The sequence below is a fragment of the Flavobacterium sp. genome (assembly GCF_035299245.1).
Classification (GTDB): Bacteria; Bacteroidota; Bacteroidia; order Flavobacteriales; family Flavobacteriaceae; genus Flavobacterium.
This window is the reverse complement of sequence record NZ_DATGWY010000023.1, coordinates 1-49,812: the sequence shown is the minus strand read 5'-3', so window position 1 is coordinate 49,812 and position 49,812 is coordinate 1. Positions and strand designations below refer to the sequence as shown.

Below are 49,812 nucleotides of genomic sequence, written 5' to 3'. Positions count from 1 at the left end.
TCAATTTGACAAACCACTTCGTTCGTTTGCATTGAACACCGTTCCGGGCTTAGTAGCAGGAGAAACCTATTCAGTACAAGTAAGTATCGAAATTGGAGGCGTGTTTGGACCATTCGGAAAAGTATGTACACTTACTACTCCAGGTTCAGCAAGAGCAACCGAAACAACAAAACCTGCATTGGTATTTAGTGCTATTGTATCACCAAACCCATTTGGAGAAAGCTTCGGATTAGAAGTTACCGCTTCAACAGAAGAAACAATTCAAGTGAAAGTATACGATATGTTAGGTAAGTTGGTAGAAAGCAGAGAAGTGGATGCAACTACTATTTCTGAACTACAAATCGGAGCTACTTATCCATCGGGAGTATACAATGTGATTGTATCTCAAGGTGATGAAGTAAAAACACTTCGAGTGATTAAAAGATAAGCTCTTTTAGAATTAAATACTAAAACCTTCTCAAGAAATTGAGGAGGTTTTTTTTTAACAAAAAATACGTAAAATGTCGTATGGTGTAAAAAGAAGCAGTAAATTATTTTTGAGGTTATATTAGTTGTTATTCTGCTTGCCCTAAATCTGAGATTAATAGTTAATGTTATTTTAAACCTCTAAATTATTTTATTTATGAAACACATTTTACAAACTTTTAAAAAAATGATTGTATGGATAATGTTAGTGTTTTTCACTTCGTTATCGTATGGGCAAGCTGGTTTTAATACTACTTACATCGTATTAGACAGCAACAATTCGGGTAATGTTTATTACGACTTGCAGGCAAGTACTGCTAATCCTGATTTTGAGAATGCAAATCTAGGCGTTTATTGTGAAGGTTCTTCTTCTCTAGTTTTTAAAGGAGCGGAACACAACAACTATAAATGTGGTGGTTGTGACATTACTTCAACCCGGTTAATGTATCGAATTTATCCAACGGGTTCGCCATCAGGTAGTTTTGTGAGCAATTCAATTGGATATTCTTCAGGATTTACCAATGGTTGTGGTGGAGAAGACCAACAATGGTCAAATACAGGATATAGTACAAATCTCCTTAACGGATTATCAGCTGGAAATTATACTGTTGAAGTATACTCGGAACAATCAACAACTTGTTTGGGAACCGTTTATGCTAGTAACGGAGGAAACAATTTTAAAGCCACTTTTACTGTTAATACAAATGTTACGTATTATCTTGATGCAGATAATGATGGTTTTGGAAACAATTCAGTATCACAAGTGAGTTGTACTGGAGCGCCAATCGGCTATGTTTCAAATAACTTCGACTGTAACGACAATCAATTGCAATATTTAGATGCCGATGGCGACGGATTTGGTTCGGTAACCTTAGTTGGATGCGGAGTTGCTAATAATTCCGATTGTAACGATAACCAAATACAGTATTTAGATGCTGATGGAGATGGATTTGGTTCCAATACAGCCGTAGCTTGTGGAGTAACTAATAATGCCGACTGTAATGACAATCAATTGCAATATTTAGATGCTGATGGTGATGGTTTTGGTTCGATGACTTTAGTTGGATGTGGAGTTGCTAATAATTCCGATTGTAACGATAACCAAATACAGTATTTAGATGCTGATGGAGATGGTTTTGGTTCTAATACTGCGGTTGCATGTGGAGTTACTAATAATTCCGATTGCTATCCAGATTCATTGACATACCAAGACTTAGACGGTGATGGATTTGGAAATCCACTAGTACTTGTCGCTTGCGGAACTTTTAATAATACCGATTGCAATGATAATCAGTTGCAATATTTGGATGCCGATTCCGACGGATTTGGCTCAAATACTTTGGTTGATTGTGGAGTTATTAATAATTCCGATTGTTATCCAGATTCATTAACATACCAAGATTTTGACGGTGATGGATTTGGAAATCCACTAGTACTTGTGGCTTGCGGAACTTTTAATAATACTGATTGTAATGATAATCAGTTACAATACTTAGATGCCGATGGTGACGGATTTGGCTCAAATACTTTGGTTGATTGTGGGGTTATTAATAATTCCGATTGTTATCCAGATTCATTAACATACCAAGATTTAGATGGTGATGGATTTGGAAATCCACTGGTACTTGTCGCTTGCGGAACTTTTAATAATACTGATTGTAACGATAATCAGTTGCAATATTTGGATTCCGATGCCGATGGATTTGGCTCGAATACTTTGGTTGATTGTGGAGTTACTAATAATTCCGATTGTTATCCCAATACTGTATTGTATGTAGATAACGATGGTGATGGTTTGGGTTCAAATATTTTCTCAGCTTGTAGCGGAGTTACCAATAACAACGACTGTAACGATAACGACTTTTTTAACCTTACAGGAATTACCTATTACCAAGATGCTGATGGCGATGGTTTTGGAAATCCAGTAGTAACTACTTCGGCTTGTACTCAGCCAGTTGGCTATGTTTTAGACAATTCCGATTGTAATGATAGTAACGCTTCTGTTCATCCCGGAGCAGTTGATGTTTGCTACGACGGAATCGACAACGATTGTAACGGAATTATTGACAACGCTTGTACTCCAATAGTTTCGGTGGTTCAAGGCGCTCAATGTGGTTCTACATTGTCAACCATTAATCAAAGCATATATGCTAATTTAGTTGCTGGAGCGCAAGGTTACCGTTTTAAAGTAACTGATTTGACAACCAATCAAGTGCAAACCATAGATAGAAATTTACGCGTGTTCCAATTGACGCAATTAACCAATTATGCATTCAATAGAACCTATCAGATAGAAGTTTCTATTCGCTATAATAACGTATGGCAACCATTTTATGGATTACCTTGTACCGTTACAACTCCGTCAGCTACTACACAAATTCAAACAGCTCAATGTGGAGGAACGCTAACAACAATGAGTGACGTAATTTATGCTAATAATGTTCCTTTTGCGACAGGATATAAATTTAGAATCACCAATTTATTGACATCGGCTCAAGAAGAAGTAGAGCGTCCGCTAAAAGACGTTAGAATGACGCAAACGTCAATAGCCGAATACAATACTACCTATTCAGTTGAAGTAGCAGTTAAAAACACAAATGGAGTTTATCTGCCTTACGGTACGCCTTGTAACATAACAACACCAAGTTTCCCAACTACTCAGTTGCAATTATCACAATGTGATGTTGTTATTGCTAATCCTGCTACATTAATTTATGCTGATTCCTATGTTGGGGCAACCACTTACAGATTCAAATTTACTAATACCAATTTAGGATATACTTACCAATTTGATCGTTCATTGCGTTCATTTCCATTGAGTTCAGTTCCCGGATTAGTTTCAGGTGAAACTTATTCCGTACAAGTGAGTATCGAAATTAATGGGGTATTCGGACCTTACGGAAAAGTATGTACAATTACTACTCCTGGAAGCGCTAAAGTAATTTCTGATAATTCAAAACCAGCACTTGAATTCCAAGTCACTGCTGCGCCAAATCCGTTTGGAGAATATTTCAGTTTGAATGTAACCTCTTCATCCGAAGAAATGATTCAAATAAAAGTGTATGATTTATTAGGAAAACTAATTGAAGATAAATCAATTAGTAGTGCAAATATTGAAGAATTACAATTAGGAGCTGATTGCCCATCGGGAGTATACAACGTAATTGTCTCTCAAGGTAATGAGCTAAAATCACTCAGATTAATAAAACGATAATCAAATAATAACAAATAAAAAACCTCACTAATCAAGTGAGGTTTTTTTTATTTTAATAGTTAAAAAAAAAATTAACTAATTTGTTTTCTTCTACTCTTGTAAGTATAATATACAAATGCAATTCCTAACAAAGCAAGGTATAGTATTTTTGAATTAATAGGAGCTGCTGGTGGATCATTTCCTTCCAAATCTCCATTATCATCTTCGTCGCCTTGTGCAAAAAGTCTAAAATCATGCAATAGGAAAAATACAACCAATCCTATATTAACTATTTTTTTCATTCTGATCTCTAGTTTTAAAGTGGCAAATATAAAATATTTTTTTTGAATAAAATAAGCTAATGTGTTATAAATAAAAAGTTTGTTTAAAATTTTTAACGAAAACGTGGTAGTTTTTACCGATTATTCAAATTCAGAAGTGAAAAATAATTTAACGGATGGATATTTACTCTGGGTCATTTGAATGGTAAAATCAGAATCGGCTAAAAATACCAACTGATTGTACTTGTCATGAGCTAAAAATTTCTGTTTTACTCTTTTAAATTCTTTGAACTCTTCACTTTTTGGATCTTCAGGTTTCACCCAACACGCTTTGTGTACGGGGAAATTTTCATACGTACATTTCGCACCGTATTCGTGCTCCAAACGGTATTGAATTACCTCATACTGTAAAGCTCCTACGGTTCCAATTACTTTTCGGTTGTTCATTTCCAAAGTAAATAACTGAGCTACTCCTTCATCCATTAATTGATCAACACCTTTTTCTAGTTGTTTGGCTTTTAATGGGTCAGCATTGTTGATGTACCTAAAATGTTCGGGAGAGAAACTCGGAATTCCTTTGAAACTCATCATTTCGCCTTCGGTCAATGAATCGCCAATTTTGAAATTTCCAGTATCATGTAAACCCACAATATCACCAGGATAAGAAATATCAACAATTTCTTTCTTTTCTGCAAAAAAGGCATTCGGACTTGAGAATTTCAAACTCTTGTTCAAACGAACGTGTGTGTATGGCTTATTGCGTTCAAATGTTCCCGAAACAATCTTAACAAAAGCCAATCGGTCTCTGTGTTTCGGATCCATATTGGCATGAATTTTAAACACAAAACCAGTCATTTTTTCTTCTTCCGGATGAACCAATCGAGTTTCAGATTCTTTTGGTTTAGGAGTAGGAGCAATTTCAATGAAACAATCCAATAATTCTCGTACACCAAAATTATTCAATGCAGAACCAAAAAATACAGGCTGTAAATTTCCAGCTAAATACGCTTCACGATCAAATTTCGGATAGACTTCATCAATTAATTCCAATTCCTCTCGCAATTTAGTTGCAGGTTTGTCGCCTACAATTTTCTCTAAATCCGGACTATTAATATCAGAAATAGCAATGGTATCTTCTATGTTCTTTTTGCTATCACCACTGAACAAATTGATGTTCTGCTCCCAAATATTATATATTCCTTGGAAATCATATCCCATTCCAATTGGAAAGCTCAAAGGCGTAACGGTCAGATTCAGTTTCTTTTCTACTTCATCCATCAAATCAAACGCATCTTTTCCTTCACGGTCCAATTTATTTATGAAAACAATAATCGGAATTTTACGCATTCTACAAACAGCAACTAATTTCTCCGTTTGTTCCTCAACACCTTTGGCAACGTCAATCACCACAATTACACTATCAACAGCTGTCAAAGTTCTGAACGTGTCTTCAGCGAAATCTTTGTGACCAGGCGTATCTAAAATGTTGATTTTTTTGTCTTTGTAATTGAAAGCCAAAACCGATGTCGCCACAGAAATTCCTCTCTGACGTTCAATTTCCATAAAGTCACTCGTAGCGCCTTTCTTTATTTTATTGTTCTTAACCGCGCCAGCTTCTTGGATCGCTCCTCCAAAAAGAAGTAATTTTTCTGTCAATGTTGTTTTACCAGCATCAGGATGCGATATAATCCCGAAAGTTCTTCTGCGTTGTATTTCTTTTAAAAAACTCATATTTTGTAAAATAGTCTGCAAAAGTAGTATTTATTCACCAAATATTAGGTTTCTCTTTTTTTAAAATTGATGTTAATAAAATTTTGTTAATAGTATTTCATATGCTTGTATACTATCGGCTAATTGTTACTTTTGTTGATTGTAATTTAATATAATAGATTAAAAATATGAAAAAAGTGTTTTTAGGGTTTTTGCTATTAGCAAACTTAATTGTATCAGCTCAAAATAAACCAAAAGAAGTGTTGTTTACCATTGATGATAAGCCTTATTATACCGACGAATTCGAAAGAGTTTATAAAAAAAACCTAGACTTAGTTAAAGACGAATCTCAAAAAGACCTTAATCAGTATTTAGAATTATTTGTTGGTTATAAATTGAAAGTAAATAAAGCCAATAAACTAGGATTACAAAATAACGACAAATACAAAAACGAGTTAAAAAGCTACCGAACTCAACTTTCTAAGAATTATACTTCCGATTCAAAAGTAACTGCCGAGTTAGTACAAGAAGGTTACGAACGAATGAAAAAAGAAATCAAAGCTTCGCATATTCTAATTTTGGCCGATGAAAACGCTTCTCCAGAAGATACTTTAAAAGCCTACAACAAAATTGTTGACATCCGTAAGAGAATTATGGCTGGTGAAGATTTTGAAAAATTAGCGACTGAATTATCCGAAGATCCTTCTGCCAAAGAAAACAAAGGTAATTTGGGTTATTTTACTAGTTTCAGAATGGTATATGCTTTTGAAACTGCTGCTTACAATACACCAAAAGGTCAAGTTTCTAAACCAGTGAGAACGCGTTTTGGTTACCATTTGATTAAAGTGAATGACGTAAGGGATAACCGTGGAGAAATTTCGGTTTCACATATTATGATCATGAATCCGAAAGAAGGTGAAGACGCTTCAAGAGCCGAAAATACAATCAATGATATTTACAAAAAAATTCAACAAGGTGAAAGTTTCGAAGAATTAGCCAAACAATTTTCTGAAGACAAATCATCATCAACCAAAGGAGGTTTGTTGAACAAATTTGGTTCTGGACAATTGAGTTCTGAGGTTTTTGAAAACATGGCATTCTCATTGTCAAAGGAAAATCCAATTTCTCAGCCTATTCAATCAGAATACGGTTGGCACATTATCAAATTCAATGAAAAATACCCGCTCAAAACATTAGATGAATCAAAAAAAGAGTTGGAAACAAAAATTGGACGTGATGATCGTTCAAGAATAATTACCAATACGTTGACTGAAAAATTAAGAAAAAAATACACTGTAAAAAGAAATGAAAAAGCGTATGCAGCAATTTCTAAATTAGTGACCAATGATTTCTATGATGGTAAGTGGCAATTTACAGAAGACGATAAAACCAAAACAACATTGTTGACTTTAGACAAAAAAGACATCAGCGGAACAGCTTTCTTAACCTATGTAAAATCGCAGCAAAAAGCCGGTATGACACTAAAACCAGTAAATAAATTGGTTGATCTGTTGTATTCTAAATTTGTTGATGATCAATTGAACACATACTATAACGATAATCTAGAAACAGAATTTCCAGAATTTTCCAATGTAATGGACGAATACCGAGATGGTTTATTGTTGTTTGATTTGATGGAAAAAGAAATTTGGGATCGCTCTAAAACAGATACTCTTGGATTGAAAGCGTTCTACGAAACACAAAAAGACAAGCACAAATGGAAAACAAGATTGAATATTCTAGTTGCATCGTCTACTAATGCAGACATGATTAAGAAAGCACAAGGAATGCTTAAAAAAGGAAAAAGTATTCAAGAAATAAAAGATAAATTGAATACTAAAGATGTAATCAATATTATGTTTTCTGAAAATACTTTGGAAGTCGGAGATCCTAATATTCCAAAAGATACTAAACCAGAAGTTGGTTTATCCGATGTGACTCAAAAAGGGGAATACTACTATGTGACTAGAGTCAATAAAGTGATTCCAGAAGCCAACAAAACATTTGAGGAATGCAAAGGAAAAATTGTCAATGAATACCAGCAATACTTAGAGCAGAATTGGGTTACGGAATTAAAAAAAGAATTCAAAGTTGTTGTCGATCAAGCGGTGTTTGAACGATTAAAAGCAACCATAATTAAATAGTAATTACAACAAGAAATGATTAATAAAACGAAGATGATAGTACCCACAAAAAAAATAATTACTATTCTATTACTTACTTTTTCCTCTCTAATTTCCAATGCACAAGAGATTATAGCCGATTCTGTAAAGGTAAAACCCACACCAAAATCAAACGCTAACAAAATTAAAATAGACGGAATTATTGCAACCGTAGGTGATTATGTGGTTTTAGACTCAGATATCGACAAAGCCTTCCTTGAAATACAAGGGCAAGGTGGTTCGGTAAAAGACATTACACGTTGTCAAATGCTGTCAAGTCTTCTTAAAGAAAAATTATTTGCGCACCAAGCTATTCAAGATTCGATAATTGTTAGCGATGCTGAAATTAAAGAGAAAATGGATCAGCAATTGGATTATATGTTAGAGCAATTAGGCTCTATGGATAAAGTGTTGCAATACTTCAAAAAATCAAGTGAAGATGATTTTAGAACCGACTTTTTTGAAATCTTAAAGCAACAACGTTTGGCTTCTGAAATGCAACAAAAAATCATCAGTGAAATTGAAATCACACCCGAAGAAACTCGTAATTTTTTCAAAAAAATACCAGAAAATGAATTGCCTCAATTTGGAGCCGAACTCGAAATAGCCCAAATTGTAATAAAGCCTAAGATATCTGAAGAAGAGAAACAGCGCATCATAAGTAAACTCAAGGAAATCAAAAAAGAAGTACAAGAAGGCGCAAGTTTTAAAACCAGAGCCGTAATTTATACAGACGACAGGGCTTCTGCAGCAACAGGTGGTTTTTACAAAATCAATAAAAAAACTCCTTTTGTAAAAGAATTTAAAGACGTTGCTTTCTCGCTGCAAGAAGGTGAAATTTCAGAACCATTTGAAACCATGTTTGGGTATCATATCATCTATTTAGAAAAAATAAAAGGATTGGAATTGGAGTTGCGTCATATCCTAATGATGCCAAAAGTTTCTCCTGAATCATTAAAAGAAGCAAAAGAAAAAGCAGATTTAATAAAAAAACGCATCGAAGACAAGGAAATTACATTTGCTGAAGCCGCTAGAACCATGTCGGATGAAAAAGAAACTAAAGCGAATGGCGGAACTTTAATTAATCCAAAAACTCAAGATACTCGTTTCGAATTAACCAAAATGGATCCTGAATTGTATGGTCAAGTTTCTAATTTAAAAGATAATGAAGTTTCAATTCCGTATTTAATGGAAGATCCTAAAGAAGGTAAAATGTATAAAATTCTTATGGTAACCAATCGTATTGATCAACATACAGCCGATTACAGTAAGGATTATACAAAAATTAGGGAATTGGCTTTAAAAGAAAAACAAATTAGTGCCATTTCAAAATGGACCGATGAAAAAATTAACGAAACCTACATCAGAATTAATGCTGATTACCAAGGTTGTGATTTTGAAAGCAATTGGCTAAAAAAATAATTTCAACATTATAGTAAACTTAAAGACAATGTCAGACGTAGAAGCAGTTAAAAATCTAGTACAAAAAAGAGAAAACCTCAAAAAAGAAATCTCCAAAATTATTGTAGGTCAAGACGCTGTTGTTGATCAAATATTGTTGAGTATTTTTTCAGGCGGTCACGCATTGTTAGTCGGCGTGCCTGGTTTGGCCAAAACTTTAATGGTAAATACGATTTCTCAAGCATTAGGATTAGACTTCAAACGCATTCAGTTCACGCCCGATTTAATGCCTTCGGATATTTTAGGAAGTGAAATTTTAGATGAAAATCGTCAGTTCAAATTTATAAAAGGACCTATTTTTGCCAACATCATTCTCGCAGATGAGATCAACAGAACACCTCCAAAAACTCAAGCTGCTTTGTTAGAAGCCATGCAAGAGCGTTCGGTTACTATTGCAGGACAGAATTATAAATTAGCATTACCTTACTTTGTATTAGCAACTCAAAACCCAATTGAGCAAGAAGGAACGTATCCGCTTCCTGAAGCTCAGTTAGACCGTTTTATGTTTGCTATTAAACTAGATTATCCTTCGTTTTCCGAAGAAGTTCAGGTGGTAAAAAGCACGACTTCTGATGAAAAACCAACCATAAATCCGTTGTTTACTGCCGAAGAAATTATCGATTTCCAACACCTTATTCGTCGTGTTCCTGTTGCTGATAATGTAATTGAATATGCCGTAACATTGGTGAGTAAAACACGACCAAATAATCCGTTGACTACCGATTATGTTAAAAATTATTTGGATTGGGGTGCAGGTCCAAGAGCTTCTCAAAATTTAATTTTGGCGGCCAAAGCCAATGCTGTATTCAATGGTAAATTTTCGCCTGATATTGAAGATGTGAAAGCAGTTGCAACCGGAATTCTACGTCACAGAATCATCAAGAACTACAAAGCTGACGCAGAAGGAATCACCGAAGAAATGATTATCGAAAAACTAATGTAAAAAATTGCCTATGATGAATTTTTTCAAGAAGCTCAAGTGGCTTAAAAAGCAAATTCGCTGGAACTACAAATACAAGAAGGGAAAGTGGGATTACATGGGCAAAGAAAATCTTCGTTATCAAGCCATTGTTAATCAAATTCGTGAAACCAATCTCAATCAGCCCAAAATACTGGATTTAGGCTGTGGTTATGGTGCATTAAACGATTATTTATCAAAAGAAGATTATGGCCTTTTTTTAGGCGTTGATTTTTCTTCCAACGCCATTCAAAGAGCCAACAACGCTAATTACCCTAATGCAAGGTTTCAAGTAGAAGACATTCATCAATTCGTTCCCAACGAAACATTTGACATCATTATTTTCAATGAAGTATTGTACTATTTAGAAGATCAAATGGCGATAGTCAATCGATTTTCTACTTACTTTAATGCCAAAGGTTTTTTTATTTTTTCGTTTTACGGTGGAAGAGAAGACTTAGTACACGAATTAGAAGAGAACTTTAAATTGATTCACAAAGAATCGGTGCAACAATCCGAATCTGTACATTGGAATGTTTGCTTGTATCAGGCTAGATAAAATTACTTCAATTTAGAATCTAATTCTTCGTCGTAGAAAAACAAAAACATACTACCCATCATGTCTTGTTGGATGTTAGAAGTATTGTTAACATCCATCGTTAAAATGTATTTGTGATTTTCGTACATCCAAATGCCTTCTTCAGACGATAACGCATCAATTTTAGTCAAACCAATAGCGTTTTTATGGTTGATTACATTACTTTTAAAAATCACTTTGTTGGCAGTAACATCAAATAAAGTTATCGATGACGTGAACGGATGAACATGAACCGCAGCTGCATGCAAACGCATGCTGTCTTTGATGTGAAGTTGCTTGTCTACACTACTTTGATAGGTTTTTTTTCCTTTCGGAATTACCCAATGTCCAGACAACATATTTCCGTTTTCATCAGGATAACTGTGATTTTTGGTCTCTACAGGAATACACTGATTGCTCATCGGGTCCAAAGGTTCTTTGAACGGATCATTTTTGTCGTAAGGCAATTGAATGTAAATCGTTCTGGTCATCAATGGCTTGATGTTTTTCTCTTTTGAATACGTGATGGAAACTTCGTGTTTAATAGTTCGATTTTCATCCGGAAGATTGTGATTCAACGATTGAGTTGTGACAAATAAAAAGTCGTTTCCTTTCATCGGGATACCATATCCTTTGGGTAATTCAAATTTTTCCAAACCGTGCGAAAGAGAGGTCATTCGTGGATATTGAGATCCAATTCGGTCTTTCAATCCTAAATTAGTATAATAATTCACATCGTTGAAATCAACATTCATGTGACAAATAAAGTCATTCGAAATGTGTTGTTTGGTTTTTGAATCCAATGCTTTTACCTCAAAAGAAGTAATCCAAACCAAAGTAGAATCAGTTGTTAGTTGAACGTAATTAGTGGCTTTCGGACCTTCCATCGATTTGTAAATGCCATCAATATAGAAAGAAGGTGAAATCATTTTATAGGTGTTGACTTTACTCTCCACAACCCAATTGCCATCTGTAATTCCGGTAGCGTGCAACAGATACGTTTTTACAATTGCTTTGTGGCGGTTGCTCAATTGTGCGTAATAAATTCCGCCACCAATGCCAACCAAAAGCACAATTACTCCTAAAATTTTATATATCTTTGATTTTCTCATCCTTACAAAAATACAATTATTATGATTGAAAAAGCGCAAAGCGAACGAATTTTTGGTCTCGATGTAATGCGGGCAATGGCCATAATTATGGTGCTGAGTTCTCATATTTTGTGGATTTACCCTCAGAACAGTTCGATGATTTCGCAGTTTTTTCAACTGTTTGGTTTTTTGGGAGTTGAGGCTTTTTTTGTATTGAGCGGCTTTTTAATTGGAACTATTTTTTACAAGCTCTATCTTAAGGATGATTTTAGTTTTGAAAGTACCCTTTATTTCCTGAAACGCCGTTGGTTTAGAACCTTACCAAATTACTATTTGTTCTTAATTTTAAATGTTTTGGTCACTTTCATCATTGGATATTCTATTAATGATTTGTGGAAATACTTGTTTTTTATGCAGAATTTCTGTTCTACAATGCTTCCTTTTTATACCGAATCGTGGAGTTTGTCAGTTGAAGAATTTACCTATTTATTACTGCCAATTTCCATTTTAATTGGCTCGTTCCTCTTTAAAAATAGAAGTAAAAAGTGGACGTATATGGCCATTGTGACTTCTCTAATTGTTGTGTTAATTCTGAATAAATTCATCTACAATCAAACTACTACAAACACTACTTTGATGCAATGGAACGTGTCGCTAAAAGCTGTGGTGATTTACCGAATGGATTCGATTTTGATTGGTGTTCTTTTCAGTTGGATTGCACTCAATTATCTGCATTTCTGGGAAAAACAAAAAGTTAATTTGGCTTTTGTCGGAGTGGTTCTTTTAGCAATGATGTACGTTGGTGTTGGTTTTTTTCAATTGACAATTGCGAATTATCCCATGTTTTGGAATGTACTTTATTTACCAATTACCTCAATTACTTTAGCGCTTTTTTTACCTATTTTATCCCAATGGAAAACTTCAAGGTTGCCATTCCAAAAAGGGATAGTAACTGTAAGTTTGATTTCGTATTCGTGCTATTTGATTCACTACGGAATAGTATTGCAACTCATGAAACATTTCTTCAAAACGGATGGTTTACAGATGTATCAACTGCATATTTATACGTTGGTCTTCCTGTTGATTACGTTTGTTTTATCGTATCTGAATTACAAATTCTTCGAAAAACCAATCATGGATTTACGTGATAAAATTTAGAATAGTGCATTTTTTTAATTTAAAATTGCTTATTTAATAAAAATAGCAAGGCTAAATTTCCGTTTTCGTAATTATTTCAAAACAAATAAGATATTTCATTTAATTATTTTTAATGATACAACGTTTTCGTAAATTTGCACTGCAAACAAATTAACCTGTATTTATTATGGCTTTTGATATTGAAATGATTAAAAAAGTGTACGCAACTATGTCGGAACGAGTTGATAAAGCTCGCGAATTAGTTGGTCGTCCATTGACACTTTCTGAAAAGATTTTATACTCACATTTATGGGAAGGAAATCCTTCTCAATCTTTTGTTAGAGGTAAAGATTATGTTGATTTTGCTCCCGATAGAGTAGCATGTCAAGATGCAACAGCACAAATGGCGTTATTGCAATTCATGCACGCTGGAAAAAAGACTGTGGCAGTTCCAACTACTGTACACTGTGATCACTTAATCCAAGCAAAAGTAGGAGCAACTACTGATTTGGCTGTAGCCAATTCGCAATCAAAAGAAGTTTTTGATTTTCTTTCTTCGGTTTCAAACAAATACGGAATCGGTTTTTGGAAACCAGGTTCTGGAATTATTCACCAAATCGTACTAGAAAATTATGCGTTTCCTGGCGGAATGATGATTGGTACGGATTCGCACACTGTAAATGCTGGTGGATTAGGAATGTTGGCAATTGGTGTTGGTGGTGCTGATGCCGTAGACGTTATGTCGGGAATGTCATGGGAATTGAAATTTCCAAAATTGATAGGAGTGAAGTTAACCGGTAAATTGAACGGTTGGACTGCTCCAAAAGACGTGATTTTGAAAGTAGCTGATATTCTAACTGTAAAAGGTGGAACTGGAGCTATTGTTGAGTATTTTGGTGAAGGCGCCACTAATATGTCGTGTACCGGAAAAGGAACTATTTGTAATATGGGTGCTGAAATTGGAGCAACCACTTCAACTTTCGGTTACGATGATTCGATGAGAAGGTATTTGGCTTCAACAGGTCGTCAAGATGTAGTAGATGCAGCCGATCAAGTGGCTTCTTATTTGACAGGTGATGCTGAAGTGTATGCTAATCCGAGTCAATATTTTGACCAAGTAATTGAAATCAATTTATCACAATTAGAGCCACACATCAACGGACCATTTACTCCAGACAGAGGAACACCCGTTTCTAAAATGAAAGAAGAAGCAGCCAAAAATGATTGGCCGTTAAAAGTAGAATGGGGATTAATCGGTTCGTGTACCAATTCGTCTTACGAAGATATGGCACGTGCAGCATCTATTGTTGAACAAGCGGTGGCGCACGGAATTACTCCAAAGGCTGAATTCGGAATCAATCCAGGTTCAGAGCAAATTCGTTATACTATCGAAAGAGACGGAATCATTGCTACTTTTGAAAAAATGGGAACCAAAGTATTTACAAATGCTTGCGGACCATGCATTGGGCAATGGGATAGAGAAGGTGCTGACAAAGGTGAGAAAAACACTATTGTACATTCGTTCAACCGAAACTTTTCTAAACGTGCGGATGGAAACCCAAATACTCATGCTTTTGTAACTTCTCCAGAAATGGTAGCTGCTTTGGCAATTGCAGGTGATTTATCCTTCAACCCAATTACAGATACATTGTTAAATGATAATGGTGAAGCAGTGAAATTGAATCCGCCATCAGGTGATGAACTTCCAAAAAGAGGTTTTGATGTGGAAGACGCAGGTTTTCAGGCGCCAGCAGCAGATGGAAGCGGAGTTCAAGTTGTGGTTTCTCCAACTTCTGAGCGTTTGCAATTGCTAGCTCCTTTTGATGCTTGGGATGGAAATAACATTACAGGTGCAAAATTATTAATCAAAGCGTTCGGAAAATGTACTACTGACCATATTTCGATGGCTGGACCATGGTTGCGTTTCCGTGGACATTTGGATAATATTTCAAACAATATGTTGATTGGAGCTGTGAATGCTTTCAATCAGGAAGCCAATAAAGTGAAAAACCAATTAACAGGTGAGTACGGACCAGTTCCTGCGGTTCAAAGAGCTTACAAAGCAGCTGGCGTACCAAGTATAGTTGTTGGTGATCAAAACTATGGTGAAGGTTCTTCTCGTGAACATGCAGCTATGGAACCACGTTTCTTGGGTGTCAAAGCGGTTTTAGTAAAGTCGTTTGCACGTATTCACGAAACCAATTTGAAAAAACAAGGTATGTTGGCTTTGACTTTTGCTAATGAAGCCGATTACGATAAAATTAAAGAAGACGATACGTTCAACTTTGTTGACTTGACGAGTTTTGCTGCTGGAAAACCATTGACAATCGAAATTATTCATGCTGATGGTTCTAAAGAAAACATCTTGGCAAATCATACGTATAATGATAGCCAAATCGGATGGTTTAAAGCAGGTTCGGCATTGAACTTAATTGCTGCTGCAGGCAAAGCCTAAGGTTAGTAATACATTTTTTGCAAAATGAAAACGCCCCGATTTTTCGGGGCGTTTTATATTTTATGTGTTTATACCTTTTTGTAAATCTCAGTCAGACCATTGTCCCATTCTACTTTTTCATAGTAAAAATTCACAGCTCGTAGTTTGCCTTTTTTACTGATGTAACATTTACCAGTTACTTTAGCATTATTTCCTACAACTACAATAGTGTCTCCAGTAGTAAAATTGCCTTCTTTTACTTGATTATACACATTGGCCGCAATCTCGTCTTTAATTTGGTGCTTGGAGTTGAATGTACTTACAATTGTAGTTTCGTTGGAGGTAATTACAACGTATTCCATTCCGTTGTATCCGTAGTTGTACGTAGAAGTTTTCTTACTTTCTTGACTAAAAGCAAAACTTCCCACTAACAGCATTGTTAGGAAAAATAGTCTTCTCATTATTGTAGATTCTAGGGTTAATCTTAGTAACGGCTAAAATAAAAAAAAATTGCAAACAAAAAAATAAATTGCAATCAACTTCTATTCATCTTATTAACGAAACAGTTGACACAAATAAAACCCTACTTTTTTTTAAAAAAATTTGACAATAAAAAAGCCAATCTTGTTATGAGTGGCTTTTTATTAATCAAATTTATTTAAGTTATTTGGCACTAGCTTGTTTTGCCCTTGCTGCTTCTTCTACTAATTGCTTCATCACATTAGGATCAGTTGTGGTTACTTCTTGATCTTTAGCTTTGGATAAGTTGTCTTCAAAAGGTTGGTTAGCATCAACACCAAAACGCTGATTCTGGTAAAATCGTCTTTTACCCATTATTCGATAGGAAAAAGGAATGGAAGAGCTACCGTTATTTTTTTCTTTTACAGTGAATCCTTTATTGTCTTCGTCTTTAATTACAATTAATCCATTACTTTCTCCTTCATCTTGAATGAAAATTCGCAACGGGTGTTCGTCGTTTACAAAAATTGTTTCTAAGAACATAGAATCGAGATCAATATGAATACTTCCGTTTACTAATTTTGCGCCACCAATATCTTCAAACCACAACTCAGGACTTTCAGTACAATATACTAATTGGTTCCCTTTTGTTGTAGGTACTGAAGCTGATTTGGCGCCAGTTGCAGCAAAATTTCCTACACTATACATTCCATAGGCCGAACCTAAAGTAGTATTGGTGTTTCTGCCATAAACTCCTGTTCCAGTTGAAAAATTTACTGTTCCAAATACACCAAAATCACGAGTAGTTGGCATATCAGTATAGGCCGCAGCCCATCCTAAACCAAAAACGGATGCGCCCCAAAGAGAATAATCACCAACTACACCAATTTCATTTTGACCTGAATTAGTTGATACACCGCTAACTCCAGCCGACCCTAAACCTGTTGAGCCAGATTCACCACGAACACCATAAGAAGCTGTTCCAGTTGATGTATTGCTGTTCACACCATAAATTACTGGTAAATTATCAGCATCTGCTACAGCATGAAGTCGTGCGATTGGCGCAGTGGTACCTACACCCATATTTCCAAAATTATTAATTACTGCTACATCAGCATTAGCTACACGGAAGCCAATATAACCGCCACCCGTATTTTGCTTGTTGATTAAAGTGTAGCTGCCATCACTTGATGAAAGTAATGAATAGCCAGTAGTATTTGCCTGGAATTGATGAGCAAAGCCAGACCAGTTGGCACCGTGCCCAACATCGCCTACAAAAACATTGTTTATACGAGCATTACCGCCTTGTACATCCAAACGTTGAGTTGGTCCAGCTATACCAATTCCTACATTTCCTGTAGCGGTTACCCTCATTCTTTCTGCGTTCCAAGTACGGGTAACAAAATCTACTGCATCAATTGTTCCGACAAAATTAGTTCCAGCATTAGTGCCTGAATTTCCTAAAGTTGTCCAACCCGATGTGGACGTTAGCAATCTACTCCATGGTGTAGCAGCCGAATTATTAGTTTTTCTAAACCACAGTTCTTGATCAAAGAAACTTCCTGCAATTTGCATTGAGTAATTATTGGCAGGATTGCTATGACGAGTGTCTATTAAATGCCACCAACTAGTAGCTCCAGCAGGATAATTTACTGGAACATTGGTTTCGAAAAAACCAGATTGAGACGACATTTGTCCTGCATTATCTTTAGTTTCAGTTCTCGATCTATAAGCACCAGCAGTTCCGTTTCCATATCCAAAAGTACTATTGATTTCTAAACCGTAAGCAGGATTGGTAACTCCGACACCCACATTTCCAGTTATTCCAGAAACAGTCATTCGTTGAATAGAATTGGTCCAGAAATTCAAATTGCCAATTCCTCTTGAAGCTAATCCCAATTCTTGATCGGTATTTGTACCCGTTGCATATATGGTATTGTAACCCAATCCAATTCCTTGTGTACCATTACTGTGTCTGAATTCAAATCCAGATGAACCCGATAAAACATTACCAGTCGCATAAAAAGGTAGTCCGATTCCGTGAACTCCTGAGCGAGCACCAAATGACAAATCAAATTTGTTAGTGGGATTAAAAAGTCCGATTCCAACATTATTAGTATTAGGATTCAAAATAGTGTTATTTCCCTGACTATTGATCACCAATGGTTTTGCATTCCACGATTGATTGTAAGCATATGAGGCATCAGAACCGATAGTAAATTCTGTTGTTCCAAGCCGACTCACTCCAAAAGGATAAGTCGCTTGATTTGAAGCAGTTAAAGTACTATGATTGATTCTAAAATTTCCACTTCCGGTAATATCATAAATCATATTGAAAGCTCCGTGCGTAACGGTTGAATTCCGGATGAGATTGCCACCTAATTCTACATAAGGACTGGTAATTGATGCGTTTGGAGCAGTTGTGTTTATGTTCAAACCATTCTGGGCCATAACCGATGCTCCAGAGGCCAATTTGCGCCAGATGCTTCCGTCCCAAAAATAAAAACCCGGTACAACATCATTGATAGTAGATGTGTTATAAACCAACAATGATTCAACAGGAGCAGTAACCGGACTTGATGAAGTTGTCATTGTCAAGGCAACTCTCGGAATTAATACACCAGTGTTGTTAGAGTTGATGTCAAGAGACGAACTTAAATCGGGAGTAGTTGTTCCGATTCCGACTTGAGAGTGCAGATGTAAACACCCAAAAAGTACTATAAAAGTAATTATTTTTTTCATGCTTGATTCAGATTGGTTTTGTATATAAATCTATAAAAATCAATTTGTTAAAGATAATTTTTCAGTTAAAACAATAAAAAAATCCGATTATCTACACAATGAGATAATCGGATTTTATATTTAATAATTTGACCTTACTAATAATAGGTGTATCTTCTTACTTTGGAAATGTATTTTGCCAATCGAATTACTTGATGACTGTAACCGTATTCGTTATCGTACCAAACGTACAAAACGATGTTTTTCCCATCGCCTGAAACAATTGTAGCATTACTATCATAAATGGATGGTGCCGAAGTTCCAACAATATCAGAAGAAACCAATTCGTTGTTTAATGAATACTTGATTTGCTCCACTAATTCGCCTTCTAAAGCGTATTGCTTCATGATACTATTTACTTCTTCTACCGAGGTGTTTTTACCCACTTCTAAATTCAAGACCACCAATGAACCATTCGGAACTGGAACTCGAATGGCGTTAGATGTTAACTTTCCGGCCAAACTTGGCAATGCTTTTGCTACTGCACTTCCGGCGCCAGTTTCTGTGATTACCATGTTTAATGCAGCAGCTCTACCACGACGGTATTTTTTGTGCATATTATCCACTAAATTTTGGTCGTTCGTATAGGCGTGTATCGTTTCTAAATGTCCTTTTACAACTCCTAATGTGTCTTCAACGGCTTTTAAAATAGGGGTAATGGCGTTGGTTGTACACGATGCTGCCGAATAAATATTCACTTCATCTGGGTTGTAATCTTCGTGATTTACACCGTAAACAATATTTGGAACACCTTTTCCAGGCGCAGTCAATAATACTTTATCAACTCCTTTTGAAGTTAAATGTCTTTTTAATGCTTCTTCAGTGGTGAATGCTCCTGTATTATCAATTACTAGAGCGTTTTCAATTCCGTATTGAGAGTAATCAATATCTTCTGGACCATTGGCAGTGATGATGTGAACTGTAGTTCCGTTGATGATCAATGCATTGTTTTCAGCATCAGCAGAAACTGATCCTTCGAAATCGCCGTGAACCGAATCATAACGCAATAATGAAGCTCTTTTTTCTAGTGATTGTGCATCGTTTCTATCACGAGTAACAATGGCTCTTAAGCGTAGTTGTTGACCTTTACCAATTTTACTCATCATTTCACGAGCCAACAATCGACCAATACGTCCAAATCCGTAAAGCACAACGTCTTTAGGTTTGATTTCTTGTGAGTTTCTGGCGTTTCTCAATTTGTCTATCACAAAAGCCTTAGCATCGTGGTATTTGTTGTCTTCCAAATGGTATTCGTACGTCAACTTTCCAATATCGATACGAGATGGCGGTAAATCTAAATTCTCAATAGCTCTCGCAATTTCAACCGAATCAAAAATATTAATTGGTTTTTGTACAAATTCGCCCGCATATTCATGAAGGTTGATGATGTCACTCACGTTTCGATCAATCAATTGGTTTCTAAAAAGTACCAATTCAATTGATTTGTCGTACCATAAATCGCTTACAATTTTGATGAATTCTACGCCCGCTTTTCTTCGGTCAGCTTGAAATGAAAGCTCTTTTTCGTAAATGGTGTTGTTGTTCATAAAGTAAAAAAGATAAAAGTGTGTTGTTTAGATTTATTTTGGCGCAAAAATAGGATTTTGTATTGTTTTACGAAAACGATTTCGTAATTTTTTATAAAAAAACCGCCGAATGCGATTATCCGACGGTTTCCCACAAAAACTCTAAAAGAATTTTAAATTATAATACGCATTATCTGCTTGTTTTTTAATAATAATTGTACGCTTGTTCCTTGATCTTCTTCCTTATTACTCATTAGTCTTGAAACCGTTTCAACATCTATAGCTTTTGCGCCATCAATATTTAAAATGATGCTACCTACTAATTCATCTTCGTACGCTTTCAAACGTTCATTGTTGACTTCTTTGATTTTAACACCGTATTCGATTTTGAAGTTTTTCTTGTCCGATGCTGATAAATTCTCCAATTCCAAGCCTTTTAGTTCAGTAATGATGATGTCATTTTTTACCAAAGTAACTGGAATCGTTTTGGTTACGCCATTGCGAACAAACGTTACCTGAACTTTATCGTTGGGACGTTTCGTATTGATGTAGCCCGATAATTCAGCAAAAGTGCTGATTTTTTGATTGTCTAATTTTTTGATGATGTCGCCTTCTTTGATTCCGGCTTTTTCGGCACCCGAATTTTTGTTGACTTTGCTTACATAAAATCCTTCGGTATCACTAATTCCGATATCTTTTGATACTTTACTTGTCAATTCACCTCCTTCAATTCCTAAAATTCCGCGTTGCACATTACCAAATTCCATCAAATCTTCAATGATTTTACGAGTAATGTTTGACGGAACCGCAAACGAATATCCTGCATAACTTCCTGTAGGAGATGAAATCATCGTGTTAATTCCGATTAATTCTCCACGTGTATTTACCAATGCACCACCTGAATTTCCTGGGTTTACAGCAGCGTCAGTCTGAATGAACGATTGAATTCCTTTGGTGTCTAAATTTCGAGCTTTCGCCGAAACAATTCCAGCCGTAACAGTCGAGTTTAAATTATACGGATTTCCTACAGCCAAAACCCATTCGCCCACTTTTACATTATCCGAATCGGCAAAAGTAGTGTAGGGTAATTTTTCATCTGTATCAATTTTCAACAGCGCAATGTCCATTTTTTGATCGGTTCCAATCAATTTGGCTTTGTATGCCTTTTTGTTGTTCAAGGTGATTTCCAATTCAGTTGCATCTTGAATTACGTGGTTGTTAGTAACGATGTAACCATCTTCCGAAATAATTACACCCGAACCGGTTCCGATTTGCTCTTGTTGAATTCCACCGCCACGAGAACCATAGAAAAACTCTCGTATCGGGTCATACACTGTTCGAACGGAAACGTTTTTTACGTGAACCACACTGTGTACTGCCTTGTCGGCTGCAACCGTAAAATCAATATTTTCAGCTCCCATTCCGACTGTTTTTCCGAAATAAGCTGGAGCCTCAGTTACGATTGAATTTCTGCCTTCTTTTTCAAAAAATAATTTGTAAGCACCCAAGGTTACAGCGCCACTCATTAATGAAACTAAAAATAAACTTGATATTCTTTTCATGATTAAAAGGTTTTAAACAGTAACATCAAAATTATAATAAAATTGTTTTTAACTATTTGGTTTAACTAACGATTAACACTCTTTAACTTCTCATTAATATTTGTAACTTTGCCTTTAATGAGCAACCTACTTTTTATATAATGCTACTACAATTTTACAAATACCACGGAACCGGAAATGACTTTGTCATGGTGGATAATCGTCTGAATAATTTCCCCAAAAATAATACCAAACTCATCGAACAATTGTGTCACAGACGTTTCGGAATAGGAGCTGACGGATTATTGTTGCTGGAAAATGACAATTTGACGGATTTTAGAATGGTTTACTATAATTCGGATGGAAATGAAAGTTCTATGTGTGGAAATGGTGGTCGATGCATTGTCGCTTTTGCTAAGAAACTCGGTATCATTTCAGATGAAACTACCTTTGTTGCTACTGATGGATTACATCATGCAGCACTTTTGGAAAACGATACTGTAGCGCTTCAGATGAAAGACGTGGATGAGGTGAAAATCAATCCGGATTATATTTTTCTAAATACAGGTTCACCGCATCATGTAACCATGGTTCACGATTTGCAGAATTATGATGTGAAGGAAAAAGGAGCAAAAATTCGATACAGCGATTTGTACGGTAAAGCGGGTAGTAACGTCAACTTTGTCAGTGCCAAAAGTGCGGATCATTTTGTGCTTCGTACTTACGAACGCGGAGTTGAAGATGAAACATTATCCTGTGGAACTGGAGCAACTGCAACAGCCATTGCCATGCATGCTATCGGGAAAACCAAATCCAATCAGGTTGATTTAGATGTTCAAGGTGGAAAACTAAAAGTCTCTTTTGAGAAAAATGGTGAAACCTATCAAAATGTGGTGTTGACCGGACCAGCAACTTTTGTGTTTAAAGGCGAAGTTGAAATTTAAATTATAATTGATAATTGATAATTGATAACTCTAACAATCTAAGAAGTCTAAATGATAACCCTCAAAGGAAATTCTATCTATTTACGTGCGCTCGAACCCGAAGACTTGGAGTTCATTTACCATATTGAAAATGATGAATCGATTTGGGAAGTCAGCAATACACAAACACCATACAGCAAATTTCTGATTCGACAGTATTTAGAAAATGCTCACCAAGACATTTACGAAGCCAAACAACTTCGATTGGCGATTTGTGAAAATGATTCTAATAAAGCTATTGGTTTGATTGATTTATTTGATTTCGATCCTAAAAATAAAAGAGCCGGAATCGGAATCGTCATTCAAAACGAAGCCAATAGAGGCAAAGGTTTCGGAAAAGAAGCTCTGAGTTTACTCATTGATTATGCGTTTTTTCATCTTCAATTGCATCAATTATTTGCAAATATTGGTGTTGAAAATGAAGCCAGTTCAAGCCTTTTTTCTACATTTGGGTTTGAAAAAATCGGAGTAAAAAAAGAGTGGATTTTCATCAATAATCAGTATCAAGATGAAGCCATCTATCAATTAATCAACACCAAAAAACACTAGTTTTGAGTTCTAAATTAAAAAAAATAATAGGAATCAGTGCAATTCTGTTTCTTGTGGTAGCCGTTTTTGGCTACATGAAATTAATTAAAAGCAACACTGCATTCGAAGAAAATGAAGTGTACGTTTACATTCCATCCAATGCGACTTATGATGACGCCAAAAAAATAATTGCGCCATATGTAGAGAACATCGGTGCTTTTGAGTGGTTCAATGGATTACGAGGTTATGATAAAAAAGTTAAGCCCGGCAAATTTCTCCTTAAAAAAGGAATGGGGAATTTTAAACTGGTTAGTGCTTTGCGTCGCAATGTACCAGTTACTATTTCCTATAACAACCAAGAGCGTTTGGAAAATTTGGTACAACGCATTGCCAAAAAAATAGAAGCCGACAGCACGCAATTGATGCAGTCATTTACCAATGATGATTTTCTGACTAAAAACGGTTTCACTAAAGAAAATGTATTTACGCTTTTCTTACCGAATACATATGAGTTTTATTGGAATACTTCAGCCGATGAATTTCGTGATAAAATGCTTAAAGAATACAAAAAATTCTGGACCGAAGAGCGTTTGAAGAAAGCCGAAAACCTCAATATGACTCCAATGCAAGTGACCACATTAGCATCAATTGTTCATAAAGAAACCGTTAAAGCTGATGAACGTCCGCGAGTAGCCAAAGTCTACTTAAATCGATTGGATTTGGGAATGCCATTGCAAGCCGATCCAACCATAATTTATTCTAAGAAATTAATGACGAACGATTTTGATCAAGTCATCAAACGTGTCTATTATGGTGATTTTAATATCGATTCACCTTACAATACGTATATGTATCAAGGGTTACCGCCCGGACCAATAGCCATGCCCGATATTAACGCTATCGACGCTGTTTTGAATCCCGAAGACCACGACTATATTTATTTTTGTGCCAGTGTGGAACGTTTTGGTTACCACGAATTTGCTTCTACATTGTCGCAACACAACGTGAATGCAGCCAAATACGCGCAATGGCTCAACGAACAAGGAACAAAATAACCTATGAAAAAGAAGCTGCTTTTGTTGTTGATTATTTTGAATGTGAGTTTTTCGCATTCACAATCAACTGTAGATTCCTTTTTAACACCTTCCGATACTTTAAATAAGTCAAGAAGAAACGTGGTAATTATTTCTGAAGCAGCAGTGGCTGGAGTGGCATTAGTGGGTTTAAATCAACTGTGGTATGCCGATTATCCTAGATCGGATTTTCGAATCATTAATGACAATGCCGAGTGGAACCAAATGGATAAAGTAGGTCACGTTTTTTCTTCCTATCACTTGGGTCGATTGAGCGCTGAGGCGTTACAATGGAGCGGTGTAAGCAAGAAAAATCAACTGATTTACGGTGCAACATCGGGTTTTGTTTTCTTAACGGCTGTTGAGGTTTTTGATGGTTATTCATCTCAATGGGGATTCTCGTACGGCGATTTAGTTGCCAATGCGGGTGGAACGTTGCTGTATGTTTCTCAAGAATTGGCTTGGAAAGAACAACGTATCGTTCCGAAATTTTCATTTCATACTACCGAATATGCTTCGGCACGACCGAATGTGTTAGGAAGTACATTCTCCGAACAAATTCTCAAAGATTACAACGGTCAAACGTATTGGTTGTCGGCCAATATCCATTCGTTTTTCAAACAAAGTAAAATTCCGAAATGGCTAAATATTGCCGTGGGTTATGGTGCAGAAGCGATGGTGACAGGAGAAGACGATTTGGTCAACACAATTTTCTTTCCGCAGCGCGAACGAACCCGTCAATTTTACCTCAGTTTTGATGCCGATTTAACCAAAATTAAAACCAAATCGCACGTATTGAAAACGCTATTTTCGTTGGTCAATACCATCAAAATTCCAGCACCCGCTTTTGAAATCCAATCGGCTGGAAGAAGCAAGTTTCATTTCTTGTACTTCTAACGGTATTAGTTTTTGTGTAGTTTTCCGCCACTGATGCACAGATTTAAATGCTATTGTCTCTTTAAAAGTTGTTAAAATAATTTGTGAATTAGTCCATCTGTTCGCTTCGCTCGAGTCGTGGCAAAAAAAGGAATCAGCGAATCAGCGGTAAAAAATCTAAAAACTCTTATAAATAATAAAAATTGCAGGACGATTGTGTAAATCGACTTTGGTTTTTTTCCATTCGGCTACACGAAGGGTTTTGATGTATTCGGAAGGTAAAGTTAAGTCGCAAGCAATACAAAGTAACGTATTGGGTTGTAAAGTCTGTAAAACGTCTTCCAGAAGTTTATTGTTGCGGTACGGCGTTTCGATGAACAACTGCGACTGGTTTTTGGAAAAGGATAGTTGTTCAAAGTTTTTCAGAGCGGCTTTTTTCTCGCCTTTATCAATGGGTAAATAGCCATTAAAAGCAAAACTTTGGCCGTTCATTCCGCTTCCCATCAAGGCCAATAGAATCGAACTTGGGCCAACCAGCGGAATCACTTGTATGCCTTTTTCGTGAGCTATTTTGACAATCGCAGCGCCAGGATCGGCTACTCCAGGACAACCCGCATCACTCATCAGACCAACATTTTTTCCTTCTAAACAAGGTTGAAGCATTTGATTGTGTTCGGAAACTTCGGTGTGTTTGTTTAAAGCTGAAAGATGCAAACTGGCTTGTACTTTTTCAGGAAGTATGCTTTTGATGAAGCGACGAGCGTTTTTTTCGTTTTCAACGATGTAATAATCAATAAATTCGATTGTGCGTTTTACAGTCTCGGGTAAAACATCCAATGGATTACTCTGTTTGGCCAATTCGCTTGAAGTAGTATCGGCCAGCGTAACTGGAATCAAATAGAGTTTTCCAGTGACTTTCATGAGTGTTTTTCGATAAGTTTTTTTGCTAGTAAATCAGTGGCTTCATCCAGCATCTCATACACCATATCAAAGCCATTTTGCAACCCATAATACGGATCGGGAACATCTACATTATCGCCAGGAAATAACTCGTTCAAAATCAATTCCACTTTTTGTTTGTGTTCATCTGTTTTGGCCAGAAAAGTTACATCATCGTAATTGGTATTATCCATCACATAAATGTAATCAAAATCTTCAAAATCTTTTGGGGAAAATTTTCGGGCTTTTTGATGTGAAATGTCCAAACCGTTTTTCTTGGCTGTTGCAATCGAACGATGATCGGGTTCGCGACCAATATGATAACCGCCAGTTCCAGCAGAATCAACAGTGAATTTATTTTTTGGAAGTTTAGAAGCGAGTAAACCTTCTGCCAACGGTGATCGACAGATATTACCCAAACAAACCATTAAGATTTTAACAGACATATTCAGTTATAACAATAGGACAATCTATAGCGATAGTTTCTTATTAATATCTTCTACAAACTTTTTGAATTGTTTGTCAGTAGATACCAAGTTGTCAACGGTTTTACAAGCGTGTAAAACTGTGGCATGATCTCTATCACCAATTTGTGAACCAATATTAGCTAAAGAAGCTTTAGTGAATTTTTTAGCAAAAAACATAGCCAATTGACGCGCTTGAACCACATGACGTTTTCTAGTTTTTGATTGTAATGTGTCTAAGTCCAACTGGAAATAATCAGAAACTACTTTTTGGATGTAATCAATTGAAATTTCTCGTTTTACATTTTTAACAAACTTCTCAACGATATTTTTCGCTAAATCCAACGTCACTTCTTTTTTATTGAACGACGATTGAGCAATTAACGAAATAATGGCGCCTTCTAATTCACGGACATTCGATTTGATGTTTCTCGCAACGTACTCTAAAATTTCATCCGGCATTTCAACGCCATCGCGGTACAAAATGTTTTTTAAGATGGAAATTCGAGTTTCGTAATCGGGTTGGTGTAATTCGGCAGACAATCCCCATTTGAAACGCGACAATAAGCGTTGCTCAATGTCTTGCATGTCAACCGGAGCTTTATCAGAAGTTAGAATTACTTGTTTTCCATTTTGGTGTAAATAATTGAAGATGTGGAAAAATACGTCTTGCGTTCCTGATTTTCCCGAAAGAAATTGAACGTCGTCAATAATTAGCACATCAATCAATTGATAAAAATGGATGAAATCGTTACGTGTGTTTTTCTTTACCGAATCGATGTATTGTTGAGTAAATACTTCTGCAGAAATGTACAACACGGTTTTTTCGGGATATTTATCTTTAATTTCAACACCGATAGCGTGAGCTAAATGGGTTTTTCCTAATCCAACACCACCAAAAATTAATAGCGGATTAAATGATGTTCCACCTGGTTTGTTGGCTACAGCCATACCAGCTGAACGCGCCAAACGATTGGAATCGCCTTCAAGGAAATTGTCAAAACTGTAATTCGGATTTAATTGGGATTCGATTTTTAGATTGCGAATTCCCGGAATCACAAACGGATTTTTAAGTTCTGGATTTAAATTTTTAAACGGAGCATCTATCTCTTGTGATTTTATTGGGCTGCGGTGCGCACTAGGCAATTGTTCCGTAAACGGTTGTTTGTTGCCATAAGTGTTTTCCATTTTAATTTTATACAGTAACTTTGCGTTTTTTCCTAGCTCTTTGGTTAAAGCCACTTTTAGTAATTTTACGTAGTGTTCTTCTAACCATTCATAGAAAAATTTACTAGGAACTTGAATGTACAATGCATTATCGGTTAGTTCAACTGACTTTATTGGTTCAAACCAAGTTTTGTAAGCTTGCTCTTGAATATTATCTTTTATAAAAGAGAGACAGTTTTCCCATACTGATTGCGCAGTTCTATTCATATTTTGTTAAAAAAAATGTTTATTATAAAGGTTATCTTACAAAAGAAATAGGTGACTTTCTTGTTGTTTTTTGGGATAACAAATATGTGAACAATTTTTCTTAAAAAAAAATTTTATTGAGGTTGATTTTTTAAAAATATTGTTGTATTGAAATTTAAAAGTTTAGATTAAAAGCAAAAAAATCGGATGAAGGAACACGAAATAAAAGTACGAGTAAGGTACTCAGAAACAGACCAAATGGGAGTGGTTTATCATGGGAATTATGCTCAATATTTTGAGATGGGACGTGTGGAATGGCTCAGAAATATGGGTATTTCTTACAAATGGATGGAAGATAACGGAATCATGCTTCCAGTTGTTTCATTAACAATGAATTACAAAAAACCGGCTCGTTATGATGACCTTTTAACCATTAAAACGAAGATGTTAAAATTGTCGTCGGTGAAGATAGAATTCGACTATGAAATCACAAATGAAAATAATGAGTTATTAACAACTGGGTATTCGGTATTGGTTTTCGTAGACATGAAAACGGGTCGACCAACTGCTCCTCCAAAATACATTTTGGATTTGATGTTAGAGTAAATATTATTCCTTTAATTGGATGTCAATTTCAAACATAGAATTAAAAATGTCGAATACCATTTCGGCATTTTTTTTTCGAGTGGCGATTTCAATTTGACAACTCTCATTCATTTGTTGGGATACCATTTCAAGGTTTTTTTCTTTGATGACACGCATCACTTTATTCATGTTTTTGTAGTCAAACGATAGTATATAATGTAAGTCGATTGTTTTTTCTATTATTTCAGAAGCCTCTAAAGCCATTTGAGCTGAAGTTCGGTAGGCCGAAATTAATCCACCAACACCTAATTTTACACCGCCAAAAAAACGAACAACTACTACTAAGATGTTGGTAAGTCCAAAGGATTGGATTTGACCGTAAATAGGCGCTCCAGCTGAATTACTTGGCTCGCCATCATCATTCGCACGAAACTGAATTTTGTCGGTTCCGATTTGAAAGGCGTAGCAAAAATGAACTGCGCCGTGGTGGTGTTTGCGTAAGATTTCCAAATGATTTTTGATTTCTTCCTCAGATCTAACAGGAAATGCATACCCAAAAAACTTGCTGTTTTTTTCTTTGAATAAGATTTCTTCAGAGGGAAAAGCTATGGTTTTGTAGGTATCAGTCATTATAAATTGCAATAAACAATTTTCAAATATCCTATAAATTCCAAATAACAAAAAACAAAACCCAAATAAATTCAAAGGTTCAAATTAAAAAAAATGTGTTTTGTAGACGATTTAAGATTTTGAATTTTGTCTTTGGTACTTTTTTGTAATTTGTTTTTTGGAGTTTGTAATTTATAATGGAAGTTCTTTCTTCTGAAACAAATCCACCACATCTTCTTCGCCTACTTGTAAGTTCCAAACATGGATTCCAAGACTTGCTGCTGCATCGGTATTGACTTTTTTGTCGTCTACAAACAAAGTGCGTTTGGGTGATAAATCGTGTTTGTTTAAAATGTAACTAAAAATGGCAGGATCGGGTTTTCGCATTCCCATTTCATACGAATAATACACTTTTTCAAAACATTGATAGAAGTCGCTGAAAAAGGAAATACCAACATTATGTTCGAATCTACTGATGTGGATTTCGTCGGTGTTGGTCAATAAAATCAGTTTGTATTTGTGTGAAAGCAATTGTAGAAATTCTAGACGATACAGCGGAAATTCACCAATAATAGTGTTCCAAGCCTCTCTGATTTGTTCGATACTCGCGTTGGGAATGAATTTAGTGAATGTTTCGAGAAACTGTAATTCGGTGAGTTGCCCTTTTTCGAATTGGTCATTGGCTTCAATAAGTTCTTCATTCGGTCCATTTAATCCTAATTTTTTGAAAGCCTCAATTTGAGCTTCCTTTTCTAAATTGATAAAAATGTCACCAAAATCAAAAATAATAGTACTAATCATGATTCTTTAGAATTAGGAGTTCGTCGTCCAATACCGTCTTTTTTTGAACCTTTTTTAGTTCAATTTTTGGAGCAGAAATACCTTCGTTTAGAATAATTTTCGATTTGAAAATACGAGCTTCATCCCACAAATCAGCCTCGATAAATGTTTCTAAAGTGCGTTTTCCGCCTTCAATAATAACCGATTGAATGTTCTGCCGATGCAAAATAGCAACAATTTGAAAAATCAATCGATTATCAAAGATAGCATTTTCAAAAATACGTTGGTCGATTGACTGTTTTTTTTCTTCTGTAATAATGATGGTTTTGGAATCAGTAGTGTAAATATGAAAATCTTCCGTAATTTTTCCAGTTTTATCTAAAGCAATTCGAATTGGATTTTGTCCTTTCCAATCGCGTACATCCAACTTTGGATTATCATCTAAGACGGTTTGAGTTCCCACTAAAATAGCTTGTTCTTCACTGCGCCATTTGTGCACCAATTGACGCGAATAGGTGTTGGAAATCCAGACTGGTTCATTAATTTCTTTATGCTTTGGAGCGATAAAACCATCGGCACTTTCTGCCCATTTTAAGATGATATACGGACGTTTTTTGGTGTGAAAGGTGAAAAAGCGTTGGTTCAATTCAGCACATTCTTTTTCTAAAACTCCAACAGTAACATTTCTTCCCGCTTCTTTTAATTTTTGAATTCCGTTGCCCGAAACTTTGGCAAATGGATCAATAGTTCCGATAACAATATTGGGAATGTTTTTTTCGATGATTAAGTCGGAACACGGCGGAGTTTTTCCATAATGACTACACGGTTCCAAACTAACGTAAATGGTTGATTGAGAAAGTAGTGTTGGATCTTTTACCGAATTGACAGCATTAACTTCGGCATGAGCTTCGCCTGCTTTTTGGTGCCAACCTTCGCCTATTATTTCATCATTGTATACAATCACACTTCCAACTAGCGGATTGGGATAAGTAGTTCCTAATCCGTTTTTGGCCAGTTCGATGCAGCGTTGCATATATTTTTCATGATGACTCATAGTGCAAAAATAGGATTTTATTATTGTGATGCGGTTCAAACATTTGATGTATTTTTGTGGTGTTACTATTAGATGATGATAATCAGAGAAATTCAAAAAGAAGATAATCCGCAAATTGCTCAAGTGATTCGCCAGGTTTTTATTGATGATAATTATCCAAAAATTGGGACTGCATTTGCAGACACTCAATTGGATTTTATGTTTGAAACCTATGACAAAGAAAGAGCCGTTTATTTTGTAATTGAAAATGATGGAAAGATTATTGGTGGAGCAGGAGTGAGTCAACTTGAAAATTCAAAAGAGAATATCTGTGAACTCCAAAAGATGTATTTTTTGCATGAAGCACGTGGTAAAGGATTAGGGTTGCAAATGATTGAAAAATGCTTGCAAAAAGCTACTGATTTTGGTTACGAAAAATGCTATTTAGAAACGCTGCCTGAAATGGTAATTGCCCAAAAACTTTATCAAAAACTCGGATTCGAATACCTTTGTGAACCCATGGGAACAACAGGTCATTCGAGTTGTCCGGTTTGGATGATAAAACAATTGACAATTGATAATTTATAATTGACAATTCATGCAAATCAAACAGTATAAAACAATTTTCCTCGACGAGCTTTCTTCGTTATATGATGAAAAAGAAGTGGAGAGTTTTTTTTATCTCATTTTGGAGCAATTTCATCAAAAAAAGAGAATTGATTTGGCTTTGAACCCTGATCTGGAAATGGATTCACTTCAGTTATTGCGCTGGGAAAGTGTAGTTGTCGAACTTAAAAAGCAAAAACCAATTCAATATATTTTAGGAGAAACTGAATTTTATGGTTTGCCGTTTTTGGTGAATGAAAATACCTTAATTCCACGACCCGAAACGGAAGAGTTAGTTGATTTAATTAGTAAAGAAAACCAAAATCAGTCTTCAGAAATTAAAATTATTGACATAGGAACAGGAAGTGGATGCATCGCTATTTCATTGGCTAAAAATCTTCCTAATGCTAAAGTTTCGGCTATTGACGTTTCCGAAAGAGCGTTAGCAACAGCAGAAAAAAATTCAGAAATTAATCAAGTAAAGGTTAATTTTATTCTGAAAAACATACTTGAAACGGATGATTTAGAAGAACAATTTGATGTTATTGTTTCGAATCCGCCCTACGTTAGAATGTTGGAAAAAGCCGAAATAAAACCCAATGTTTTAAACTACGAACCACATTTAGCTTTGTTTGTTGACGATAACGATGCCTTGCTTTTTTATCGGAAAATAGCACAATTAGCTCAAAAAAATCTTACACAAGGAGGAAAGCTATACTTTGAAATCAACCAATATTTAGGTAAAGAAACAGTTGAATTGTTGGAGAATTTAGACTTCAAAAACGTTCGGCTGATTCAAGATGTTTATGAGAATGATCGTATGATTGCGTGTCAAATATAGAAAGCAGAAGGCAGAGGCAGAATGCAGGAATTTTTTCAAGAAAATTTGTCAGGATTATTAATCATAAAGTTAATTAGTTTTCCAACCTCTAAACTTTTATTCGTCAACTCATTAAAAACTTCATTTGTTAAATAATTACAAGCAAGTGCATATTCTAACCATGATTGTGTTTCTGCATTCTCAGAATCACTGTCAGAAAGCTTAGAAATAAAGTGCTTTTGGTATCTGATTTTTCTGCTTGCATCAGCTATGTTGGCTGAAACACTCCTCGAGGAACGTCTTATTTGGTCTGTTAAAGAATATTTCTCTTCGGATGGGAACTTTTTAGAAACTTCAAAAATTTCCATCGATAAAATAAATGACTTTTTATAGGCTAATAAATCTTGAAATCGCATATAATAAAAATGTTTGTTGTGTTTTTATCTGCTTTCTGCTACTGCATTCTGCATTCTATTCATAGCGAAGCGCTTCAATAGGGTCTAATTTAGAAGCTTTTAATGCAGGATAGGATCCAGAAACTACAGCCACTATAAAAGTAGTAACTACGGCAGCCATCATTGCGCCCCAAGGAATGACAAAGGCAAAATCGAGTCCCAATGCGATGAAGTATCCAGTTGTAATTCCTAATATGATTCCCAATAATCCGCCTAATTGACCGATGATTAAGGTTTCAACAAAGAATTGCCATGCGATTGTTGATTTTTTGGCTCCCAATGATTTTCGAACACCAATTTCTCGAGTTCGTTCAGTAACCGAAACAATCATAATGTTCATTAATGCAATGGACGAACCGAGTATGGTTATGATTCCGATTATCCATGCTGACCAATTTAAAAACCCCGTCATTTCAGCGATTCGTTGCACCAAATCATCACTTCGGGAGATACCAAAATTGGCTTCTTCAACCGGATTTAATTTTCGGATTTGACGCATCGTAATCATAGCTTCTTCAACGGCTTGATCCAAAATTTCTTTTTTCTCGACCATTGTGCTGATAGAGTAGTTGATTCCGGGTTGACTGAATAATGAGCGTGCTACTTGGATCGGAATTAATACTCGTAAATCCTGACTGTTTCCGAAAGTAGAACCTTGTTCTTTAAGTACGCCAATCACTTTAAATTTGGCGCCGCGAACCGAAATTATTTTATCAATTGGATTAACATCTTTGAGTATACCTTTGGTGGCAAAATCACTTCCAATAACACAAACGTAGTTATTGTTTGAGATGTCAAAAGAAGTAAAGTTTCTGCCGTTGATGACTTCTAAACCATTATTGTTAGTAAAGTATTCGTCAACACCCAACACCTGAATTTCAGGATCGGTTTTTTTATTGTCGTATTTCACTTCAGCATTAGCCGTTGCAGTAAATGAAAGAGAAGTGTAGGTCAAAGGATAGTTGTATTTTTCTTTATACGCTTTGGCTTCTAGATACGATATAATTGGGTTTATTTTTTCAACTTCTCCGCCACCACGTCTGCGCGATGTAAACTCATATTGGTTGATGTTAAAGGTGTTGGAACCCATGGTGGCAAACTTGGAATTGAGTGTGTTATCCAAAGCAGAAACCACCGTTAGAATTCCGACCAAAGCCCAAATTCCGATGGCAATAATAAAAACGGTCAACACCGTACGCAACAATTGAGTGCGAATAGAACTGAAGGCGATTTTTACGTTTTCTTTGAATAATCCAACCATAGTACTTAGTTTGACACGAAATTACGGTTTTTGTTACAAGTTTATGATGTAAGAAGTGTAAAATAATTTTAAAAAGTTTGATATTTGCAGCGTCAATTGATAATTAACAATTGATAATTGACAATTGATAATTTATAATTAAAAAAATGGCATCTAAACCCAGTATTCCTAAAGGAACAAGAGATTTTTCACCTGTAGAGGTTTCCAAACGCAACTATATTATTTCGATTATGCGTCGTCATTTCGAAAAGTATGGTTATCAGCCTATTGAAACACCTTCGTTTGAAAATTCGGATACCTTGATGGGAAAATACGGTGAAGAAGGAGATCGTTTGATTTTTAAGATATTGAATTCAGGTGATTTTTTGGATAAAGTTCCATCAGAAGAACTACAAACCATAAACTACAAACAATTAACCTCTAAAATCTCCGAAAAGGCACTTCGTTACGACTTAACTGTGCCGTTTGCGCGTTATGTAGTGCAACACCAAGGCGAGATTGAGTTTCCGTTTAAAAGATATCAAATTCAGCCTGTTTGGCGAGCCGATCGTCCGCAGAAAGGTCGCTTTAGAGAGTTTTATCAATGCGATGCCGATGTGGTAGGTTCAACTTCATTATGGCAAGAAGTAGAGTTGGTGCAATTGTACGACAGTGTTTTTGCCGAATTGGGTTTGGAAGGTGTGACGATTAAAATCAACAATCGTAAAATTTTATCTGGAATTGCTGAGGTGATTGGTGCTTCAGATAAATTGATTGATTTTACGGTGGCTTTGGACAAACTCGATAAAGTAGGCGAGGAAGGTGTTAAAAAAGAAATGTTGGAAAAAGGCATTTCAGAAGCTGCTTTGCAAAAAGTACAGCCATTGTTTAGTTTTACGGGAACGATAGTAGAAAAAATCAATCAACTTTCTAATCTGCTTTCGGCATCTGAAGAAGGAAAAAAAGGCATTGAAGAACTGCGTTTTATTTGTGATAATGTGTCGAAACTTGGCTTGCAAAAAGCAGAATTGGACTTAGATGTGACTTTAGCGCGAGGTTTGAATTATTATACTGGAGCCATTTTTGAAGTTACGGCACCCAAAGGAGTCGAAATGGGTTCGATTGGCGGCGGCGGAAGATACGATGACTTGACGGGAATTTTCGGATTAAAAAATATGAGTGGAGTAGGAATTTCATTTGGTTTGGATCGAATTTATTTGGTGTTAGAACAACTGAATTTATTTCCGGAAACGGTAATTACATCCACGAAAGTGTTGTTTTTAAATTTTGGAGAAAGTCAGGCATTCGAAGCCATGAAAGCCATTCAGCAACTTCGAGCTCAAAATATAAAAGTAGAATTATATCCTGATGCGGCTAAAATTGACAAACAGTTCAAACACGCCGAGCGAAGAGCCATTCCGTTTGTGGTGAAAGAGATGAATGACGGTAAGTTTACGTTGAAAAACCTACAATCAGGAGAACAACTTATGGTTAGTTTGGACGAATTGGTTTCTCAACTTCAATAAAAAAACGTTACTTAATAAAAATAGAAAAGCCCCGATTTCTCGGGGCTTTTCCGTTGTCAAATCAATTATTTAAACCCTAATTAATAATGATTTTTCTGCTAGTATCGCCTTTTGTAGTTTTAATTTTTACAATGTAAGTGGCGGTACTTATATTTTTGATGGGCAATTGGATGTTGTTTTGAGCTTGGTCTTTTACGCTCCAAGTTCCGATTGCTTGTCCTAACATATTGTATAATTCTACTTTTTCAACGTTGGCATCAATCAAATTGTTTTTGATGTTCAGCATGTCGTTTGAACTAGTGTACGCAATTTGTATTGCATTACTATTTTCAAGATCAGTGATCCCTAATGCTTGCTCAGCAGTAATGAAACGCATATAGAAACGATCGTTTTCAATACCTTGAGGCAATTCAATAGTGAAGTCTTCAGTTGTGATGTCATGATATATTTCAGTTGTTTTATCGAAGATATATACATTCACATTATCATTTGTGAAGTTCTCTAATCCGTCTAAACTAAAGGTTACATTTCCTGTACCATCTGTTTTTATTCCTAATGGATAAATACTGTTGATATCAAAAGCACCTTCACCCGAAATGTTCAAGTTAGCACCACCATTGTAAAAATACATATCACTTGGTTGGTTGTCTAAAAGTAAAGCATCGTATCCAGTATCAATTCCGCTTGTAGCTTTTTCATCCATGAATCCCATTAATATTTGTCTGTGGTATCCATTTCTATCGTTGAAACCTAAACGTATCTTTTTGTATTCGTTTTCAGTAGCAGTATCATCTTGATTGTTGTTGAAGTGATCTACAACTAGCATGTTATTAGCTGCATTTCTGAACATTACATTAGAGTTTACGTTATCTTCTTTTACAAACGCTCTTTGAGTGTTGCTAAAGTTGATTGTTCCACCAGTTGCTGATCCGTACACGAAGAAACCTTGTCCAACCGGAATGAATCTACCAGGAATTCTAGAACTAGTTCCTAATCCGCTGATTCCAGGAGGCGATACTGGAGGAGTTCCACCTACTAAGTTACGTGCCGCATATCCACCTTGGTACTGTTGAAGTATGTGAGTATTATTAGTTGAATAATGCTCCCAGAAATATACCGCACCGGTTGTACTACCCGAGTTATCAGTTAAGAATGCATTGGCATCGATAGCTGAAGAGTAAGGGTTTCCACTCAAATTCAGATTGTTTGCTGAAATTGGAGATGAAATAGGACCGTTGTTTGGTTTTCCAACAAAAGTATAGTTTTGGTTGGTTGCTGCACCGCTTCCTTTTAAAGTATATCCTTGACCTGGACTTAAAGAACCATTCTGACCAACTGCTGCCCAGTTTGCGTAAGCTGGAGTTAAGTTTTGGAATTTGAAAATCCAATAACTACTCAATGTGATTGGGCTCGTTGGGCTACCGTTGATGCCTGAAGTCCAAGTTATATTTTGAGGTGTAGATGTTGTACCATCTTTCATCACGCCATTGACTGTATAAGCATTGTTATTAGTTGTGTTGTTTATTGCACCTACTGGAGAAGACCAATAGTTGTAATTGTAAATGTTATTTTGACCTTGTTGATCTCTTTGTAGTGAGCCTGAACTTGTTGGATCTAAATCACTATTCAAAGTTTGAACTAATTGAGATCTTCCAGCTAAATCAAGTACTCCATCAATTTTTAGATAATGCGATACTTCTAATTTAGAATCGTTATCAGCGCTTAATGTATTAGCATCTACAAATAATCCTAATAGGTTTTTATTACCCGTTGAGCTTACATTATGATCCGTACGAACGATGTTCCAATCAATAGGAGTTACACCATCAACAATAGATAAACTATAAGGTAAATCTTGTGTTGAACCATTCAACCAAGTAGCTGTATTTGACCACAAACCATTAGCTGTACTTTCGTAGGGCATTGGAGCTGTTTGTTGGTTGATTGAAATCTTGTCAGGAATTACTAAACTACCTCTATTAATGTTAACTGAGTCATCATCTAAGTGAGTTCCGATGTAGGAATTCATAGAGTAGTAAGCAAATAAGCTATTCCATAACAATGAATTAATATCATTTTTAGTTACAGTAGTAGGAATAATTGTTCCAGTTGTACCTGTTCCTGTTTGTAAAATTTCTTGGTTCAATATGAAACGGATTTCAGTTGGTGAAAGCGAACGATTCCACATTCTTAATTCATCTATATCGCCTTTGAATAAGTTTACAATATTAGTTTTTGTAATGTATTGAGCACCAATACTAAAGTTAGATGTTGTGGCAACAGGCGCAGTCGCTAGTGTAGCTGTACGATCCAATACACCATCAATGTACATATTTAAAGTTCCAGCATTGTAAGTAACAGCGATGTTGTGCCATTTTGCATCTGGGAAAGGAGTATTTGTAATAGCACTCATTGTAGTTCCACCTACAGACCATTCCATTCTTACTCTGTTGTTATTTTGAAGTACTAATCGGTAACCACTCGCAAAATTTGGTTTTTTTGCTAAGATAGTTCTTTCGTTACCTAAAGTGTTCATACCGTTTGGTTTAATCCATGTCATGATGGTAAATGCAGAACCAATTTCATTGGCATCACCAATTCTAACAAAGTCGTCAGTACCATCTAAAGTAATGTGTAAAGGATCAACCGCTCTGTGAGCTACACCAAAAGTGATGTATTTAGTTGCGTCAAAATCGTATAGACAAGTTTGGTCTGCTCCTGAAGTACTCATGAAAACGGTTTCAACACCAGTAGTAAATACAGAGTTTGTTGCTACCACCATTACATAGGCATCATTAGGGCCAAGAGCTGGTAAACCGCTGATGAATGAAGCTGTAGGAACATTTACTCTTGTAGTACCTACGTCGCCACCAGTTTCTACTACTTTCCATCTTCTATTAACCACTTCAGTGATTGTTGTGATTGTAGTTGGACCTAAGTCAACGTTGATAGGCACACCAGAGTTAGCCATGTTTCCGCCATTTGCACCCCAAACCAAATAACTTTTGTTAGTTGCAAATGTGTTGGTATTAGCCGTGTTTGTAGCAAGAATATCACCAAGACCAATGGTCATTACTTCAGTTGAATTGATACTTTTTGATTGTTTTTGAGTCAATCTCGAGATATCATCCCTACCAATACCAGCGATATCATAGTTGAATCCTGCGTTAGCAGTGGCATCCCAAATAATGTTACCATCTGAATTTGTATAATTCATTGATGTACCGTTTACACCTAATGTGATACCGTATTTAATAGCTAAATAGCTTTGAATGTTACTTCTTTCGATATCGGTTGCTCTATTACTTAAAGTAATGATTTCTCCGATTCTTCCATCCCAACTTCCGTCCCAGCCTTCACTACGTCCCATCCAGAATTGACTGTTGTTTACGTTAGCAAAGTCGGGTATATCATTAGTAGCATTAACCACATTATTAGCATTGAATGTCAAATTCATTCCGTTAATAGTAGCGTTATTGCTTGCATTGATGATTCCGGCAGCATTGTAATTTACTGTTCCACTTCCATCAACATGTGCTACACCGTATCCTGTTGGAGGAGTACCGCTAGTTGTACCTAAACAATAGGTAAGTACTTCATTAGTAAAACGGTTAGTATATCTACCGTAACCTATTCCTGTTCCATCAGTTTGATTTGTTGCAGGAACACGGTCACCACAGAAAATATCCAAACTTGCTGTAGCAGAAGTTACATTGATATCTGGAATTACTACTGCAAAAATATCTTGAGAATAGAATCCGCTTGTGCCTTCTAAATATTGTCTGGCTGGATCTAAATCAGTATAGTTTTGAGGTGAAGTTGCAGGGTTATTTGTAAAATCTACAACAGAGTTGAAGTTGATGTTATGAGTTGCATTGTTTCTGTAAACAGGAGCACCAACTGAACCTGGTCTAATTGCATTTACACCACGTGCTTGAGTGTTCCACGTGTTTACAGCTGAACCATCAGCAACACCTGTAGTACCGTTAAGTAAATCAGAACGGAACCATAATTGTAAATTACCTCTTACACCGCCTGGACCAAAGGTTAAGGCAGCAAATCCAGTTCCTTGTAAACTGAAATTATAAGGATTCTCGTCGGCATCATTATTAGCAATCGACATAGTTGCATTTCTTACACCTATAGCGCCCGGAGTGAATTGAACTTCAAAAGTTGTAAATCCGCTCACCGCTACTGTTGCACTTGGAGGAACAATAACAGTAAAGTCACCAGCATTTGCACCCGAGAAAGTGATGGCGCCAACTACTAATACACCAGTTCCTGTATTTCTGATGGTGAAAGTTCTTGACGTTGGAGCACCAACACCTGAACCTGCAAAATCAGTCCAATCTAGAGTAGAAGGAGTAGTATCACCATCTGCGATAGAGATGGCACTACCTTGTACGTCCATTTCAGATGGAGAAGCAGCACCGTTTCCTTGAATTCTGAAGCGGTATGGATTTTCGTTACTGTCATTATTAGTAAACGAAATATTAGCTAAAGCAGCACCTAAACCAGATGGAGTATAAGTTATATCAAAAGTAGTACTTCCGCCAGGAGCAACTGTTGCACTTGGAGCTGTTGTCAATACAAATTGACCTACACCACCTGTTATAGTAATAGCTCCAACATTTAATGTAGAAGAACCTGTATTTAAAATCGTAAAAGTACGTGTAACACCAATTCCTACACTAGTTGTGCCGAAGTCAGTCCAATCGGCTAGAGAAGGAGTCATGTCATTTTCAGCAATGGAAACTAAGTTACCTTGAACATCAATTTCTTGTTCAGTTCCTGTACCTTGAATGGCAAAGTTGTATGGGTTTTCGTTGCTGTCGTTGTTTACAAACGATAAATTAGCCGTTCTCAAACCTACCGCACTTGGGTCAAACGTAACTGTGAAGTTAGATGAGTTACCCGGTAAAATATTTGCATTTGGAGGTGTAGTCAATGTGAAATCACCTGCATTAGCTCCAGTAAAAGAGAATGCACCAATGGTTAAGGTTAACGTTCCAGTATTACGAATTGTAAAAGTTTGCACAACAGTTCCTGATACAGCATCAGTAGAACCAAAATCAGTCCAGTCTGCTAAAGACGGAGTGGCATCGCCATCAACAATTAGGGTAGCGTTTCCTTGAACTTCAATTTCTTGTTCAGTAGCTGTACCTTGAAGAGCATAGTTGTATGGGTTTTCGTTGGCATCACCATTAACAATAGAAATTGTAGCTACTCTTACACCAGCAGCACTAGGATTGAAGCGAACTACAAAGTTAGTGCTACCACCAGCTGCAACAACTGCTGCAGGAGGAGTGATTACAGTAAAATCAGCTGCATTTAAACCAGAGAATGTAATTGCGCCAACCGTTAAAGGTAAAGTTCCGTTGTTGAAGATAGTATAAGGTCTGTTTACACCTACACCTACAGATGTTGAACCAAAATCGGTCCAATCTGCAGTAGTTGGAGTCACATCACCATCTACAATGGATACTGCGTTACCTTGAATATCAATTTCAGGGCCAGCACCTGTTCCCGTTAAAGCAAAGTTATATGGGTTTTCGTCAATATCACTATTTACGATTGAGATAGTTGCATTTCTAGCTCCAGTTGCAGAAGCCGTAAAAGTTACAACAAAAGTTGTACTTCCACTTGCAGGCACTGGACTTGTTGGAGCTGTTGTGATTGCATAATCACCAGCAGCCACACCAGCAAAAGTAATTGCACCTAATGTAAGAGGAGCAGTAGCACTTGTGTTTTGAATGGTAAACGATTGAGTTACACCCACACCAATTATTTGAGCACCAAAATCAGTTCCGTCTAATAAAGAAGGAGTTGCGTCGTTGTCAGGAATTGAGATAGCATTTCCAGTGATGTTTATTTCTGGAATAGGATATGTAATGATAATTTGTCCATCAGCGCCATTTCCTCCTACCGGAGATCCAGCAGTTCTGAGAGCACCACCACCACCACCACCAGGAGTGTTTCCGGGTGAACCGTTTCCTGATGATACAGTACGACCATTTCCGCCGTTACCACCACCATTGATAGCAATACCACCAACAGCAACTAAACCGTTTGCACCTGCATTGGCAGTTCCTGCCGAAGCACCACCACCACCACCGTTTACACCGGCCACACCATTAGCACCATTACCTCCGTTAAAGGCAACATCTCCGATGCACGAAGCGGCAGCTCCGCCTGTTGCACCTGTTGCAGTATTGTTAGGCACAGAGTCTCCTCCTTTGGCTCTAACTACGACAACACTAGATGGGTTGATTAATTCTGAATCTACTCCTGCAGCGGTTGAGTTGGCACCAGTTCCTACAGCTACTGTATAAACTTGACCAGGTGATACTGCTACTACTCTTCGTGAGTAAGCACCACCACCACCACCACCGTAGCCACCGCTTCCAGAAGTTCTGGAACCACCGCGACCACCACCGCCCCAAGCTTCTACAGTAATAGAAGTAACTCCTGCCGGTACAGTGAATGTACTGGATGAGTTGTAGGTTTGGGATACTGTTTGTGCATTACCAACTACTGCTGTCAATAGAAGCAGAGTAAAGCAAAACAGTGATTTTAAATGCGTAAAATTTTTCATAACTTATAGGGTTTAGTTTATGATACATTTTTAATTTGAACTAATAATGTTGATCATCAATTCTGTTTTTGACATTACAAATATAATTGGCATTTTTTAAATTTCCGATGAAATGCATCATAAAATCGATGAAATGCATAAAATCGACGAAATACACTGTAATAATCTTACAAATGTATTTTTTACTAAACCTTTTTCTTCTTAGTTTAGGTGTTTTGTAAGAAAAAAAAACCATCAAATTAATTTTTGATGGTTTTTATTAAAAATTAGATTTGGGGCTCTAATCGTTATCTTTTTACAATTCTTATATTCTTGATTTCATTACCTATAGTAATAATAAGAGTATATACTCCAGTTGGATAATCATTTCCTAATGCAATAGATTCCAATTCATTTACATTTAATGTTTTGTTTTCAATTGATCTTCCCATTAAATCGTAAACGGCGATATTAATTTTATTGGCATTGCTGTTTTCTAATTTTAATGTGAAAGTATCTGTAAATGGATTAGGAGCAACCGTTGCTGAAATTTCTTTGTTATCAGTTGCATCAATAATCTTAGCAGAATTACTTAAAGTAGTAATATTACATGCTACTCCGTAAGGTAAGAAAGTTCCATCGTGATTTTTTACTGCTACTTCAATACTGTATGTTTTATCCAGTTCAATATTGCTTAACATATTCAACTTCATGCTTCTGATCGGGCTGTCGTAAATTTGTACATTACTTGTGTTTTCAGTATCAGTAACTCTGAAACGGTAACCATCGATGTAAGTAACATTATCTGCGTAAAGGAATGTGTTTAAGTCCGATAAAGAGATTCCGCATTGAGAAGCTTGAATTTTTGTTGAAACACTTGGCGTGATGATTACACATGCAGGAATACGCGTAAAGCTTGAATATACATTATTAATCTTAGCCGCTACTTCTACATAGAAAGTAGTGTTGTACGCATAATTATCCAATTGTGCTAAATTAAATGTTCTCAGATTTCTATCAATTGTTCTTACTTCATTTGTAGTTAAATTAGTAACTCTGAAGCGGTAACCTTGCGCACCAGAAACATTAGCAGCATAAATTGCCTGATTCATTGTAGTTACTAAGATTGGGCGAACATTTACATTAGCATCGTTACAATCGCTATTGTATATTGAACCTCCACAAGCGACCATTGTAGTTGTACCAAATCCATCACCATCAGCATCAAGATATAGAATTTGATTGTCATTACAATCAGTGTTGTCAGTTACACCACAAGCGACAAGAGTTGTAGAACCGAAACCGTCGTTATCATTATCTGCATAAGTTAATAAATTATCATTGCAATCAGTATTGTTACTTACGCCACAAGCAGAAGGAGTTGTTGAACCAAAACCGTCGTTATCATTATCAACATACGTCAATAAGTTATCATTACAATCGGTGCTGTCAGTTACACCACAAGCAACAAGAGTTGTTGAACCGAAACCATCACTATCGTTATCAGCGTATTGTAATTGAGCATCATTACAATCAGTGTTGTTCGTTACACCACAAGCTACAAGAGTAGTTGAACCGAAACCGTCATCATCGTTATCTGCATACGTTAATGCATTATCATCACAATCGGTAGAGTTGGTCACACCACAAGCTACAAGAGTAGTTGATCCGAAACCGTCACCATCGTTGTCTGCATAAGTTAATAAACTATCATTACAATCACTGTTGTTGCTTACACCACAAGCTGAAGGAGTAGTTGAGCCATAACCATCGTTATCATTATCAACATACGTCAATAAGTTGTCATTGCAATCGGTATTGTCAGTTACACCACAAGCTACAAGAGTAGTTGATCCGAAACCGTCGTTATCATTATCGGCATAAGTTAATAAACCATCATTACAATCACTGTTGTTGCTTACACCACAAGCTACAAGAGTAGTAGAACCAAAACCGTCACCATCGTTATCTGCATAAGTTAATGCATTATCGTCACAATCGGATGAGTTAGTTATACCACAAGCTACAAGTGTAGTCGAGCCAAAACCGTCTCCGTCATTATCTGCATATGTTACTACATTATCATCACAATCGGTAGAGTTGGACACACCACAGGCAGAAGGAGTTGTAGAACCGAAACCGTCGTTGTCATTATCAACATACGTTACTAAATCATCGTTGCAATCGGTATTATCAGTTACACCACAAGCCACAAGAGTTGTCGAACCAAAACCATCGTTGTCATTATCTGCATACGTCAATAAATTGTCATTACAATCTGTATTATTTAGAACATAACCAATAGGTTGAGTGGTTGCACTAATTGAAACATTAGGATTACCAAAACCATCTCCGTCTGCATCCTGATAATAAGTAGATGAGTTGTTGTTCGGGTTGTTGTCGTCTGGGTCATCGCTATTGCTAACACCACAAGCCACCATTACATCTGATCCTAAACCATCACTATCGTTATCTTGATATTGAATTTCGTTATCGTTACAATCAGTATCATTTAAAACATATCCTTCGATAGGAAAACACGAGATAATCATTTCGTTGGCATTACCAAAACCATCAGCATCTAAATCTTGATAATATAAAGCCAAGGAATGATATGCTGCATTTGTATCGTCACAATCGTCTGTATTCAATACACCACAGTTAGTAGTATTTGATGATCCAAAACCATCACCATCTATATCTTCATACTGAATTTGATTATCATCACAGTCACTAGAGTTTAAAGCTCCACAACCAACTAAAACCGTTGAACCGTAACCGTCTTCGTCTAAATCTTGATATTGCAGTTGGTTGTCGTCACAGTCTAAGAAATTATCAACAAAACCAAAAGGTTGGAAACAAGTAGTTAAAGAGACTGAGAACAATCCAAAACCATCACCATCATTATCTTGATAATACGTAACCGGACCGTGTAATTCTGAGTTTTCATCATCGCAATCGATACTGTTTGGAGCACCACATGCTGCAGGAGTTGTAGATCCAAAACCATCATTATCATTGTCTGTGTATAATATTTGAGTGTCATCACAATCACTATCATCCAAAACATATCCTTCTGGTTGAGAGCACGATTGTATAGTAACACTAGGATTACCAAAGCCATCACCATCAGTATCTTGATAATAAGTTGTGGTTGTAATTAAGATATTATTATCATCACAATCATCGCTGTTCGTTACACCACATCCCGCTAGTATCGTTGATCCATAGCCATCTTGATCGTTGTCTTCGTATTGAATTTCTGTGTCATCGCAATCACCATCATTATCAACAAATCCTTCGGGTTGAGTACAAGCAAATACTATTGTTGATTCAGATCCAAAACCATCACCATCTTCATCAATGAAATAGGCAATAGCTTCGAATAATTCGGCATTGCTATCATCACAATCTGTATTATTTGTTACTCCACATCCAGCAGTAACATTAGATCCAAAACCATCACCGTCTAAATCTTCGTATAAAATTTGGGTATCGTCACAATCTGCATCGTTGGCTACAAAACCATTTGGAGCTGTACAAGCGCTGATTGTTGTGGTATCACTTCCGTAACCATCTCCATCAGCATCAATATAAAAAGTGGTAGCTTGATTTAAATTTGAGTTAGTGTCATCACAATCGGTAGCATTTGTTACACCACAAGCAGCCATTGTTGTTGAACCAAATCCATCATTATCATTGTCCTCATATAAAATTTGGTTATCGTCACAATCCGAATTGTCTGTTACATAACCTTCGGGTTGTGTACAAGATTGTACTGATGAAGTAGCGTCACCAAAACCATCACCATCAACATCAGCATAATAGGTCACTGTTGATCCACCAATGGTAATTATAACTGTTTGATTTTGAGTTGAAGTATTTCCGTTACCGTCGTTGTAAGACCAAACGATAGTATGAGTTCCCGGAGTAGTATAAGTTAATGGGCTAGACGTTGTTCCGTTTACGATTCCTACACAATTGTCGTTTGCTGTAGGCACGTTTGTAACAGTTGCTGAGCACTCTCCGGTAATAGTGGGTAATGATGATAAACTAGCTACTGGAGCAATGGTATCATCGATATTTACAGTTTGTTGCTGAGTTGAAGAATTGCCTTGCGCATCAGTATAAGTCCAAGTAATAACATAAGTTCCTTGTGTTGTATAAGTTAGTGGATTAGTTGTTGTTCCGACGATAGTTCCATTGCAATAGTCAGTAGCAGTTGGAGTTGACACAGTGGCAGAACATTGTCTGTTGATTGTTGGTAAATTAGCCAGATTTGGAACAGGCGCAGTTGTATCATCTACAATTACCGTTTGATTTTGAGAAAAAGTATTTCCGTTTCCATCATCGTAATTCCAGGTTACGGTATACGTTCCTTGTGTTGTATATAAAAATGGGCTAGTTGTTGTTGCCATAACTGTTCCAGAACAGTTGTCAGTAGCGGTAGGAGTAGTTAGGTATGCAAAACATTGTCCTACAATATCAGGCAAATTCATAACATTTGGAACTGGAGCCAAAGTATCGCTTATGATAACGGTTTGACTTTGAGTTGAAAGATTTCCATCTCCATCGTCGTATAACCAAAGTACATAGAAAGTTCCTTGTTCGTTATAAGTCAAAGGACTGATTGTTGTTCCTGTGATTAGTCCGTAGCAATCACTTGTTGCAGTTGGAGCTGTTAGTGTAACTGAACATTGCGCGGTAATATCAGGCAATGAAGTTACGTTAGGAACAGGAGCTGAACAATTGGGGGAATTGACAGCATTTTGTGTAGGATTTTTAGGTGAATAATTGGGATAGGTTTTATTAACCTCATTTTCCTTTTTAATCACTTCATTCGAATTGTCATTTATTGCAAATGACAAACTGGTACACAAAATAGTTAACCAGATAGTTAGAGTAAAGTTTTTCATATTGTATTAGGTTTTGTTGAACAAATCTAAATAATAGTTAGTTATAAACAAAGCATATAGTCGACTAAATGCATTTTACATCGACAAAATACTTAATATTTAAAAATATAAAAGTTAAATCTTACAAAATATTGATTTTTTGTAGAACAATAACTATTTGATTTTAAGTTTATTGAAGTACAATTTTTCTGATTTTTCGTTTTGTTTGTTAAAAAAGTTAAGGATAGAATAAAATATAAAAAAAACCATCAAAAGTTAATTTGATGGTTTTCATTAAAAATTAGATTTGGGGCTCTAAAATTTATCGTTTAATTATTCTCAGGTTTTTAGTTTCATTTCCGATAGTTAAGATCACTGTGTATACACCTGTAGGATAATCTCTTCCTAATGTTACTTTTTCTAATTCATTCGAGTTGAAAGTTCCGTTTTCAACTTGTCTTCCCATTAAATCATACACCTGAATCGAAACTTTTTCATCCATAGTGTTTTCTATTTTAATGTTGAATGAATCAACAAATGGGTTAGGAGCAACTGTTACGACATACTCTTTTTGAACAGTTGAAATAAACTTACCAATTGTACTTGGAGTTGTTACCAAACAAGTTTCACCATAAGGTAAGTATGTTCCGTCAGTATTTCTAACCGCTACTTCAATAATGTAAGTTGTATTGTTTTGAACGTTACTAAATAAACTCATTCTAACATCTCTAATTGGTCTATCCAGAATTTGAACATCATTTGAGTTATTTGTGTTAGTTATTTTGAATCGGTAACCAGTTGCATAAGAAACTAAATTGGCATACAAAACAGTATTCAGGTTAGTGAGTGTGATTCCGCATTGAGAACTCTGAATTTTTGTTGTTACCACTGGAGTTACAACACTACAAGCCACACTTGTGAATGGTCCGAAAACATTGTTTACTCTAACAGCTACTTCAACATTATAAGTTTTATTGAACGCATAATTGGTTAATTGAGTCAATTTGAAAACTCTCAACGTTTTGTCTATAGTTTGAACTTGTCCAGTTGTTGTATCAGTGATTCTGAATCGGTAAGTTTGAGCACCAGAAACTAAATTAGTGTAGATGTTTTGATCGATAGTTGACAATACCAAAGGATAAACCATAGCATTGGCATCATTACAGTCGCTATTATTTATTGACCCGCATGGAGCTAATACATTTGATCCAAAACCATCATTATCATTATCTTGATACGTTAGAAGGGCATCGTTGCAATCAGTACTGTTGGTTACATATCCTTCTGGTTGAGTACAAGCTTGCGTCATAACATTTGCATTACCAAAACCGTCGCCATCAGCATCTTGATAATAGGTGTTGAATTCGTTTGAATTAGGATTATTATCATTACAATCGGTATTATTGGTTACATAACCTTCAGGTTGAGAACATGCTTGCGTTGAAACAGCAGGATTACCAAAAGTATCACCATCAGCATCTTGATAATAGGTTGTTAATGCATTTTGATTAGAGTCGTTGTCATTACAATCATTAGAATTGGTTACACCACAAGCAACTAAAGTTGTAGAACCGAATCCGTCGTTATCGTTGTCAGCATAAGTTAGTAAATTATCATCACAATCGTTAGAATTCGTTACACCACAAGCTACAAGAGTAGTTGAACCGAATCCGTCTCCGTCGTTGTCAACATAAGTTAATAAGTTATCATCACAATCATTAGAATTCGTTACACCACAAGCAACTTGAGTTGTAGAACCAAATCCGTCTCCGTCGTTATCCGCATATTGCAATTGATTATCATCACAATCGATAGAATTCGTTACACCACATGCTACAAGAGTAGTCGAACCGAAACCGTCGCCGTCGTTGTCAGCATAAGTTAATAAGTTATCGTCACAATCGTTAGAATTCGTTACACCACAAGCAACTTGAGTTGTAGAACCAAATCCGTCGCCGTCGTTGTCAGCATATTGTAATTGATTATCATCACAGTCGTTAGAATTCGTTACACCACAAGCGACAAGAGTTGTAGAACCGAATCCGTCATTATCGTTATCTGCGTATTGCAATTGATTATCATCACAATCGTTAGAATTAGTTACACCACAAGCTACAAGAGTTGTAGATCCGAAACCGTCGCCATCGATGTCAGCATATTGCAATTGATTATCATCACAATCATTAGAATTCGTTACACCACAAGCAACAAGAGTTGTAGAACCAAATCCGTCTCCGTCGTTATCAGCATATTGCAATTGATTATCATCACAATCGTTAGAATTCGTTACACCACAAGCTACAAGAGTTGTAGAACCGAATCCATCACCGTCGTTGTCAGCATAAGTTAATAAGTTATCATCACAATCTAAATTATTTGGAACATAACCAATTGGTTGATCGCACGATTGTATAGTGTTGTTTACAGAACCAAAACCGTCGCCATCTGCGTCAGCATAATAAGTTACCACAGCTCCACCACTCGTAACAATTACTGTTTGTTGTTGCGTTGAGGTATTTCCGTTACCATCATTGTAAGACCAAGTTACGGTGTAAGTTCCTTGTGTATTGTAAGTTAAAGGATCGTTAGTAGTTGCAGTAATTGTTCCAGCACAGTTATCTGTAGCTGTTGGAGCCG

The 49,812-nt window shown here is 36.2% G+C and carries 34 protein-coding genes; 16 read left to right on the top strand and 18 right to left on the bottom strand.

Annotation, left to right across the window (positions count from 1 at the left end; all coding sequences use genetic code 11):
* Together VK161_RS15370 and VK161_RS15365 are read left to right on the top strand one after the other, a co-directional pair.
* On the top strand, positions 1–427 hold a 427-nt coding region (locus VK161_RS15370), incomplete at its 5' end, for a T9SS type A sorting domain-containing protein (protein ID WP_324215685.1).
* 195 nt (positions 428–622) lie between these two features.
* Positions 623–3,679 carry a MopE-related protein gene (locus tag VK161_RS15365; protein WP_324215684.1) on the top strand — a complete coding sequence of 1,019 codons (3,057 nt, stop codon included), beginning with the start codon at positions 623–625 and terminating at the stop codon, positions 3,677–3,679.
* A 71-nt stretch (positions 3,680–3,750) separates the two neighbouring features.
* Here the strand turns inward: VK161_RS15365 and VK161_RS15360 are convergent, their stop codons facing one another.
* Positions 3,751–3,960, bottom strand: a complete 210-nt coding sequence (locus VK161_RS15360; protein ID WP_324215683.1) for a hypothetical protein — start codon at positions 3,958–3,960, stop codon at positions 3,751–3,753.
* 120 nt (positions 3,961–4,080) lie between these two features.
* Positions 4,081–5,670, bottom strand: a complete 1,590-nt coding sequence (locus VK161_RS15355) for a peptide chain release factor 3 (RefSeq protein ID WP_324215682.1) — start codon at positions 5,668–5,670, stop codon at positions 4,081–4,083.
* A 167-nt stretch (positions 5,671–5,837) separates the two neighbouring features.
* Between VK161_RS15355 and VK161_RS15350 the strand changes: the two genes are divergently transcribed.
* The 4 genes from VK161_RS15350 to VK161_RS15335 are packed head-to-tail and all read left to right on the top strand — an operon-like array spanning position 5,838 to position 10,789.
* Positions 5,838–7,793 (top strand): peptidylprolyl isomerase, encoded by a 1,956-nt coding sequence (locus VK161_RS15350; RefSeq protein WP_324215681.1) that lies wholly within the window; start codon positions 5,838–5,840, stop codon positions 7,791–7,793.
* A gap of 33 nt (positions 7,794–7,826) precedes the next feature.
* Positions 7,827–9,233 (top strand): peptidylprolyl isomerase, encoded by a 1,407-nt coding sequence (locus VK161_RS15345; RefSeq protein ID WP_324215680.1) that lies wholly within the window; start codon positions 7,827–7,829, stop codon positions 9,231–9,233.
* A 28-nt stretch (positions 9,234–9,261) separates the two neighbouring features.
* On the top strand, positions 9,262–10,215 hold the full coding sequence (locus tag VK161_RS15340) for a MoxR family ATPase (protein WP_324215679.1): 954 nt from the start codon (positions 9,262–9,264) through the stop codon (positions 10,213–10,215).
* Positions 10,216–10,225: 10 nt separating this feature from the next.
* On the top strand, positions 10,226–10,789 hold the full coding sequence (locus VK161_RS15335) for a class I SAM-dependent methyltransferase (protein WP_324215678.1): 564 nt from the start codon (positions 10,226–10,228) through the stop codon (positions 10,787–10,789).
* A 2-nt stretch (positions 10,790–10,791) separates the two neighbouring features.
* On the opposite strand, the gene VK161_RS15330 is transcribed toward VK161_RS15335, so the two are convergent.
* Positions 10,792–11,919 carry a hypothetical protein gene (locus tag VK161_RS15330; RefSeq protein WP_324215677.1) on the bottom strand — a complete coding sequence of 376 codons (1,128 nt, stop codon included), beginning with the start codon at positions 11,917–11,919 and terminating at the stop codon, positions 10,792–10,794.
* Positions 11,920–11,940: 21 nt separating this feature from the next.
* Between VK161_RS15330 and VK161_RS15325 the strand changes: the two genes are divergently transcribed.
* Together VK161_RS15325 and VK161_RS15320 are read left to right on the top strand one after the other, a co-directional pair.
* Complete coding sequence (locus VK161_RS15325) at positions 11,941–13,056, top strand: acyltransferase (protein WP_324215676.1); 1,116 nt, start codon at positions 11,941–11,943, stop codon at positions 13,054–13,056.
* Positions 13,057–13,222: 166 nt separating this feature from the next.
* A complete protein-coding gene (locus tag VK161_RS15320) occupies positions 13,223–15,490 on the top strand; it encodes an aconitate hydratase (protein WP_324215675.1) in 2,268 nt (755 codons plus the stop codon).
* A gap of 68 nt (positions 15,491–15,558) precedes the next feature.
* Here the strand turns inward: VK161_RS15320 and VK161_RS15315 are convergent, their stop codons facing one another.
* The 4 genes from VK161_RS15315 to VK161_RS15300 all read right to left on the bottom strand — a co-directional run bounded on the left by VK161_RS15315 (position 15,559) and on the right by VK161_RS15300 (position 21,797).
* Positions 15,559–15,930 (bottom strand): hypothetical protein, encoded by a 372-nt coding sequence (locus VK161_RS15315; protein ID WP_324215674.1) that lies wholly within the window; start codon positions 15,928–15,930, stop codon positions 15,559–15,561.
* A 202-nt stretch (positions 15,931–16,132) separates the two neighbouring features.
* Entirely contained in the window at positions 16,133–18,670 is a 2,538-nt protein-coding gene (locus VK161_RS15310; RefSeq protein ID WP_324215673.1) for a hypothetical protein, read from the bottom strand.
* 137 nt (positions 18,671–18,807) lie between these two features.
* Entirely contained in the window at positions 18,808–20,256 is a 1,449-nt protein-coding gene (locus VK161_RS15305) for a glyceraldehyde-3-phosphate dehydrogenase (protein WP_324215672.1), read from the bottom strand.
* 152 nt (positions 20,257–20,408) lie between these two features.
* Positions 20,409–21,797 (bottom strand): trypsin-like peptidase domain-containing protein, encoded by a 1,389-nt coding sequence (locus VK161_RS15300; RefSeq protein WP_324215671.1) that lies wholly within the window; start codon positions 21,795–21,797, stop codon positions 20,409–20,411.
* Between the two features lie 140 nt (positions 21,798–21,937).
* Between VK161_RS15300 and dapF the strand changes: the two genes are divergently transcribed.
* From dapF to VK161_RS15280, 4 genes are read left to right on the top strand one after another with little or no spacing between them, the layout of a single operon-like run.
* On the top strand, positions 21,938–22,720 hold the full coding sequence (gene dapF / locus VK161_RS15295; protein ID WP_324215670.1) for a diaminopimelate epimerase: 783 nt from the start codon (positions 21,938–21,940) through the stop codon (positions 22,718–22,720).
* 51 nt (positions 22,721–22,771) lie between these two features.
* On the top strand, positions 22,772–23,308 hold the full coding sequence (locus VK161_RS15290; RefSeq protein ID WP_324215669.1) for a GNAT family N-acetyltransferase: 537 nt from the start codon (positions 22,772–22,774) through the stop codon (positions 23,306–23,308).
* Positions 23,309–23,310: 2 nt separating this feature from the next.
* Positions 23,311–24,342 carry an endolytic transglycosylase MltG gene (gene mltG, locus VK161_RS15285; protein WP_324215668.1) on the top strand — a complete coding sequence of 344 codons (1,032 nt, stop codon included), beginning with the start codon at positions 23,311–23,313 and terminating at the stop codon, positions 24,340–24,342.
* Positions 24,343–24,345: 3 nt separating this feature from the next.
* Entirely contained in the window at positions 24,346–25,257 is a 912-nt protein-coding gene (locus VK161_RS15280) for a DUF2279 domain-containing protein (RefSeq protein ID WP_324215667.1), read from the top strand.
* 156 nt (positions 25,258–25,413) lie between these two features.
* Here the strand turns inward: VK161_RS15280 and VK161_RS15275 are convergent, their stop codons facing one another.
* From VK161_RS15275 to dnaA, 3 genes are read right to left on the bottom strand one after another with little or no spacing between them, the layout of a single operon-like run.
* Positions 25,414–26,157, bottom strand: coding sequence for an SAM-dependent methyltransferase (locus tag VK161_RS15275; RefSeq protein WP_324215666.1), 744 nt, complete (start codon positions 26,155–26,157; stop codon positions 25,414–25,416).
* Positions 26,154–26,621 (bottom strand): low molecular weight protein-tyrosine-phosphatase, encoded by a 468-nt coding sequence (locus tag VK161_RS15270; RefSeq protein ID WP_324215665.1) that lies wholly within the window; start codon positions 26,619–26,621, stop codon positions 26,154–26,156. Before VK161_RS15270 ends, VK161_RS15275 begins: the two co-directional genes overlap by 4 nt.
* 24 nt (positions 26,622–26,645) lie before the next feature.
* Positions 26,646–28,073 carry a chromosomal replication initiator protein DnaA gene (dnaA, locus tag VK161_RS15265; RefSeq protein ID WP_324215664.1) on the bottom strand — a complete coding sequence of 476 codons (1,428 nt, stop codon included), beginning with the start codon at positions 28,071–28,073 and terminating at the stop codon, positions 26,646–26,648.
* 186 nt (positions 28,074–28,259) lie between these two features.
* On the opposite strand from dnaA, the gene VK161_RS15260 reads away from it, so the two are divergent.
* Positions 28,260–28,658 carry a thioesterase family protein gene (locus VK161_RS15260; protein ID WP_324215663.1) on the top strand — a complete coding sequence of 133 codons (399 nt, stop codon included), beginning with the start codon at positions 28,260–28,262 and terminating at the stop codon, positions 28,656–28,658.
* A 3-nt stretch (positions 28,659–28,661) separates the two neighbouring features.
* On the opposite strand, the gene VK161_RS15255 is transcribed toward VK161_RS15260, so the two are convergent.
* The 3 genes from VK161_RS15255 to ribD all read right to left on the bottom strand — a co-directional run bounded on the left by VK161_RS15255 (position 28,662) and on the right by ribD (position 31,080).
* A complete protein-coding gene (locus tag VK161_RS15255) occupies positions 28,662–29,267 on the bottom strand; it encodes an IMPACT family protein (RefSeq protein WP_324215662.1) in 606 nt (201 codons plus the stop codon).
* A 171-nt stretch (positions 29,268–29,438) separates the two neighbouring features.
* Positions 29,439–30,047 carry an HAD family phosphatase gene (locus VK161_RS15250; protein ID WP_324215661.1) on the bottom strand — a complete coding sequence of 203 codons (609 nt, stop codon included), beginning with the start codon at positions 30,045–30,047 and terminating at the stop codon, positions 29,439–29,441.
* Positions 30,040–31,080: a bifunctional diaminohydroxyphosphoribosylaminopyrimidine deaminase/5-amino-6-(5-phosphoribosylamino)uracil reductase RibD gene (ribD, locus tag VK161_RS15245; protein ID WP_324215660.1), complete on the bottom strand. Its 1,041-nt coding sequence runs from the start codon at positions 31,078–31,080 to the stop codon at positions 30,040–30,042. Before ribD ends, VK161_RS15250 begins: the two co-directional genes overlap by 8 nt.
* A gap of 72 nt (positions 31,081–31,152) precedes the next feature.
* Here ribD and VK161_RS15240 point away from each other — a divergent pair, with 72 nt between their 5' ends.
* Positions 31,153–31,647: a GNAT family N-acetyltransferase gene (locus tag VK161_RS15240; protein WP_324215659.1), complete on the top strand. Its 495-nt coding sequence runs from the start codon at positions 31,153–31,155 to the stop codon at positions 31,645–31,647.
* Between the two features lie 10 nt (positions 31,648–31,657).
* Positions 31,658–32,506, top strand: a complete 849-nt coding sequence (gene prmC, locus VK161_RS15235; RefSeq protein ID WP_324215658.1) for a peptide chain release factor N(5)-glutamine methyltransferase — start codon at positions 31,658–31,660, stop codon at positions 32,504–32,506.
* Between the two features lie 35 nt (positions 32,507–32,541).
* Here the strand turns inward: prmC and VK161_RS15230 are convergent, their stop codons facing one another.
* Together VK161_RS15230 and VK161_RS15225 are read right to left on the bottom strand one after the other, a co-directional pair.
* The gene (locus VK161_RS15230) at positions 32,542–32,901 is read right to left on the bottom strand and encodes a four helix bundle protein (protein WP_324215657.1); all 360 of its coding nucleotides are present in this window, start codon (positions 32,899–32,901) and stop codon (positions 32,542–32,544) included.
* Positions 32,902–32,956: 55 nt separating this feature from the next.
* Positions 32,957–34,201 carry an ABC transporter permease gene (locus VK161_RS15225; protein WP_324215656.1) on the bottom strand — a complete coding sequence of 415 codons (1,245 nt, stop codon included), beginning with the start codon at positions 34,199–34,201 and terminating at the stop codon, positions 32,957–32,959.
* Between the two features lie 146 nt (positions 34,202–34,347).
* On the opposite strand from VK161_RS15225, the gene hisS reads away from it, so the two are divergent.
* Complete coding sequence (gene hisS / locus VK161_RS15220; protein ID WP_324215655.1) at positions 34,348–35,706, top strand: histidine--tRNA ligase; 1,359 nt, start codon at positions 34,348–34,350, stop codon at positions 35,704–35,706.
* A gap of 76 nt (positions 35,707–35,782) precedes the next feature.
* Here the strand turns inward: hisS and VK161_RS15215 are convergent, their stop codons facing one another.
* The 3 genes from VK161_RS15215 to VK161_RS15205 form a co-directional block, all read right to left on the bottom strand.
* A complete protein-coding gene (locus tag VK161_RS15215) occupies positions 35,783–42,301 on the bottom strand; it encodes a choice-of-anchor D domain-containing protein (protein ID WP_324215654.1) in 6,519 nt (2,172 codons plus the stop codon).
* A gap of 287 nt (positions 42,302–42,588) precedes the next feature.
* Positions 42,589–47,196: a T9SS type A sorting domain-containing protein gene (locus VK161_RS15210; RefSeq protein ID WP_324215653.1), complete on the bottom strand. Its 4,608-nt coding sequence runs from the start codon at positions 47,194–47,196 to the stop codon at positions 42,589–42,591.
* A 301-nt stretch (positions 47,197–47,497) separates the two neighbouring features.
* On the bottom strand, positions 47,498–49,812 hold a 2,315-nt coding region (locus tag VK161_RS15205; protein WP_324215652.1), incomplete at its 5' end, for a T9SS type A sorting domain-containing protein.

What these genes read in the sequence shown, in the direction of transcription:
- VK161_RS15300 (WP_324215671.1), bottom strand. Translation starts at nt 21,797, where the DNA reads ATGAAAAGAATATCAAGTTTATTTTTAGTTTCATTAATGAGTGGCGCT.
- dnaA (WP_324215664.1), bottom strand. Translation starts at nt 28,073, where the DNA reads ATGAATAGAACTGCGCAATCAGTATGGGAAAACTGTCTCTCTTTTATA.
- VK161_RS15345 (WP_324215680.1), top strand. Translation starts at nt 7,827, where the DNA reads ATGATAGTACCCACAAAAAAAATAATTACTATTCTATTACTTACTTTT.
- VK161_RS15210 (WP_324215653.1), bottom strand. Translation starts at nt 47,196, where the DNA reads ATGAAAAACTTTACTCTAACTATCTGGTTAACTATTTTGTGTACCAGT.
- VK161_RS15320 (WP_324215675.1), top strand. Translation starts at nt 13,223, where the DNA reads ATGGCTTTTGATATTGAAATGATTAAAAAAGTGTACGCAACTATGTCG.
- VK161_RS15230 (WP_324215657.1), bottom strand. Translation starts at nt 32,901, where the DNA reads ATGCGATTTCAAGATTTATTAGCCTATAAAAAGTCATTTATTTTATCG.
- VK161_RS15280 (WP_324215667.1), top strand. Translation starts at nt 24,346, where the DNA reads ATGAAAAAGAAGCTGCTTTTGTTGTTGATTATTTTGAATGTGAGTTTT.
- VK161_RS15365 (WP_324215684.1), top strand. Translation starts at nt 623, where the DNA reads ATGAAACACATTTTACAAACTTTTAAAAAAATGATTGTATGGATAATG.
- VK161_RS15270 (WP_324215665.1), bottom strand. Translation starts at nt 26,621, where the DNA reads ATGTCTGTTAAAATCTTAATGGTTTGTTTGGGTAATATCTGTCGATCA.
- VK161_RS15240 (WP_324215659.1), top strand. Translation starts at nt 31,153, where the DNA reads ATGATGATAATCAGAGAAATTCAAAAAGAAGATAATCCGCAAATTGCT.
- dapF (WP_324215670.1), top strand. Translation starts at nt 21,938, where the DNA reads ATGCTACTACAATTTTACAAATACCACGGAACCGGAAATGACTTTGTC.
- VK161_RS15350 (WP_324215681.1), top strand. Translation starts at nt 5,838, where the DNA reads ATGAAAAAAGTGTTTTTAGGGTTTTTGCTATTAGCAAACTTAATTGTA.
- hisS (WP_324215655.1), top strand. Translation starts at nt 34,348, where the DNA reads ATGGCATCTAAACCCAGTATTCCTAAAGGAACAAGAGATTTTTCACCT.
- VK161_RS15330 (WP_324215677.1), bottom strand. Translation starts at nt 11,919, where the DNA reads ATGAGAAAATCAAAGATATATAAAATTTTAGGAGTAATTGTGCTTTTG.
- VK161_RS15215 (WP_324215654.1), bottom strand. Translation starts at nt 42,301, where the DNA reads ATGAAAAATTTTACGCATTTAAAATCACTGTTTTGCTTTACTCTGCTT.
- VK161_RS15310 (WP_324215673.1), bottom strand. Translation starts at nt 18,670, where the DNA reads ATGAAAAAAATAATTACTTTTATAGTACTTTTTGGGTGTTTACATCTG.
- VK161_RS15305 (WP_324215672.1), bottom strand. Translation starts at nt 20,256, where the DNA reads ATGAACAACAACACCATTTACGAAAAAGAGCTTTCATTTCAAGCTGAC.
- VK161_RS15255 (WP_324215662.1), bottom strand. Translation starts at nt 29,267, where the DNA reads ATGACTGATACCTACAAAACCATAGCTTTTCCCTCTGAAGAAATCTTA.
- VK161_RS15355 (WP_324215682.1), bottom strand. Translation starts at nt 5,670, where the DNA reads ATGAGTTTTTTAAAAGAAATACAACGCAGAAGAACTTTCGGGATTATA.
- VK161_RS15315 (WP_324215674.1), bottom strand. Translation starts at nt 15,930, where the DNA reads ATGAGAAGACTATTTTTCCTAACAATGCTGTTAGTGGGAAGTTTTGCT.
- VK161_RS15360 (WP_324215683.1), bottom strand. Translation starts at nt 3,960, where the DNA reads ATGAAAAAAATAGTTAATATAGGATTGGTTGTATTTTTCCTATTGCAT.
- VK161_RS15335 (WP_324215678.1), top strand. Translation starts at nt 10,226, where the DNA reads ATGATGAATTTTTTCAAGAAGCTCAAGTGGCTTAAAAAGCAAATTCGC.
- VK161_RS15290 (WP_324215669.1), top strand. Translation starts at nt 22,772, where the DNA reads ATGATAACCCTCAAAGGAAATTCTATCTATTTACGTGCGCTCGAACCC.
- VK161_RS15250 (WP_324215661.1), bottom strand. Translation starts at nt 30,047, where the DNA reads ATGATTAGTACTATTATTTTTGATTTTGGTGACATTTTTATCAATTTA.
- VK161_RS15260 (WP_324215663.1), top strand. Translation starts at nt 28,260, where the DNA reads ATGAAGGAACACGAAATAAAAGTACGAGTAAGGTACTCAGAAACAGAC.
- ribD (WP_324215660.1), bottom strand. Translation starts at nt 31,080, where the DNA reads ATGAGTCATCATGAAAAATATATGCAACGCTGCATCGAACTGGCCAAA.
- prmC (WP_324215658.1), top strand. Translation starts at nt 31,658, where the DNA reads ATGCAAATCAAACAGTATAAAACAATTTTCCTCGACGAGCTTTCTTCG.
- VK161_RS15275 (WP_324215666.1), bottom strand. Translation starts at nt 26,157, where the DNA reads ATGAAAGTCACTGGAAAACTCTATTTGATTCCAGTTACGCTGGCCGAT.
- VK161_RS15225 (WP_324215656.1), bottom strand. Translation starts at nt 34,201, where the DNA reads ATGGTTGGATTATTCAAAGAAAACGTAAAAATCGCCTTCAGTTCTATT.
- VK161_RS15325 (WP_324215676.1), top strand. Translation starts at nt 11,941, where the DNA reads ATGATTGAAAAAGCGCAAAGCGAACGAATTTTTGGTCTCGATGTAATG.
- VK161_RS15340 (WP_324215679.1), top strand. Translation starts at nt 9,262, where the DNA reads ATGTCAGACGTAGAAGCAGTTAAAAATCTAGTACAAAAAAGAGAAAAC.